The organism is Bifidobacterium biavatii DSM 23969, assembly GCF_000741165.1.
GTDB classification, from domain to species: domain Bacteria; phylum Actinomycetota; class Actinomycetes; order Actinomycetales; family Bifidobacteriaceae; genus Bifidobacterium; species Bifidobacterium biavatii.
Genome location: NZ_JGYN01000030.1, coordinates 173,015 through 230,685 on the forward strand (window position 1 = coordinate 173,015; position 57,671 = coordinate 230,685).

Here is a 57,671-nt window from a genome sequence, read left to right on the forward strand (position 1 = left end):
AGCAATGTGGCGCGTCGGTCCACCAGCGAGCACAGGATCGGAAACCACAGTCCAGGAAACAAGCCCTGCGCGCACAACGACTCCAGCCTCGGCGGCGAGCGCGCGGGGAACCGGATGGAAATCGCCGCACCCTGCGGCACCAGCGGCGCGATCACCGCGTGCACACGTATGCCGTCGGGCGATGACGCATCCGCGATCGGGCAGGCGTCGTCAAGACGACGACCGAGCTGTGCGGCGAGCTGCACCGCATAATCGCGCACGGTCGCAGGCGACGCGAACGGCACCGGCGGCGTCCATTGCCGCATAACTCCCCCGCGGTCGACCCATACCAGCCCGTCGCAGGTTACGGCGACGTCCGTCACCGCCGGATCGGCCGCCAATGTTTCCAATGGACCAAACATGATCCCGTCGAAAGCAACGGGATTCCGCCGCCCCTCCCGATTCCCGCGATCTGACGCCGCACCAAACGCCGATTCGGGCACAGCCCCGAACGGTTCCGGCCGCCATCGGCGGGTCGTCACCGCCGTGCCGTGGCCATAGCCGGCCGAGGACCGGCACACAGCCTGTTTCAAGTCATGTTGCAAATCACCTGTCGTTCCCATTACGGCATCCTCTTTCCGCTGCCCAGCAGCCCTTCCGCCCAGTCGGCGGCGCGGTCGACCGTGCGTCGCGTGGCGCGTCCGACCGAGCGAATACCCAATCCGGAAAGCATGTCGGAGCACAGTCGACGATCGGCCTTGACCGGCCCGGCTATCTCCAAGCCAAGGTAATCTGCGGCTTCCCGCACATCAACCATGCCGGCACCCTTGGCCGTGCCGCGCGGTGCGACGCCGACCACGAACGGGAGCGTATCGGCGTCTTCGCTGTCGCCGATGCGTTCGCGCAGTCTGCCGATGTGCCCGCTGGCCCTGGCCAATCCGAGCACACTGAGTTCCACGACGACCAGTTGGGCGGCTTCGCCGATTTCGGCGACTCCGTGGAGCACATCGCCTCGTCCCGCGTCGACGACGACCGCATGGTTCGCCTCGGCCAGCGCGCGCACGGCGGCCTGCGCCTGCCACCAGTTGGGCGTCGGGCCGTTCCACGGATCGAACGAGAGCACGCGCACGCCGTCCCATTCAGGCAGTTCATGGTTCAGTGCCTCGCCTTCGAGGCGTCCGAGCGGCACATCGAGCGTTTCGAACCGTTCCCCTTCCTCGTTTTCAAGTCCGATGAGCATGTCCATTCCACCGCCCGAGAAATCGGCGTCGACCAGCGCGCTTGGCAGGCTGCGTTCGGCGAGACGATGAGCGAGCATCGCCGCGAACGTGCTCAGTCCCACACCGCCGCTTGCCGACGTACATGCAATGATGTTGCGGCAGGTCGTGTCGACGGTGATATTGCCGGCCAGTCCCCCGGCTCGAAATGGCGGACCAGTGCGATCGTATGCGGCTTGCGGTCCGGTTCCTGCGGCATAGCCATCGGACCACGTCAGTCCGATCGAACCGGTGCCACCAGCCGTTGTTGTTGAAGGCACCGCGTACGAAGCGGCCGCCGCGGACGGCGTGCGCGCAGGCACATCGTACGGGAATACCGTCGCCGCGCCGGGCGTACTGCGATCGTCGGGAACGTTCGACGAGTCGGCCCCAAACCGCGATGGGATCGAAGACGACGCACCGGGCCGCCCCGGCACGGCCGACGATGTTCTTGACGGCGAATAGTAGCGCCGCGGCGGATCAGATGAGATATTCATGCGCCGATTGAAGCGTACGTCGCCATCGTTTGTCCAGCCGAAACGGGGTATGTGGTCGAAAGGTCGGAGTTATCCACATCACGGCGTGTCTATCCACATCGTTGCGCACATACACGCAGTGTCCGGCGCGCAAGATCGCCCGGCAAGACCGGCACAAGCCATGCCGACCATCGCCGGGCAAGTCATATCCGAGCATCTACAGCACGTATTCCTCCCACCGGTCGGCGGTCGGAATGTCGCGGATCGGCGACAGCGCGGCGATCAGCAACGCCGCCAATCCGAGCGCGCAGGCAGCGACGGCCACGATCGTGAATCCGCCGTCGAGATACTGCAGCGCCCACCCGGCCGCGAACGGCGCGCACGCACCGAACACGCCCACCAGCGTCTCGAACACCGATGACACGCGTCCCTGCATGTCCTCCGACGTACGCCCATACATGAACCCGAACAGGCTCGCGTTCAGCGACGGCAGCAGCAGGCCGATCAGCGACAGGCAAACCAGCACGGTCCCATAGCCCGAGTCGAACACGAGCGGCACGAAGCAGGCGAACGTGAGTAGGCTGGACAGCATCACGATATGGCCGGTGGCCAGCCGATCGGACACGCGGCCGGCGATCAGCGAACCGATCAGCGAGCACACGCCCATGCCGGTAAACACGAGGCCGATGTTGAAAGCGCTGACGCCGCGCGCGATGAGCATGAGCTGCGCGCCCGTTTCAAGACCGGCGAACGCGACGTTGATGACCGCACCGAACACGATGATCCACGGCAGCGTGCGTCGCGTCAGAGACCACTTCCAACCGGCAGCGAAATCGCACGCGAACGACGACGCGAGCGAGCCGATGTTTGCCGCTTCCACGTCATCGCCGGGCGCACTGGCCTCGGCGTCGACCGTGCCGTCGTCGGCCCCGTCGTTGCCGGTCATACCGTCGTCAACGACGCCGGCCATCCCCTGCTTGGGCAGCAGGCACGAGCAGATCGCGCCGACGCCGGAGATGACCGCAGCGACGGCCATCGGCAGCCATGCGAACAGCCCGTATAGAACACCGGAGATCGGGCTGGACAGAAGACCGACGCCGGCCTCGCGCCCTTCGCGCACGGACTGAGCCTTCGCGTACAGGTCGGTGGGGATCAGTGAGCGCAGGATCGCGTCGGTCGACGCGCCCAGCAATCCGGAAATGACGCCCGGCGCAAGCACGGACAGCACCAGGATCGGCAAGTTCAGCGTGCCGGTGGCCACGCATACGGCCAGTAGCGCGCCGACGACCAGCTGGCCGAGGCCTTGGCCGATCATGAGCGTGCGCCGGTCGTGACGGTCGACGATCACTCCGCCGATCGGGGTGAGCACCATCATGACGATCATGGACAACGTGGTCAGCGCGCCGGCCACGAATTTGGATTGGGATAGTTCGAACGCGATCAGTGGCAGGGCGAACGTCTGCAGTGCGTCGGCGAATACGTCCGCCGTATCGGCCGTGAACCACATGGCATAATGCGGCGTGCGCCACGGGGAACGGGCCTTGGATGATTGAGCCGGAACGCTGGAGATTCCAAGATCGGCGTTCGATACGGACACGGACGGGTTGGTTTCGGTATTGGCAGGCATGACAGGATCCTTTCGGAAAAACCGGCGATTCCCGTCATTACGGTCGCGGAGGCGATCCGGCAACTCCCGGTCGGGGCCGGGGGCGATCGCACGCGGCGGAATCGGGGATTCGCGGGGCGCACTGACGCGCATAACTGCGCTCGTCAGGTTTTGGCGCAAGGTGATTAATGACAACGAAGATAAGAAGAACAAGGCAGGTTCGATGACCGGCGCATTGCGCGCAACCACGGACGGATGCGTCACACACCACGGTGTCTACAGGACACGACACGTACGGACAATGCGTTTAATGCGCTCAATACGTTCTGTTGCGTGGATGATTGCCACGTCAACGTGTGTCCGCCACGCGATATCGACGCAATCGTATCGTCATCGACACATTCACATCACGACGCGACCCAGCGTATCGCCGTCAGCGGCGATACGAGCACGTCGTGATCGATGTGATTAGCCCTCTTCTTCCACCATTGTCATTCCCGTTCCATACATGTTCGACTGCCATAGTCGAACACCTGATCAATAACCGTCTTGTTTATGATACTGCCTCAACCCCAGCCCCCCCCCCTAATCCAACACGCCGGAGAGGCGGGCGCGGCAGCCCCTGACAAACGAAAAGGCCCGCCGGATGGGGCGGGCCTTTTCTCCAAAAGCAGCTTAGGGCAGAATCTCTGCACAACTTCATCGTCGTAACGGTAAGTCTTTCCAATGCCCGTTCAACGTAACAGTCCTTTGTGACCATACACTCTTTGTGGGCTCTGCTCTGTTCTGTTTTGGTACTTCCATAAGATAGTCACGCGGCTCCCCGGTCGCAAGCCGTACCGGGCGCATGTTCGCATTTTTGCGCAAGTGTTCATTAGACCATTCCAAGCGCAACCGAAACGCAACATCATGCGCGAATCGAACCGGTTCGCTGTCGCATTGTGTGCGCTTCCCCGAATCCACCGGAGTGTCGTGGCAGCCCTGCATCCATCCACGGTTCCTCCGGACTCCGCACGCTTAACCGTCGCCGGCGCGGCAAATCGTACAGACCATCGCCGCACTGCACCGCCCAGTGCGATCCCAGCGCAGCACATCGTCAAAGATCCAACCGACACGCCCCGCGCGAAACGTGAACTTGCATTGAATTCTCAAGACGTACGGGCACGCCGCCGCCTCAAGCGCTTAAAGTAGTTGGGTATGGCACAGATATTTGACGCACCCTCGAAGGCGATTCTCCGCAGCCAGATCGCGGAACACATCGCCGAAACGGACAAGAACGACCGCCGCGAGACGCGCCCCGACGAGCAGCCGCTGCCGCCGGATCGCTTCTTCGACCGCGAGCTGAGCTGGCTCAAGTTCAACAAGCGCGTCCTCGAGCTCGCCGAGGACGAGGACCAGCCGATCCTCGAACGCGCCAACTTCGGCGCGATCTTCGCCTCCAACCTCGATGAGTTCTTCATGGTCCGTGTCGCCGGCCTCAAGCGCCGCATCGACACGGGCATCGCCGTCACCGCGGCGAGCGGACTGAGCCCGCGCCAGCAGCTGCGCGCGATCAGCGACCAGGCGCATCGTCTGCAGGACGAGCACGCGCACTACATCGTCGACCACATCCTGCCGGCGCTCGCCAAGGAGCGCATCGTGCTGCTCAGCTGGGACAAGCTCACCGCCGCCGAACAGGAGCGCCTGTCGCGCTACTACCGCCAGCAGGTCTTCCCGGTCCTCACGCCGCTTGCGGTCGACCCGGCCCACCCGTTCCCGTACATCTCCGGTAACTCGATCAATCTCGCCGTGCTGGTCGAAAACCCAACCTCCGGCAAGTCGCACTTCGCGCGCGTGAAGATCCCGGGCAACCTGCACCGCCTCGTGCCGGTCGACGACATGACCGACGACGAGACCGGCGACGTGCGCTACGGCTTCATCACGATGGAGAACCTCATCATCGCGCACCTCGAATCCCTGTTCCCGGGCATGATCATCAAGGAGGCGCGCTCGTTCCGCGTCACCCGCAACGAGGACATCGATGTCGAGGAAGACGACGCCGAGAACCTGCTCAACGCGATGGAGAAGGAACTGCTGCGCCGCCGCTTCGGACCGCCGATCCGCCTCGAGATCTCCGACGCGACCAGCCCGTTCCTCTCCCAGCTGCTCGCCGACCAGCTCGGCGTGAGCGCGGACGAGGTGTACCGCCTGCCGTCGCCGCTCGACATGACGCTGCTGTTCGAACTGCAGGGCCTCGACCGTCCGGATCTCAAGTATTCGCCGTTCATCCCGACCACGAACCGTCAGATCGCCGAGGTCGAGTCGAGCCGTGCGCAGGACATCTTCGCCGCCATCCGCGAGCGCGACATCCTGCTGCACCACCCCTACGACTCATTTTCCACGTCCGTTCAGGCGTTTCTGGCACAGGCTGCGGCGGATCCTAAGGTTCTAGCCATCAAGCAGACGCTGTACCGAACCAGCTCGAACTCGCCGATCATCGACGCGCTCGTCGACGCCGCGCACGCCGGCAAGCAGGTGCTGGCACTGGTCGAGATCAAGGCTCGTTTCGACGAGGACGCGAACATCATGTGGGCGCGCAAGCTCGAACGCGCGGGCGTGCACGTGGTCTACGGTATCGTCGGCCTCAAGACGCACTGCAAGCTCAGCCTCGTCGTGCGTCAGGAGCAGGACGGCCTGCGCCGCTACTGCCACGTCGGCACCGGCAACTACAACCCGAAGACCGCACGTCTGTACACCGATCTCGGCCTGCTGACCTGCGATCCGGTCGTCGGCCAGGATCTGACGCGACTGTTCAACCAGCTGTCCGGCTACGCGCCGAAGTCCAGCTTCCACCGTCTGCTCGTCGCGCCGCGCACGATCCGCTCCGGCCTGATCCAGCGCATCCGTCGCGAGGAGGACGCCGCGCGCGCCGGCAAGGAAGCGTGGATCAAGATCAAGGTCAACTCGATCGTCGACGAGAAGACGATCGACGCGCTGTACCGCGCCAGCCAGGCCGGCGTGAAGATCGACATCGTCGAGCGCGGCATCTGCGCGCTCAAGCCGGGCGTGCCAGGCCTGAGCGACAACATCCGCGTGCGTTCGATCCTCGGCCGCTTCCTCGAGCACAGCCGCATCTACGCGTTCTGCAACTCGGACGGACCGCAGATCGGCGAAGGCCCGATCTCCGGTCCGGAAGTGTGGATCGGTTCGGCCGACCTGATGCACCGCAACCTCGATCGTCGTGTCGAGGCGCTCGTGCGCATCACCGCGCCGGAACAGATCGACGAGCTCATCAAGTACGTCGACCTGCAGATGTCCGATGACATCGCGTCGTGGCACATGCAGCCGGACGGCACGTACCTGCACGTCTCCCACGCCGAGGATGGCAGCCTGCTGGCCGACAGCCAGGAGCTGCTCATCAAGAAGCACACGCGTCGCCCGCGCGCGAACAACTGAACCGCCGACGCGCTCTGGCTCGAGTTGACACACGTGTCAACGTTGGCGTGCTAGGATTGTTGCCGCTAACAATTCAATGATGTGACGAATGGCCGATCCCGTTCAGGGGTCGGCCATCGTCATTTCGGAGCACGCTACGTAGCCGCGAATCGCCGTCCACGACGCAACCGGCTGCCCTACAATGGGAGGATGGGCAAAGTGAGACGCATTGTTGAGGCCGCAGGGGGCATCCTCTATCGAATCGTTCCCGATCCCGAGCAAACAAGCGAACGTCGCGCGGACGGCGACATCAACGACGTAACCGCTCCCGACGCGGCCGAGCTCGCGTTGGCCGAAACGGCCGAACCAACGAACAGCGATCCGGCAGCTGCGGCGGCAACGGCATCGAATATCGCCGAGGACATCGTCGACCGCGTCGAAGTGTGCATCGTACACCGTCCGAAATACGACGACTGGAGCTGGCCGAAAGGCAAGCTGGAAATCAACGAATCGCACCGGCATGCGGCCGTGCGCGAAATCGGCGAGGAAACCGGCATGTCGGTCGCGCTCGGGCCGTATCTGGGCGACATCGAGTACCCGCTGGCCGAGGAAGGCAGCAAAACGCGGCATTCCAAGGATCGCACGGTCGACATGAAGCACATCGAATACTGGATGGCCACGCCGATCGACGCCACCGACGCGGAGGAGCTCATCGACGCGCTCGGACCGATCCACCGTGCCGACATCGGCGAAATCGACGACATTCTGTGGGTGAGCGTTACCGAAGCGCGCAAGATTCTCACCCATTCGACTGACAAGGACTTGCTCGCCCTGTTCGTCGACCGGCTGCAGGAGGGCGCCGCCGACGCGCAGAACGTGATCATCGTGCGCCACGCGAAGGCCGAATCGCGCAAAACGTGGGACGGCACCGACGAAAACCGGCCAATCACGCCGCGAGGCGCAGCCGCCGCGTACGCGCTCAACCGCGAACTCGCCTGCTATAACCCAACGCGTCTCGCCACTTCCCCGTGGATGCGCTGCCGCGAAACGCTGCACGTGTTCTCATGGCAGACGAACCGGCCCATGACGCATCTCGATCCGCTCACCGAAGACGCGTTCGCCGACGATCCGACCCGCGCATGGAACTGCTTCCGCGACGAAATCGACCATGCGCTGCGCCACCGCGAAACCGTGGCGATCTGCATGCACCGCCCGGTGATCGGCGGCATCTTCGATCATCTGCGCAAATTGTGCGTCGCGAAGTCGCTCACGAAACGGCTCATCGCGAAATCGCCGTACATGCCGACCGGCACTGCGGTAGCCTTGTTTGTCGTCTCCTCGCCCGAGGGACCGCGCATCATCGACATTCAGAAGGTTTCGCCACGTGTCTACTAACGCTGTGCACTACGGTTCCGGTTCCATCGTTTCCAGCCGCGCCAACGGGTTCACGCCCACCGGTTCGCCGCGCCCGTCGCGGCCCGGGCAGATCGACCCCGGCCTGGTCGAAGGCATCGCCGGCGGAGCCGATCCGAGCGAAGTCAGCGAAATGAGCCACGCGTCGGCCGCGGCGCTGCTCGATCGAGTGCATCATACGGCCGATCCCGAAGTCGTTGCGCGCGTGCTCACGCTCGTCGACCGGGAAGGCGTAGACGTGATCGCGGAGCTGTGGAGCCGGTCCGAGCCGGATTCGCTGCCGGGGATTCTGTGGCGGCTGTACCTGTTGCGTTCGTGGATGCGGCAGCATGATGCGTCGATCGCGCGACTGTGGCGCGTCGGCGAGCCGGTTGCGACCGCTGCGTCGGCGATTGCCGGCGTGGATGCGGCGCCAACCGAGGACGATATCGCGCGTACCGCCGATTCGATTTTGGCCGGCGCGTTTACGGGCGATTTTGCGGTGGCGCTGGAACGTGCGGCCGCGTTCACGGATGTGGTGGCGTTGGGATTGCGCGTGGAGGCGAAGCGGCTGTCCTCGTCGTCGTCCGTGGCGGCGGCCGGCGTTCAGCGGCAGCCGGACAAGGCCGCGCGGCTGCTGCACACGGCGAGCAACCTGATGGTCACCGCGCGCGACTTTCGGCATGGCGCCTCGCTGTGGCGGCGTGGCAAGCTCGATTAGCCGCTATACTGAGTACTCGCGTCGGGCCGTGCATAGCCCCGGGCTCCATTTTTTGCCGCTGCGAGCGGCCTTTGCGCCGACAGGCGCTTTCACGGTTCGGCGCTTTTCTTGGATTTCATGACTTTCCGCATAAGCTGAGTATTGATATGTACACGATGGTGTTGGCGATGCTGACCGTCGTGACGCTCCCCCAGTCAGCCTACGGCTGACAGCCCCCTCAGCCGAGGGGGCCGAGGCTACCGCCAGCTTTTCACGCTTTCCTCTCCAATAAGCGGCTCGATGCGCTGGATGCGGGCGCTGAGGCGTTCGACGACGTCGTGGTGGTGGGTGGAGATGAGCACGGTTTTGCCGGCTGCGACGAAGGCGCGCAGCACGTCGACCACAATGTCGGTGTTGCACTCGTCGAGTCCGTCGGTCGGCTCGTCGAGCACAAGCAGATCGGGGTTCATCGACAGGCAGCAGGCGATCGCGACGCGCTTCTTTTCGCCGCCGGACAGCCGGTACGGCGCACGGTCCCGCATGCGGTCAAGTCCGAACAGCGCGACCATATCGTCCACCCGCCGCGCAATTTCATCGTCCGGCAGTCCCATCTGCATCGGCCCGAACGCGATCTCCTCCTCGACGGACGGGCAGAACAGCTGCGTGTCGGAACTCTGGAACACGAATCCGACGCGTTGGTGCAACGCCTTGGCGAACGGACTGTCCCGCCGTTCAACCGACCGCCGTTCCACCACAGTCCCTCCAAGCCGGTACGTGCCGGAATCCGGGAATTCGAGCGCATTGACGATGCGCATGATCGTGGTTTTGCCGCTGCCGTTCGGACCGAGCAGCGCCACGCATTCGCCGCGCGCGATCGTCATCGAAAAGTCGCGCAATACCGGGTGCGTCTCGCCATCACCGCGATCGCGGTATGCGAAGTCCACGTGTTCCAACGCCACCAGTGGCTCTCCCGCGAACCAGTCGGCGTTCACGCCGTATGACGTTGTCGACTGGGCCATCGACCGAGCCGATCCGCCAAATATATTCATCGCCATTCCACCCACATTTCCGTGATTCCCGTCGTCAACGCTCCACCATACCTTCCACCGGAGCTTGCCTGGAGCATGCGCTACCCCATCGGTATCGGCATCCAGTACCACGCGCAGCTGCCATCATCCCAGATACACGGCCAGCGCGACCATCGCTGCCACGCCCAGCGCGTACACCGTGTTCGGCCAGGTCAGCCAACGTTCGCGGCGCACGCGATAACGCCCGTCGAATCCGCGGCACGCCATCGCCTCGGCCATCTGCCGCGCCTGCGTGTTCGCGCGCAGAAACAGCGCGCCAAGCAGCCGCCCGGCGGACTTGAGCTTGCGCGCGTCACGACCGACGCTGCGCAGTCGCAGCGCGTCAAGCAGCTGCATCATCGAACGGCCGAGCACGTCGATGAACTGGATCGTCACATCGCACACATACACGACCGAATCGGGCACGCCGAGCCCACGCAGGCCGCCGATCAGCCGGTTCCATGGCACTGTCTGTGCAAGCGTAATCACCAGCGATACGGCCACGAACGCGCGCACGACGAGTCGCACCGGCGCGCCGGTTTGTCCGACGAGCACGGACGGCAGCGCGACGACGAGACTGAACGCGCATACGGCGAGCGTCGGCGCGAGAATCGCCACGATCAGCCGGGCTGGTCGCACGGCGAGCGCGACCAGTGCGACGGCGAGCATGACGTACGAGAACAGCATGTTGCGCGTGAGATTGACGCATACGATCGCAGCCAGCACGCCAACCAGCCGCAGCGACGGCGTGACGGCGGCGAGCGCACGATCGAGCGGGCTGCGGTCGAGCGGCAGCGCGGCGCCGACCTGCACGAGCACGTCGCCGATATGCGCGAGATTGCGTTCGATGAACGACGACCGATCCGTCGGCGGATCGTAGCGTTCGGACTCGCGCAGCCAGTCGGGCAGCGTCGCGTGCGCGGACGGTTGCCGACCACCGAACGCCGAGGTATACCGCTGACAGTCCGGCGGTCGGCGATCGGCCGATTCCCGGTGCTCCGACGACCGATCGGCTGACTGACAATACGGCATGATGCACAATTCCGGCGTTATTTGCGCACGTTACGGCCACTGACGGCGAGCGCGAGCAGGCGGAAGACGATGGTGGTGACGGCGATGCCGATCACGGCGGACAGCAGGTAGCCGGCGATGTCCGGCAGGCCGGCGAGCGAATAGTCGGGCAGCAGCGCGTTCCACGAGAAGCCGTGCGCGATGTACTGCGGCACGTAGTCGAGGCCCGTGGCGGCCATGAAGTCCTCGGCGCCCCACTCGCCCCACGCGTCGCCGGTGGCGATCAGGCTGATCGGCGACAGCAGTGCGACCGCGGCGAGCGCGATCCACACGGACCTGCGCAGGCCGGAACGAGGCTGGGCGGTTCGGGCCTGAGCCGAAGCCGGAGCGAAGACCGTATCCGCATTCGTAGCGTTCGCGAGCACGTCCGATGCGCCGGCATCAGCGGAGCCGGGTACAACGTCGGCAACCGTTTGCACGCTGTCTCCACGCACTCCCCCGGCCACGTCCCCGACCGCAACCCGAGACCGCACGATTTCCGGCGCGGTGCGGCGCACGAAGTCGACGACCGCGACGGTCATCAGGCCTTCGACCACGCCGGCGACCGCCAGATGCGGGATGAGCATGGCCGGAACCGTCACGGCGAGGCCGAACGGGAAGTACAACGACTGTCCGTCGGCTGCGCGGAAGAGCAGCGGCTGCACGCCCAGTTCGATTGCGACGCACAGCGCGGCCAGCGTAATGCCAACGTATCCGGCGACGAACTGCGCGACGCGATCGACGCCGGCAGGCACGGCCGCAACCGCTGCTTCCACGGAGGAAGCCGTCGCGGCCGCGGGGCGAGCCGAACCGCCCGCCGACTCTCCCGCCGTGCGCCGACCGGTGATCCACAACGCCGTACCCCGGATGCCCGCGTACAGCCCGTACGCTGCGAACGGCAGCACCACACCCATGTTGAAGCAGTTCGCGCCGAGCGTGATCAGGCCGCCGTCGCCGAACAGCAGCGCCTGCAGCAGCAGCGCGACGGACACGGCGACGGTCGCGTACTGCGGGCCGAGCAGGAGCGCGATGAGCGCGGCGCCGACGCCGTGCGCGGTGGTGCCGCCGGGCGTGGGCACGTTGAACATCATGATGAGGAACGAGAACGCGGCTCCCGCGCCCAGATACGCCATTTTCTCCGGTGTGGCCTCGCGCATCACCGCGCGCATGCACAGGAACCAGACGGGGATCATCACGACCCAGAACAGCGCGCCGGTGGACGGCGAGATGAAATTGTCCGGAATGTGCATGGCGAGCGTCACGGTTTCGGGGGCTGTCGTCATGCCCGTCTCCCTTCTCGTTTCTCGTTGATGACGGTCGGCGATCGTTCGCCGCGCGCGTTCATGAATGGCAACGTAATATCACACTTGTGATTCGGCTTGCGCACGATGCTCGGCAAACGGTTGCGATCGTTGCGAAACGCCGACGGGCGATACGCACGTTTCGTATCGTGGTCACGTATGTTCCGCGTATTTTTCGGCATATTATCGCGCACGATCCGCACGCAAACCGCACGGTTGCGACCGTTTGCGACGATGCGCGCGACGACCACGGACGATGCGCGCGACGACGCGCGACCGTTCGTTACAAACGGCCACAACGGCGCTCGTACACTGTCCCTCAGTTCAACCGATACGACCCGACCATCGCGACGATACGCGGCCGACGGGCACGGCAATCGGCAGACGGCAACGGCCGCCGACGCAGACAACGGAAGGAGCGCGAATGATCGCCAAGGAGATAACCGGCAACATCATCGAGCAGCAGTACGACGACGGCAAGCTGAACGTGCCGATCGCGTTTGACTGGTTCGAAACGGACAAGAAGCGCATGCGCAAGGTCGCCGAGGACGGCACCGAGTTCGGCGTGATGGTCGGGCGCACGATCAAGGACGGCGACGTGCTCGCCGAAACCGAGGACAAGCGCTATTTCGCGCGCATCAAAACCGCGCAGCTCATCGAAATCCCGGTGAACTCGATGAAGGAGATGGGCCGCCTGTGCTTCGAGCTGGGCAACCGCCACCTGAGCCTCAAGGTCGAGAACGACCGCGTGCTCGTGCCGTACGACCATCCGACGATGGAGTACACGAAGAAGATCGGGTTCGAGCCGCACATCATCGAGGGCGGGTTCGACGGGTTCCTGATCGTCAAGGCGCACGCCGGTTCGGGCACGATCATTCCGGGCACGAACAAGACCACGGGCGACGTGGCCGAAGAGGAGCAGGAGGCCGAGGCGGACGCCGACTGGGCCGCGAAAGAGGCCGCGAACGGCGGTGCGGGCGGGGCCGGCCACGTTCATGATCACGACGATCACGGCGATCACGCGCACGGCCATCATCACGACCACGTCCACGCCGAGCCCGGCGTCGACGACGAGCATCCGTATGTGCTCAAGCCGGGCGAATACGAGTCGAACGGCGTGCTGCACCGCCCCGACGGCTCGCACAGCCACGACGGCGGCCGCACCTGGCACACGCACTGACCGCGCCGGCAAGTCTCCAGGATCCCCGCGAACGCAATGCGATGGGTTCTGACTACCCCTCAGTCACTGCGTGACAGCTCCCCTGACAAGGGGGAGCCAAGCATTGAGTACACATCGAACACACGAAAGCCGTCACATGAACGTCAATGAAACCGAAGCGCGACGCCTCGCCATGCTGCAGGTGTGCGACAGTGTGTTCCCCGTGGGAGCGTTCGCATTGTCGAACGGCATGGAGACGTTCGTGCAGCGCGATTTCCTGCGCCGCGGCCCCGACTTCGAGCAGTACATGAAGAACTATCTCGAAGTCGCGCCGTATAAGGAGATCGGCCAGATGGTGATCGCCGGCCGGTACGCGACCGACGCGCGCCTGTCGAGCCGCGGATTGACCGCCAAACTGGTTGAATTGGACGAGCTCGCGAGCGCGTTGCAGTCGGCGCGCGAGATCCGCGAGGGCAGCGAGCGCATGTGCACGCGACTGGTCAAGCTCGCGGATCAGATGGACGCCGGTTGCGGACAACGTTCGCCGTCGCTCGACCTGTACGCCGGGCTGATCCGCGACGGACGCTGCCGCGGCCTGCATTCGATCGCAATGGGACTGTACGCGGCCGACCATGCGCCGGACGTGCGCGACGCGGCGATCATGTACGGCTATTCTCTGCTCAGTGCGCTGACGATGTGCGCGGCGAAGGCGATTCCACTCAGCCAGTACGCGGGCCAGGTCGCGCTGCACGACTCGTTTCCGCGCCTCGTGCACGCGGTCGACGTCGCGATGACGCTCAAACCCGACGATCTCGGCATTTCCGGCGCCTACCTCGACATCGCCGCCATGCAGCACGAAACCCTGTATTCGAGGCTCTACATGAGCTGAGTCACACGGAACCGAGGCGAAGGCCGGCGCATGCGATGCCCGACTCACCGTACGAAACGAGGCTGCGGCCGGCATGTGCGATGACCGACCGTATGACTTGGCCGAGCGGCCCGGAGCGTGTCGGGCGTCGTACATGCCGACCGTCGCCGGACCCCGCACTTACGCAGCGGCCTTCAACCGTAGTAATGCGAAGGTTCTGACTACCCCTCAGTCACTGCGTGACAGCTCCCCTGACAAGGGGAGCCAAGAAAATAAAATGCAACGTTCAAACTCAACCAGTCCTTAACCAAACACTGCACTCGCAACAATCCGCACCAACCAACAACCGAAGGAGAACACATGTCATACGTACGCATCGGCGTCGCCGGACCGGTCGGCTCGGGCAAGACCGCGCTCATCGAGCGACTGACCCGCAAAATGGCCGACGAATACAGCATCTGCGTCGTCACCAACGACATCTACACCAAGGAGGACGCCGAGTTCCTCATCGAGCACAGCCGCCTGTCGCCCGACCGCATCGTCGGCGTGGAAACCGGCGGCTGCCCGCACACCGCCATCCGCGAGGACTGCTCGATGAATCTCGAAGCGTGCGAGGAGATGGCCCGCACGCATCCGGACGTGCAGATCATGTTCGTCGAGTCGGGCGGCGACAACCTGTCCGCCACGTTCAGCCCGGATCTGGCCGATGCGACGATCTACGTGATCGCCACCGACGAGGGCGACAAGATTCCACGCAAGGGCGGCCCGGGCGTCACGCGCTCCGATCTGCTGGTCATCAACAAGGCCGATCTGGCGCCGCTCGTGCACGCCGACCTTGACGTGATGGCACGTGATTCCAAGAAGATGCGCGGCGATCGTCCGTTCATCTTCACCGACCTGATGGGCGGCGCGGGCGTGGACGACGTGATCGCGTGGATCAAGAAGTCCGTCCTGTTCGAAGACATGTGATCGAACGCGCGCGTGCAGTCAGCGTGCAGTCGGCGTGCAGTCACGCACGGCGGCCGCACGCGCGTTCCGCATCATCGCGCCGACGCGGCGCATCCGCATATTCCGCACATTCCGCACATTTTCCGCAGGAGTCGATTCATGTCCAGCAGCACGTTCCGCCTATCCACCGCGTTCCGTCACGGGCGTACAAAAATCGACGACGTGTACTTCGAGGCGCCGTTCAAGCTGATGACGCCGTTCACGAACGGCCGTCATTCGGATTTCATCGTAATGCTCGCCTCGCCGGGTTTTTTGAAGGGCGACGAGGCGCATATCGAGCTTGATTTCGGTCCGGGCACGGATTCGACGATCAAGACGCAGAGCTACGAGAAGGTGCTCGACACGGCCGACGGTTCGGCGTCGCGCACGATCGACCTGACCGTGCGAGGCGATGCGAAGGCCGTGTTTCTGCCGTTTCCGGTGATCCCGTTCCGCAACAGTTCGTTCGAGAATCGCACGACCGCTCATATTGCGGCCGAGTCGACGTTCGTGTACGCGGATGTGGTGACGTGCGGCCGCGTCGGCATGGACGAGCGTTGGGCGATGCGCCGGTTCGCGAACCGGCTGCGCGTGGTCGTCGACGAGCCGGTTGCGGTTGCGGCGGCACGGGACGAGCAGTCGTCTGCCAGTACGGAGACGGACATGCTGAACACGGCGGCGACCGGTGCGGAAACGGCAGTCGCAGCCGCTCCCGCGCAGGTTGCGCCGACCGTGGCGATTCCTGACGCGGGTGCCCACCGTCGTGGCCGACCGCCGAAGATTGAGCCGCGCACCCGGCTTGCGTTCGCGGACCGGATGCTGCTGGAGCCGGCCTCGTTCGACTACACGGAGATGGGCATGTGGCGGTCGTTCACGCATTGCGGCGTGCTGTACGCGCATGTGCCAGAGATTGATCCGGCGGCCGGGACGACGGGAGACGCTATCGGCACGACTGAAACCGCTCCTAACCCCGGGACGACCGCGGCAGGCGCTGCGGCCGCCGCCGACATGTCCCCTGCCGCTGTCGCGGCGCGCGTCGAGCAGACGCGCATCGCCGCGGAGGACGCGCTGATCGATCGCATCCGCTCGTATGCGGATTCGATCGGGTTCGTCGGCGAGCTGGGCGTGAGCCGCGCGATCGACGGCGTGTGCCTGCGGGTGCTCACGAACCGCGGCGATGACGCGTTCGACCTTATCAAGGCCGTGGCCGACATCGTCACGAACGGCTGATCTCTATTTTTAGCAACGCTGCCACTCCAGTTTGACTCCAGTTTGACGATTGAGAGGCTAATTTCACGTTTTGCGCAGGTCAGTTCGACGATCGAAAGGCTACCCGACACCAGAAAGAGACGTGGAATCAGCGGCATATGATGCGATGACGCCGTTACGCAACGGATCATCGCATTGAGTTAGCCTCTCGATCGTCAAACCGACCTCAACAGAAACCGAAATCAGCCTCTGAATCGTCAAACTGCATTCCGCTCTGAGACACCAAGAGCCCTCTGAGCCGTTCCTAACCACACTGAAACGATCCAAAACGTTCCCAGCCGCCAGAGCGGTCGGAATGCGGTTCAGAACAGGAAGTAGCGCTGAGTGAGCGGCAGCTCGTACGCCGGGTCGGAGTGGACGAGCTCGCCGTCGACCGTCACCTGGAAGGTTTCCGGGTTGACCTGGATGTCGGCGAGCACGTCGTTGAACTTAAGGTCCTTCTTGCCCACCGTGCGGCAGCCATGCACCGGCAGCACCTGCCGTTGCAGGCCCAGCTTGCCCTTGATGTCGTCGTCGTAGGCGGCCTGCGAGACGAACGTGGCGCAGGACGAGCCGAGCGCGCGGCCGAGCGCACCAAACATGTCGCGGTAGTAAACCGGCTCCGGGGTCGGGATGGACGCGTTCGCGTCGCCCATACGGGCGTATGCGATCGAACCGCCCTTGATGACCATTTCCGGCTTCGCGCCGAACATGGCCGGCTGCCAGAGCACCAGGTCGGCCATCTTGCCGACCTCGACGGAGCCCACGTATTCGGCGATGCCGTGCGTGATGGCCGGGTTGATGGTGAACTTGGACACGTAGCGCTTGACGCGGAAGTTGTCGTTGCGATTGTTGTCATGCGCATCCTCGGGCAGCGGGCCGCGCTGGCGCTTCATCTTGTCGGCGGTCTGGATGGTGCGCGTGATGACCTCGCCCACGCGGCCCATCGCCTGCGAGTCGGAGCTCATCATCGAGATGATGCCCATGTCGTGCAGCACGTCCTCCGCGCCGATCGTCTCGGGGCGGATGCGCGAGTCGGCGAACGAGATGTCCTCGGGCACGTTGCGGTCGAGATGGTGGCAGACCATCATCATGTCGAGGTGCTCGTCGATGGTGTTGCGCGTGTACGGCATGGTCGGGTTCGTGGAGCTCGGCAGCACGTTCGGGAAGCCGGCCGCGCGGATGATGTCCGGCGCGTGGCCGCCACCTGCGCCTTCCGTGTGGTACGTGTGGATCGCGCGCCCCTTGAACGCGGCGATGGTGTCCTCCACGCAGCCGCCCTCGTTGAGGGTGTCGGTGTGGATGGCGACCTGCACGTCCATGTCGTCGGCCACGCCGAGGCAGGTGTCGATCACGGCCGGCGTGGAACCCCAGTCCTCGTGGATTTTCAGGCCCGCCGCGCCCGCGCGGATCTGCTCGCGTAGCGGTTCGGGGCTTGAATCATTGCCCTTGCCGAGATACGCGATGTTGACGGGCAGCGCTTCGGCCGCTTCGATCATCCGCGCCAGATGGAACGCGCCCGGATTGCAGGTGGTCGCGTTGGTGCCGTCGGCCGGGCCGGTGCCGCCGCCGACCATAGTGGTGACGCCGCCGGCGAGCGCGGTGCGCACCTGCTGCGGGGAGATGAAGTGGATGTGCGTGTCGAGTCCGCCCGCGGTGACGATGAGGCCTTCGCCGGCGATCGCCTCGGTGCCGGAGCCGACGGCGAGGCCGGGGGTGACGCCGTTCATGGTCTGCGGGTTGCCGGCCTTGCCTATGGCGCTGATCTTGCCGTTTTTGATGCCGATGTCGGCCTTGTAGATGCCGGTCCAGTCGACGATGAGCGCGTTGGTGATGACAGTGTCGGGCGATTCCGCGTCGAGCTGCACGGAGCTTTGGCCCATGCCGTCGCGGAACGATTTGCCGCCGCCGAATTTGAGTTCGTCGCCGTAATGCGTGCAGTCGCGTTCGACTTCGATGATGAGGTTCGTGTCGCCGAGGAGCACGCGGTCGCCGGTTGTCGGGCCGAACATGCCCGCGTAGTCCTTGCGTGTGATGGTCTTGCTCATGATCGTTCCTTACTCGCTCCCCCGATGTCAGATGCCTAGGAATCCCTGTTCGTGCGCCTTGGCGAACGCGGCCTCGCGCACCTGCGGGTCGTCGAGCTGGCCTTCGACGAGCGCGCTGAAGCCGTGGATTTCGCGCGTGCCGCCGATGTCGATGAGCCGCACGCGATGTGCCTCGCCCGGCTCGAATCGCACGGCCGTGCCAGCGGGGATGTCAAGCCGCTTGCCGTAGGCGGCCTTGCGGTCGAACTTGAGATACTTGTTGACTTCGAAGAAGTGGAAGTGCGAGCCGATCTGGATGGGCCGGTCGGCGGTGTTGACCACGTCGAGTTCGATCGCGTCCTTGCCGTCGTTGATGGTCAGGTCGCCGTCGGCGAACAGGTATTCGCCGGGCACGAGCCGTTCGGTCGATTCGATCGGATTGTGGATGGACACGAGTTTGGTGCCGTCGGGGAACGTCGCTTCGACTTCGACCACGTCGAGCATTTCGGCCACGCCGTCCATCACGTCTTCGGGCTTGAGCAATGTGCGCCCGTACTGCATGAGTTCGGCCACGGTGGCGCCTTCGCGCGCGCGTTCCACGCATTCGGAGGAGATCAGCGCGATCGCCTCCACGTAGTTGAGCTTCACGCCCCGCGACTTGCGGTCCTTGGCGAGCTGCCCCGCCAAATACAGCATGAGTTTGTCGGTTTCCCGCGGTGTCAGTCTCATCAGGCCCCCATCGTCGTCGTCAGTTCCGGCGATTGCGTTCGACGTGCGCACAGGTCACGTGCACATCGCGCGCGTCGCGGCACCCGTGGCGCGCGCAACGCACGGCGGACGCGACGCACGCGACGCACGCGGCGACGCACGTCCGCACAATCGCAAAATCGTCGCAATTCTACGGCCGCAATACAAACGGCATGTTTCCGGCTTTGCGACCATCGTTGATTTCCGTCCGAATGCCGAACGTTCTGTCCGCGGACGCCCGCCGCGCATGCCCGTCGCCGCCCGTTTCGCGTATCCCGACGTTTCCGCCGCACGGTCCGCTCCCCCCAGGCGCCCCCCCCTGCTATGTTGACGTCCCATGAGCAAGTTGGGACGGATCAGCCAGCTGAGTCTGGCGTTGCGCTGGGCGCTGGTGGGCATGACCATGTCGATGCTGAGCAACGCGGTGTTCGAGGGTTCGGTGATCCCGTCGATTCTGGTGGTCGGGCTGCCGGCGTGGGTGGTGGCGTTCCGCCGCACGTTCGGCCTGGCGGTGGATTTCGCATCGCCGGCGGCCGCGTGGATCGTGCAACGGTTCGGTTCGTTCCGCTCGCTGGCCAGCGCCGAGGGCGTTGAGGGCGTGTTGTGTCTGACGGTCGCGCTCGTGCCCGGCGGTTGGGAGTATTGGAAGTGGCTGCTACTCGCGCTGTCGTGCCTGCTGCTGATGACCGGTCAGGTGATAGACGTCGCGTCCGAAGTGTTTGAGGTCGACGCCGCGGAGGGCGACGACGGCATGCTCGTGCAATACAGCGGCTATGTGAGCGTGATTTCGAGCGTTGCCGGCACGCTGCTCGGTCAGGTCGCCGGTTCGGCGATCGCCAACGCGTCGGTCAAGGCGATGCTGTTCACATCGGCCTTGTTGTCGTTCGGCTGCGCGCTCACGCGATTCCGCACACGTGATCTTATGCCCGGCGTAACGATGAACACGGCGGACGCCGCCGAGCAAACCGCAACGGATGCGACGACCGATGCTCCGTTCCGCGACGATACGGCCTCCGATCATGAGCCGGCTGACCGCACGGACGCGGACCGTACGACCAGAGTCCGTCTGCTGGCGGCGTCCGCGCTGATGGCGCTGGTGCCGGCGCTGTGGATGAGCTATACGATGCTTGGTCTTGGCAAGGAGTATGGCGGCGCTGCACTGACCGTGCTGTACGCGTGCAGCGGCGTGGGCGCGATCATCGGATCGTTCGCGTACATGCGCTGGTCGGCGAAGCTGGGCATGCGCCGCATCGGCATGATCGGCGTCGCGCTGATGGCCGTGGCGCTCGTGTTCGTGGCGATTCCGACGTTGCCGACCGCGTGCGTCGGCTGGTTGCTGGACCAGTTGGGCTATGGCTTGCTCGCGCAGGCCGTGGTCATGTCCCGCATGTTGCAGTTGCGCGGGAGCGATCTCGCTCGTTTCAGCGGCCGCGCGCGCTTCGCCTATGCGATCGGCAGCGCCGCCGGCACGTGGGCTGGCTGGGCGATGTCTGCCGACTGGCGTCTGCTTGCGCCCCTTGCGTTGATGCTGTGCGTTGGTTTCCTCCCCCTGTTTCGGGCCATGCCGACGTCGGACCGCAGGTAACGGCCGGTCGCGGGCCGCTTCTTCGTTGCGCTGTTTCACGGCGAGACGGCAACGAAGGCAATGGATTGTCAGATGAGCGGGGCGCGGGAGTCGAGGGTGCAGACGATGCCGGTTTCGGTGCGCACCCATTCGATGGCCTGCAGGGCGGCGATGTTCCACAGCGCGTGCGGGATGCCGCCGAGGTCGGGCTGGTCGGCCCAGAACGTCGCGTCGTCGGGGAACACGGTGACGACCGTGCCTTCTTCGGCCGGCGTGATGATGCGGTAGAGCCGGCGGGCCAGCGTGGCGACGAATTCGTTGGCCGCGCCGAGCGTGTCGATGATGTGCTGGTCGGCGGTGGCCGGCGGGCCGACGATCTCCCATGATTCGACGTCGGAGGCGTCCCACTGGGCCGATTCGCCGTCGACCTTGCGTTCCAGCGTGACGAACAGGCGCGCGAATTCGCCGGACGTCAGTCCGGTCACCCGCCTGCGCGTGGCCAATTCGATCGGTGTCATCCCAACCTCCCCATCCTTGGTATGTTGCCGATTCCAGCATACGCAGCACGGATGCCGACGGCACGGTAAGCGGCTCTTTGTACGGTGGCACGTATATGCCGACACCGGCGGTTGCCTAGATTTGATATACCGTGCATACCCACGAGACACTCGTCAGGCATGTCCCAGTCCATGCCACTCTACAAGGCCGGCATCGTGCGACGAACGAATGTGCCCTGAAACACAGAAAAACGACGAATGGGCGCGGCGATCGCACAGGCGATGCCGCGCCGGAATTCGTTTGCTCTCGGGTTCATGCGACCCGCGTGGCAACGCCGATTGCTTTACTTCTTCTCGACGAGATAGACGGCGCTGCCGAACGACGCGTCAACCACGTTGCTCACCTTCGTCGAGTAGACGGTCGGCGTGGCGGCGTACCACAGCGGAATGGCCGGCAGCTCCTTGAACAGGATCTCCTGCGCCTCGTTGAACTTCTTGTTCGCCTCGTCCGTATCCTTCTGCGCCCAGCCTTCCTTCAACTTGGATTCAAACGCATCGGAATGCCATCCGAAGCTCGACTCGGAAGCGTCGGCCGTCGAATACACGTTACGAAGCATGTCGTCAAGACCCGGATTGAACGGGATCTCGGCGGCACGCCACGGGCCGGTGAACTTGTGGTCGGCGCGCTTCTGCAGGAAGTCCGCGAACGTGGTGGTGGGCGAGGGAACGACGTTCAGCCCGAGATTCTTCTTCAGCTGGTTGGCCACGGCTTCAACCCACTGCTTGTGACCGCCGTCGGAGTTGTAGTAGATGGGCAGTTCCTTGTCGTAGCCGCCCGCCTCTTCCAGCAGCTGCTTCGCCTTGGTCGGGTTGTAGTCGAGGATGTCGGAGCCGGGAATGCTGTCATTCCAGCCATTGAGTCCCTTGACCGTAAAATCGCGCGCGGCCACCGCGTAGCCGTTGAAGACCTTGTTGACGATTTCCTCGCGGTCGATGGCCAAACTGATCGCCTGACGGACCTTCAAGCCCTGTTCGCTGTTCCAATAGGAGTCCCACAGCGGGAACGTGAGCGTCGTGTTCGGACCGGTGAGCGTCGGCTCGACGAGACGGTCGCCAAAGTCGTCCTTGGCGGTCAATAGGTCGGCGCCGCCGGGAGACGTGATGTCGAGATTGTCGGCGAGCACGTCCTGATAGGCGGAGCTCGTGTCGGTGTAGAACTTCACATACACGCCGGTGTTGTGCGGCGTGCGATTGCCCTTGTAGCGCTTGTTCAGATCGAAGTACGCGCCGGTGGCCTCGTCGACGGGCTTGCGCAGTTTGTACGGGCCGTTGCCGATCGGGTTCTTACGCCAAGCGTCGGGATCCTTGAAGAACGCGTCAGGCAGGGGCAGAAACGCAGTGGACGTGAGCAGGTTCCGGAATCCTGAGTAGGCGCTGGCCAGTTCGACGGTGAACGTCAGATCGTCGACTTTCTTCAACCCCTCGAACTCGTTCGTAGTGGCTTTGGAACCGTCGGCGGGATGCAGCTTGTCGTAGCCCTTGATCACGGCCAGATCACCGGAGGAAACCTGCGCGTTGGCGATGTCGGCGCCCCACGTCCACGCCTTGATGAAATTGTCCGCTTTCAGCGGGCTGCCGTCGGAGAAGGTGAGACCGTCCTTAATGGTGATCGTCCATGTCCGCTGATCGTCAGATTCGATGGAATCGGCGACCTCGTTGACGACCTGGTTGGTCTCCGGATCAACATCGACCAACGTGTCGAACAGCAGCCAGACCAGCGTCTTGCGGCCGGACGCCCCGGCATTGGTCGGGATCAGATCACCGCCGGGTGCGGTGCCGGAAATGCTGACCGGATCGTATGCGATCTCGGTGCCCGCCGTGGTCTGAGCGGTTGCCGAGCCACATCCGGCAAGCGCGCCCGCCAGCAGCGTGGCGGCGGAAATGGTGGCGATGATTCGTCGTATCCGGGATATGTTGAGCGACATGATGCGATGGTTCCCTTCTTCAAGTGTCCCCGAACTCTTCTTGGTCTCAGCCGGCGCGGTCCCCGCCGCCCGGCATCGTCTCGCGTGATCGCACGGTTCATTGCGTCGTCAGCGGGCGGTCCTACCGGTCCCGCAACATGTCCTGTTCCCGCGCATCGCAGCGATTGGACTCCAACGTACAGGACGGACAGCTGCCTGAGGACGGCGTGGCTATACGCGTTATTTATGGCCGGGACACGAATCGGGAAGATTCCGCGCCCGCGGTTCGGATATAGATTCCGGTTATGCGTTGGCCGCCAGCCGGCTGCGGCGAACGGGCATCACGCCGCATCGCCAATTATCCGCGATCGCAACCACCTCAAGCCGAACTTGAATCTTATTGACTCAAGTCTTTAGTTCGCGCACAAGTCACAGGAGTCGCCCGCAAAAGTCGCGTACAGGAAGTCGACTCCGTCTGATGATGTATCACCAAGTTCTTAAAGTGCGCCTGATTATGTATATCAGTCATCATAAAGTCCGCATGATTATGTAGATTCATAATATAAAAGTCCACCTGATTTTGGAAGGAATCCTGCAATGAGGCGTTTTCTGATGGACAAGCTCGTTGCGTGGAAGAACACTGCACATCACAAGCCGCTGCTGCTCGAGGGCGCACGCCAGGTGGGCAAAACGTGGCTTGCTCGAGAGTTTGGCCGCATGCAATACGACAACGTCGCATACGTGTCGCTGTTCGACAATCCGGCAATGGCAAATGTGTTTGCAGGGAATCTGTCCGCAGACAGGCTGATCCCGGCATTATCGCTCGAATCCGACACCCGGATCACGCCCGGCAATACATTGATCGTGCTCGACGAGGTCCAAGAGATCCCCCGTGCGATGACGGCGTTGAAGATGTTCAACGAGACCGCACCGCAATACGATGTGCTCGCCACCGGTTCGGCATTGGGCATCGCCATGCACCCCGGCTCCGCGTTCCCCGTGGGCAAGGTGAACCGGCTCAAGCTCTATCCGATGACATTTCTCGAGTTTCTGTACGCGTGCCAGCAGGATTCGTCGGCCGAGCTGCTGAGATCCCAGGACTTCGCACTGATCGATGTCATGCATGAGCGGCTCATGACATGGCTGCGGTATTTCATGTACACGGGCGGCATGCCCGAAGCCGTCTCGACGTTCGCCGACACGTTCCCGAACGTCGACTTCAATGAGATACGCCAAGTGCAGACGTCTCTCGTCGAAGACTACCGGGACGACTTCTCCAAACACACGGACTCTCAGCCCAGACCAGTCGTTTCCACACTGCGTCTCAATCAGGTGTGGGATTCGCTGCCCGCACAGCTTGCCCGGGAAAACAGCAAATTCCTCTACGGCGCCGTGCGCGAGGGCGGGCGCGGCAAGGACTTCGAAATCGCCATCCAATGGCTCGTGGATTCCTCCCTCGCCCTACGCGTCAAACGCGTCAGCACACCGCTGAATCCGCTGGCCGCATACGAGGACCCCAATGCGTTCAAGCTCTACTGCCTCGACGTCGGCCTGCTCGGCGCCATGAGCGGACTGAACGCCCGTACACTGCTCGACGAAGACTCCCTGTTCCGCGAGTTCAAGGGAGCGCTGACGGAACAGTATGTATGCCAGCAGCTCACCGCACAGCACGGACAAGTCCCTTATTACTGGTCGGCGGAGAACTCCAGCGGCGAACTCGACTTTCTCTACGAGCAGGACGGTCATGTCATACCGGTCGAGGTGAAAGCCGGACGCCACAAGCAGGCGAAGTCCCTCATCTACGCACAGAAGAAGCACGGATACCCGATCGCCTACCGCTACTCGGCGACCCGCCATTCCGACAACGGCGTCATCAAGGACATGCCACTGTACATGGCCGGCATTGTGTAACCAACAAATGCGCGATCATCCGGCGCACTCGACCATGGCACCGCATACGACCCGACCCGACCACCTCAAGCAGAACTTGAGTCTTGTTGGCTCAAGTTTTTCACTGTGAGTAAAACCGGGGAATGGTTGCCGGGGATTGCCTATTGTGTGGGGTGAAAGGACAAGGCAGGAGCTCCGGAAGGGGCTCCGGGAACGGTCACGATAACCAGTTCGGCCGAATCTTCGGGGCGCGCCGCGACAGGCGGGTTCCGATGGTTGGCCGGGTCGGCGAGCCAAGCCGTTCCACTCCATGCAAGTTTTTTTTGTTTAGGAGTACCGATTATGGCTATGCTTCCGGCTTTGATGAATGACACGATGTTTTCTGATCTGTTCGACGATCCGTTCTTCCAGGGCTGGCGTACGGACGACAACTCGGCGGCGGCTGTGATGCCGGCAAACATGATGAACACCGATGTGCGCGAGACCGCCAACGGCTACGATGTGGACATCGATATGCCTGGCTTCAAGAAGGATGACATCAAGCTCGAGCTGAACAACGGTTATTTGACCGTGTCCGCCACCCGCAGCAGCGAGCATGAGGATCATGCCCCGGCCGACGCTCACGAGGGCGATACGAAGTGCGCTTGCGGCACCGACGAGTCCGGCAAGTGGCTGCGTCGCGAACGCTACATGGGCAGCTGCTCTCGTAGCTTCTATGTGGGCGACGATGTGAAGGAATCTGACATTCACGCGTCGTACAAGAACGGCACACTGTGCATTCAGGTTCCGAAGAAGCAGGCTCAGCCGCAGGTTGAAGCCAAGCACCAGATCGCCATCGAAGGCTGATGGTCTGCTTCGTCATTGAAGCGGTAACAATCGGCTTGGATTGATCGCCCGCTTCCCGTTCGCAGCGTCACGCATACGCGATGCCTCGGTGCGGCGAACGGATCCGAAACATCAATCCAATGAATCTGGCAAGCGATAAGGCCGGATGACCCCAATCGGTCATCCGGCCTTATCGCTTTTTGCGATCTGTGAGGCAGATTTTCCGGATTGCACGACTCTATCTGTGATCTGTGAGGCAGCCCGTACGTTTGCCTTCCTCTATCGGGGCGGGAATATACCCCCCTTAGCGGGTGGTTTGGATCAATGGCTGCCTCACAGATTGCAGATAGATCCATGCACAGGCCAAAATCTGCCTCACAGATGACGAATAGGGGGAATGTTCTGGCCGTGTTCGCGCCGACCGCCGCAACAACCTCACAGCCCCGCCAAGCAGAACGATAGTCGAGGCGTCAAGGAGCCCACGTCAGACGCGCATGGCCTCCTTGGCGGCTTCGACCTGCGACGGACCACCTTCGCCGGCGGCGATGAACCGGCCGGAGGCGAGCACGTAATACTTGTCCGCGCGCTCGACCGCGAACTGGACCTTCTGCTCGACCAACACCACGCCGATGCCCTTGTCCTCGGCCATCGTGCGGATGGCCTTCTGGATCTCGGCCACGATGTTCGGCTGGATGCCCTCGGTCGGCTCGTCGAGGATCATCAGCTTCGGCCGGGTGATGAGCGCACGCGCGATGGCGAGCTGCTGGCGCTGGCCGCCGGAGAGCAGGCCCGCGCGGCGCCCGGCGAACTCCTTGAGCACGGGGAACATCGCCACGGCCTCGTCGTAGCGTGCGGACGCCTCGGAGCCGTAGCGGTCGGCGACCACGTGCAGGTTTTCGTCGACGGTCATCGTGCCGAACGACTGCTGGCCCTGCGGCACGAACGCCATGCCCTTGCGGATGCGCTGGTTCGGTGCGACTTTGGTGATGTCCGCACCGTCGAACGTGATGGAGCCGGATGTGACCGGCAGCAGGCCGAGCAGGGCCTTGAGCAGCGTGGTCTTGCCGGCGCCGTTGTTGCCGACGATGCTGACCCATTGGCCGGCTTCGACGTCGAAGCTGATGTCGTTGACGACGGTCACTTTGCCGTAGCCGGTGTTGAGATTCTTCACTTCAAGCATTGCCATGATGAGTTTCCTTGTGCGCGTATTCTCGGCTCCCCTTGTCAGGGGAGCTGGCCGACGAAGTCGGACTGAGGGGTAGTCAGGAGTGTCGCAGCTTATGGGTTGTTCTCTCCCCCAGTCAGCTGCGCTGACAGCCCAGCCGCAATTGCAGACAGTCTGCGACTGCATTTTGCTGGCTCAACTGTCGTTTCGCCTTCGCCTACAAACGCCGCCGGCGTTTGCTTAACGGCTCAGCTCGTCAGAGGGGGCCGAGGGCGGGTTTATTCACCACCGCCCAAATAAATGCGTACGACTTCGTCGTTGTTCTGGATGTCTTCGACCGAGCCTTGGGCGAGGATCTCGCCCTGGTTGAGCACGGTGACGGAATCGGCGAACTGGCGCATGAATTCCATGTCGTGTTCGACGATGATGACCGTGCGGTTCTTGCTGCATCGCTTGAGCAGTTCACCGGTGGCGACGCGTTCTGCCGGGGTCATGCCGGCAACCGGCTCGTCGAGCAGCAGCAGGTGCGCGTCCTGCACGAGCAGCATGCCGATTTCGAGCCACTGCTTCTTGCCGTGGGGCAGGATGCCGGCCGGCTTGTAAGCGTCGTCGGTCAGGTTGCACACGTCCATCATGTATTCGATGTTCTGCGTCACGCCACCCATCGGCCGGAACAGGTCGCGCCCCTTCTTGCGGAAGCCTTCGGCGAGCTGCAGGTTTTCGAGCACGGTGAGTTCCTCGACCACGGACGCGGTCTGGAACGTGCGTCCGACGCCGAGTTTGACGATCTCGTTCGGTTTCTTGCCGAGCAGCTGTTCGCCGCGGAACGTGGCCGATCCGCTGGCCGGCACGAGTCCGGTGATCGCGTCGATGATGGTCGTCTTGCCGGCGCCGTTCGGGCCGATCAGGAAGCGCAGGTCGCCGTGCTCGACGGTCAGGTCGAGGTTTTTGACGGCGACGAATCCGTCGAATTCGACGTGCAGTCCCTTGATTTCGAGGTAGTCGTTCCACTGGCCGCCGCGGTCGTCGAGCACGGCGAGCTGGTCGTGCAGCCGGGCGCGTTCCTCGACGATTTCGGCTTTCATTTGCGCGGCCTCGTCACGCATGCGCTTGGCTTCGTCGCGCATCTGCACCATTTCGGCGCGCAGCTGTTCGAGGTCCTCTTTGGAGGCGGGGGTCGAGCCGGCGGCCGGCGCCGGCTTGGCCGGGGTTGCAGTGGTTGAAGTGTTCGTCATGTTTCGCTCCTCACTCATTCGTTCTCACGAGCCGACCCGTTCACGCCGTCGCCGTCGCGGAAACCGCAGCCTTGGTGTCGCCGTCGCCCGCAGACGCACCGGACGCGGACGCGGCGGCAATCGCAGCCGACCCGACCGAACCGATCCCCAGCCGATCCTTGATCCACGGCCACAGTCCCTTGAACTGGCCGAGCCCCATCGGCACGAATGCGATCACGAGAATGAAGATCAGGCCTTCGATGTACGTCCACGCGGACGGATACGCCTCGGACAGCTGCGTTTCGGCGAAGCGCACGAGCAGCGTGCCGACGACCGGGCCGAGCAGGGTCGTGCGTCCGCCGATCACGACGCCGGCGAGCATGAGGATGGACGGCGTGACGCCGATGTCGGACGGCGAGATGATGCCGACGACCGGCACGAACATCGCGCCGCCGATGCCGGCGAACATCGCGGCGAGCGAGAACGCGAACACCTTGATCGACGCGGGGTTGTAGCCGAGGAACTTCATGCGGTTCTCCTGGTCGCGCACGCCGATGATCAGGTCGCCCATGAACGAGCGGCGGATCCACCACACGACGAGCACCATGGCGAGCGTCAGGAACGCGCAGATGTAGAAGATCATCTGCTTGTTCGCGTCGTCGGTCAGGTCGTAGCCGAAGAAGCCTTTGAAGTCGTTGAGACCGTTCGTGCCGCCGGTGGTCTTGGACTGGCCGATAAGCAGCACGGAGAACGCGGCGACGAGCGCCTGCGACAGGATCGCGAAGTACGCGCCGCGCACGCCGCGTCCGAACACCGCCAGGCCCAGCAGCGCGGCGATCGCGCCGGGCACCGCGGCCACGCCGATCACGGCGATGACCGGGTTGCGGAACAGCTCCCAGAAGCCCGGCACTTCGGTGATGCCGTACTGGGCCATGAAGTCCGGCACCTGACCGGGGCCGATGTCCGAAAGCTTCATGTGGATGGCCATCACGTACGCGCCAAGGCCGAAGAACAGGCCCTGGCCGAGCGTCAGCATGCCGCCCTGGCCCCACGCGAGCCCGATGCCGACCGCAACCATCGCGTAGCACAGGTACTTCGAGAGCAGTCCGAGGTTGTACACGCTCATCACGCTCGGCGCGAGCAGGATCAGCACGACCGCGATCGCAGTGCCGATCCACGGCTTGTACTTGGCGTAGAACTCGCCCACGGCCGACGCGGACGTACCGCCGGAAACAGTGTTTTTGCTTACCATAATCGTCTCCAAACGTCTCTATCTGAGCACGACGAACGCGCGCTACGCCAGGTTCCTCGAACGGATCGCGACCAGTCCCTGCGGGCGGAACTGCAGGAACACGACGACGATCAGGAATACGGCCACCTGACCAATCGACGCGGACGTCGGCAGTTCGATCGCCGACTGGCACAGGCCGAGCACGAACGACGCGATCACCGCGCCCTTGAGCTGGCCGACGCCGCCCGCGACGACGACCAGGAACGCCTGCACGATGAACGTGGTGCCGAAGTTGAAGCTGATCGAGTTGAGCAGGCTCAGCGCCACGCCCGCGATGCCGGCGATGCCCGAGCCGAGGAAGAACGTCACGTGGTCGACGGTGCGGGTCGAGATGCCGGAGACTTCCGCAAGATCACGGTTTTCGGACGTCGCGCGGATCTGGCGGCCGAGCGGCGTGAGCTTGAGCACGGCGTACAGCGCGGCCACGCACACGATCGACAGGATGAAGATGAACAGTCGGCCGGCGGAGAAGCTGTAGCCGAACACGGTTACCGGATTGGTGAGCGCTTCCGGCGCGGACGCGTACACCGGCGTCGCGCCGAAGATGTCGCGCGCGAGCTGCTGCAGAACGAGCGATACGCCGAACGTGACGAGCAGCGTGTCGAGCGGGCGCATGCGCATGCGTTCGAGCAGCGCGACGTCAAGCAGCAGGCCGAGCAGGCCGGAGACGGCGAATCCGACGACGAGCGCGACGATCAGCGCGACCGTCTTGTTGCCGATGAGCGTGCTCATGACGTACGCGGTGTACGCGCCGGCCATCATGAACTCGCCGTGCGCGTTGTTGATCACGCCCATCTGGCCGAATGTCAGCGACAGTCCGAGCGCGGCGAGCAGCAGGATCGAGCCGTTCGACAGGCCCGCCACGATTTGCGGGAATAGCATATCCATGATTCGGGTTCCTTCTCTCTCGGTTACTCGTTGCTCTCACTCGAGGCGCTCAGGCTCTTCGCCCAGTCGTACGTCTTCAGGTACGGGTCCGGCTTGATCGGGCCGTCGGACTGCCAGACGGTGTGGATGAGCTTGTCGTCGCCGATTTCGCCGATGTACGAGGTCTTGTAGATGTGGTGGTTCTCGCCGTCGACCGTGACCTTGCCTTCGGGGGCGTCGAACGTGACGCCGTCCGCGGCGGCCTTGACCTTGTCCACGTCGAACGACTTGGCCTTCTCGACCATGCCCTTCCACAGGTAGACGGACGTGTACGCGGATTCCATCGGGTCCGAGGTCGGTCGGTTCTCGCCGTACTTGGCCTTGAAGTCCTTGACGAACTTCTTGTTCTCCGCGCTGTCGAGCGTCTGGTAGTAGTTCCACGCGGTCAGCTGGCCCTTCACGTTGTCCACGCCGATCGCGGAGACCTCCTCCTCGGCGATGGACATGGAGATCACCGGCACCGTGTCGGCCTTGAGACCGGACGCCTTGTACTCCTTGAAGAACGCGACGTTCGAATCGCCGTTGAGGGTGTTGACCACCGCGTCCGCGCCGGAGAACTTGAGCTTGTTGACGATCGTGGTGAAGTCGGTGGAGCCCATCGGCGTGTATTCCTCGCCGACGACCTCCATGCCGTTGCCCGCCGCGTACGCCTTGACCACGCGGTTCGCGGTCTGCGGGAACACGTAGTCGGAGCCGACCAGGAACAGCTTCTTGTAGCCCTTTTCCTTGAGATAGTCGAGCGCGGGCACGATCTGCTGGTTCGGCGCGGCGCCCGAATAGAAGATGTTCGGGCTGGATTCCATGCCCTCGTACTGCAGCGGGTAGAACAGCAGCGCGTTGTCGGCCTCGAACACGGGCAGCATAGCCTTGCGCGAGGATGACGTCCAGCCGCCGAACACCGCGGCCACGCACTCCTTTTCGATCAGCGTCTTGGCCTTTTCGGCGAACACGGCCGGCTCGGACTTGCCGTCCTGCTGGACGACCTTGAGCTGCTTGCCGAGCACGCCACCGTTCGCGTTGATCTCGTCGACGGCCATGTGCAGCGAGTCGCTGACGGTCTGCTCGGAGATCGCCATCGTGCCGGACAGCGAGTTGACGAAACCAATCTTGATCGTGTCGCCGGACGTGTCCACGCACGACGACTTCGCACTGGTCGCGGTCGTGCTGTTCGCGTCCAACGCGTCCTTTTCGGCGACGGTGCGTCCCCAGCCGCAACCGCTGGTCGACAGCACCGCGGCCGCCGCGCACAGCAGCGCGATCACACGCGCCTTAGATAGTGTGGCCATACGTTCTCTTCCTCTCGCGCAAGACCTACGTTTGTTAGCGAGAGCAAGAATGGCAGCGGATGGTTGATTTTCGGTTGCCCGTTTGTTTCGTCCGCGTCTCGATCGTGACGAACACGTTACGCGGACGGCCGCGCTACGACCATCGCGCACGGCGGTCGTTCCACGCGCGACGACGTGTGCTCCCCCGTTTCGCGGTACGCTTGGTAACTATGGAACTCACTGTTTTGAATCACCCGCTGGTCGAGCACAAGCTCACCGTGCTGCGCGACAAGAACACCTCCTCCGCCACCTTCCGCGAGCTCGTCTCCGAGCTCGTCATGCTGGAAGCGTACGAAGCCACCCGCAATCTCGACGTCGTCGACAAGCCGATCGAAACGCCGGTCGCTCCGATGGTCGGCAAGCACATCGCCGAGCCCCGTCCGATCATCGTGCCCGTGCTGCGCGCCGGCCTCGGCATGCTCGACGGCATGACCAAGATGATCCCGTCCGCCGAGGTCGGCTTCCTCGGCATGAAGCGCGACGAAGAGCACCCGACCCAGCAGATCACGTATGCGAACCGTCTGCCCGACGATCTGACCGGCCGCCAGTGCTTCCTCATCGACCCGATGCTCGCCACCGGCGGCACGCTCGTCGCCGCCACGCACTATCTGGCCGAACGCGGCGCCAAGGACGTCACCGCGGTGTGCATCATCGCCGCGCCGGAGGGCATCCAGTTCGTGCAGGAACACATCGACCCGTCCATCGACTTCAAGGTCGTCGTGTGCGCCGTCGACGAAAAGCTCAACGACAAGTGCTACATCGTGCCGGGGCTGGGCGACGCCGGCGATAGGTTGTACGGCGTCATCGACTAGCGGAGCGTCCTCGTCGTTGCTCCTCGGTCGGCGTACGAAGTACGCCTTCCCTCGGTGCGTCTCGAGGCCGCACGCGCTAGTCGATTCCGCCCTATCAGGAACCGTTGAATAATACGTGAGTGGCGGGTTGCTTTCACCGAAAACATTCTCAGTGAAAGCAACCCGCCACTCGCGTTATGTTGAGATGGACCCCGCTCAGCTCACTGCTTCACGGAGTTGTTGTAGTCGTCGAGCGTGGTCTGCATGGCCTTGACCTGATCGCTCAGCGCGGTCTTCGGATCGGCGCCCTCGAACACCTTCTCGACGGCGGTTTCCACGGCCTTGCGGGCCTGCGGCATCACGCCCGCGGAGCAGCCCTGCGTGGCGGAGGTCAGCTTCGTGTCAGCAAGCTGCTTGACGGCCACATCGAACTGCGGGTACTGTTCGCGCCACTGCTTGTCGGTCGCGGTCTCCAGCGCCTTCTTCGAGGTCGGGAAGTAGCCGGTGCCGGTGTGCCACGTGGCCTGGTTCTCGGGCTCGGACAGGAACTTGATGAACTTCCACGCGGCTTGCTGCTCCTCGTCGGAGTGCTTCACGTTGGAGATCCACAGCGACGCGCCGCCGATGATCGGGCCGGAATCGTTGTTCTTGATCTTCGGATAGTTGCCCACGCCGACCTCGAAGCCCTTCTGCTTGGCGGCTTCCATGATGCCGGCCAGATCAGCCGTGGATTCGACCGTGATGCCGACCGAGCCGGTCTCGAACGCGTTGACCGCCGCGTCGGTGTCGGTGCCGGTGTTGCCGGAGATGCCGGAATCGATCATGCCCTTCCACCACTTCATGAACGTCACCGCACCGTCGTTGTCGAACGTGAACTTGGTGGCGCGGTCGGAACCGCGGCCGTTGTCCGGCGAGCAGTACAGGTCGCCGTTCGCGGCGATCTCCTGCTCGAGGTACCAGCCGTAGACGGCGGCGTTGAAGCCGTACTGTGCGGGGCCACCGTTCTTCTTCGAGAGCTTCTCGGCGTCGGCCTTGACCTCGTCGAGCGTGGCCGGGGCCTTGTCCGGGTCGAGTCCGGCCTGCTTGAACATGGTCTTGTTGTAGTACAGCACTGGCATGGAGGTGTTGAACGGCATCGAGTACAGCTTCTTGTTGACGGTGTAGTAGCCGGCCACGTTGGGCTGCAGGTCGGACGTGTCGTAGTTGTCCTTGTCGATGAAGTCCTGCATCGGCGTGATCGTGCCGGAGTCCATCATGAAGCGCGAGCCGATGTCGTAGATCTGCATCATCGTCGGCGTGGACTGCGACTGCACGGCGGACTTGTACTTGGTGATCGCGTCGTCGTACTGGCCCTGATACGTGCCCTTGACGACGATCTTGCCCTTGTTCGCGTCGTTGAACTTGCTGATGAGCTTGTCGAGTACCTGTCCGTTGGTGCCGGACATCGAATGCCAGAAGTTCACGACGACCGCGCCGGTGGAGTCCTTCGGCGTGGCGACGTTCGCATTGGCGTTGCCGCAGCCGGCGACGGCCAGCAGCGATCCGGCGGCCACGGCGGCGGCCACCAGCGTACGCATTGTCTTGTTCATGATTGCCTCTCTTGTTGGTTGGGAAATGTCACGTATGATGTGCGGCCGCGCTGCCGTTTGCGCACGGCCGCGCGGCTTACTTGGTCGAGCCGGCGGTCAGGCCGCGCACGATCTGCCGCTGGCCGAGAATGACGATGAGCAGCGTCGGGATGACGGCGAGCACCGCGCCGGCCATGACCAGTCCGGGGTTAAAGTTGTCCGGCGACTGCAGCTGCGTGATGCCGATCTGAATGGTCTGCATCTCCGGCGTTTCGGTGACGAGCAGCGGCCAGAAGAAGCCGTTCCAGTGAGTCAGGAACGTGTAGATGGCGAGCGACGCGATGGCCGGGCGGCTCAGCGGCAGCACGATCGACCACAGCAGGCGCAGGTTGGACGCGCCGTCGATGCGCGCGGCCTCGACCAGTTCCATCGGGAACTGCCGCATGAACGAGTACATCATGAAGATGCCGAATCCGCTGGCCAGGTACGGCAGGATCAGCGCGAGGAACGTGTTGCGCAGGCCTAGCGACGAGATCGTCAGATAGTTCGGGATGATCACGGACTCGCCCAGGATCATCATCGTGCCGAGGAACAGCGTGAACCAAACGCTCGCGCCGCGCACCTTGAGCACGACGAGCGCGTACGCGACGAGCGTGGACGTGAGCACCTGCGCGACGGTGATGATCAGCGTCGAGCCGAACGAGTTGACGTACTGGCGGAACAGCGGGATGATCTGCGCGGCCGTGGCGAGATTGCTCCACGTGATGCCGTGCTTCGGCCAGATGGCCGGCGGATAGGCGGCGATGTCCTGCTGCTGCATGAGCGTGCCGGCGAACGAGTAGTACACCGGGAAGATGACGATAATGCCGAGCAGCACGAGCACGAGCAGGCCGAAAATCTTCGACGCGACGTACCGGGCGTGCGAAAAGTTCGCGGCGAAACCGCTGGCTTTGGCCTTGGCCCGCTCGGCGCGGATTTCCTTGGTGTCCTTGGCGTCCGCCGCGGCCGCGGACTTGATGGCCTTCGGCTTGGCGGGGATGGTGGTGGTTGTCGCGACGCTCATTGGTTGTCGACCTTCCTACCCACGGTGGTGAACTGGATGAGCGTGATGATCGCGACCACCACGATCAGCACGATCGCCTCCGCGGATGCGTATCCGAAATTGGAACTGTTGTTGGCGAAGCCGTGCATGTAGATGTCGTACACGAGCGTCGTGGTGGACGAATCCGGGCCGCCCTTGGTGAGCACGTGAATCTGGCCGAAGCTCTCAAGCGACTGGATGGTGTCGGTGATGATGAGGAAGAACACCTGCGACATGATCATCGGGATCAGGATGAACCACTGCAGGCGGAATCCGGACGCGCCGTCCAGACGCGCCGCTTCGACGACCTCGTCCGGCACGGAGCCGAGGCCGGCGAGCAGGACGAGCACGTTGTAGCCGATGTTCATCCACACGGTCGTCATGGCGATGGCCGGCAGCGCGAACTGCGAGCTGGTGAGCCAGCCGATCGGCTGGCCGCCGAGCTTCTGCACGATCGCGTTGAACAGGCCGGTCGCCGGGTTGAAGAACGCGGAGAAGATGATGGACGCGGCCGACACCGAGTAGGCGAACGGCAGCGCGAACACGGTGCGGAACACGCGGTTGACGGTGGATTCCTTGTTGAGCATGAGCGCGATGATCAGCGACAGCACGATGGTGGGCACCACGGTGTACACGGCGAACAGCAGCGTGTTGAGCATGATCTTGCCGAATTCGGGGTCGGTGAACACGCGCTGAAAGTTGCGCAGGCCGACGAACTGGCTTTGCCGGCCGAGGATGTCGGTGCCGGAGGCGGACAGGATGAACGTGCGGATCAGCGGGTAGACGACGAAGCATGCGAATACGGCGATGGCGGGCAGCAGGTAGAGCAGCGGCGTCCATGAGCGGACGTCGAACGGTTTCTTCCCGTTCTGCCAGGTTCCGCCCGACGCAGTACCGGGGATGGCAGCAGACATAATTCAGACCTTTCAGACGATCGCCGGCCCGATATCTCAAATCTTTCAAAGCGATGCTTGGTCTGTGACGAAGGCGGCGATTCGGTGGGAGCCTTGGATCGGCTTCCGCATACTGTCTTAACAAGTCCGCAGGCTCCCACCGGGCCGCGTCGCCCGCTGTTCATCTCGATTTCACGGGGACACCATCGTCCATTGCCCGTGCGTTGTCCACACGCCGTCGACTTGCATTCCCCAAACGACACGCTAGTGCCCCATCCCGCAGCCCGGGAAAACAACAGTGGCGGGAAACACTCGCTGAGAGATATCTCAGCGAGTGTTTCCCGCCACTATCCGGCGATTACGCGACAGTTCAGCGCTCGGGCACGAACGCCTCGAAGATGTGGCGGTCGAACCACTGGTCGCACTGGTCGAGCTCGTGGCTGCTGCGCACGGTCCACGAGACAGCCGTAGCGCCCATCGCACGGGCCAGACGCACCTGCGGGCTGCTGCCGCCCGTCCAGTCGTACGCCACGAAATCGGGGCGCGACAGCCAGTCAAACACGAGCAGACCGGCCGCCCACTCAGGTACGCCGCCCTCGCCGTTGATCTCCGGCTGCCACGAAAGCTGTCCGCGGCACACTTCCGGACGATGGTCCTTGTACCACTGCACGGCGCGCGGGTTGAACGATTCGATCACGTACGGGCCATCGTACGCCTGCAGCAGCGCGTCGCCCTTCTCCATGAGCTCTTCCTCGCGCGGACCGAACACGGCGTTGTCGTCGAACTTGTATTCGACGATCAGCGGCACGCGGCCGGCGACCACGCTCAGCACGTCGGCGAACAGCGGCACGTGCTGGTAGTAGCCGGCGGGAGCATTGGCCGGCGTCACGACGGACGACGGATCGTCCGCGCCCGGCAGTGCGGACGCGACGGCCGTGCCCGGCGCATCGTTCGGAAACAGCGGGATGCGCGTCAGCTCGTCGTACGTCAGATCGGCGACGCGGCGCGGATCACCGGCCACGCGCAGCAGGTCGGGATCATGCACGACGATGACCTGGCCGTCGGCGCTCAACTGCAGATCCAGCTCGATGCCGTAGCCGGCCTCGGCGGCCGCAGCGAACGCGGCGAGCGAGTTCTCCGGCGCGATCGACGTGGTGACGGACGGATCGCCGTAGCCGGCCTTCATGGCCATGCGGCGGGCGCGGGCCACATATTCGCCGCTTTCGACCAGATACTGTTCGGTGAGACCGGAGCCGGCGTCGTGCAGGCCGCGGTGCGCGTACCACGCGTTCGGCACGGACGGCACGAAATTGCGCTGCTTGTCGGTGAACGAGCGCGGCTTGATGGCCCACGCCGCGGCACCGGCGGCCACCGCGCCGCCAACGAGCAGATTCTTCAGGAACTTGTTGGATGACATGGCATTCCTCCCTTGCGTCACCCGTATGCTGACGCCTCCGAGCCTATCCCACGGGCGCGGCAAACGCGGGAGCGCCTCACCGGCCCGCCGCTCGGCCCGTTATGATGGGTTGCGTTCCGTTCACGCGCGGGATCATCCGCGCGCGGCCGCCCATCCAAGAGGTACGCACCATGCCCAGTTCAGCAATCGCCGCCGATCAGCCGGACGGCCGGCGAGCCGTCCAGCCGTCCGCCCAGCCCGGACCATCGACCGCACAATCGGCCGAGCCGCCGTCCGCGCATCCGCAACGCACGCGTTCCGGCTCGTCGTCGCACGACGGTTCGGCGGCAGCGTCCGCGTTGCCGAACGGTAAGGTGACGCTCGCCGACGTGGCGCGCGCGGCCGGCGTCTCGCTGGCGACCGCGTCGAAGGCGATGCACAACGTGACGCGGGTGAGCGCGGCCACGCGCGCCCGCGTCCAGCAGACGGCGAAAGACATGGGCTACCAGCCGAACGCCACCGCGCAGTCGCTGGCGACCGGCCGGTCGAACGCGATCGGCCTGATCACGTCCGATTTTCAGGGCGTGTTTTCGACGCCGATCCTGCTGGGCGTGGAGGACGAGCTCGGCGTGCGCTCGAATTCGGTGATGCTGTGCAACGCGCGCGGCGACGCGATGCTGGAGAAGACGTACGCGCAGTTCCTGCTGTCGCGCAACGTGGACGGGCTCATCATCGTCGGCCAGGACACGAATCCGCGGCCGCCGATCGACGTGGATGCGACGGTGCCGGTCGTGTACGCGTACGCGCCGTCGTCCGATCCGGCCGACTGTTCGATCACGTGCGACAACGTCGGCGCCGGACGCATGGCCGTGGAGCATCTGATTTCGTGCGGCAAGCGCCGGATCGCAATCATCGCCGGCGAGAACGCGTACAAGGCCGCGCACGATCGCGTGCAGGGCGCGCGCGCCGCGTTGCGGCAGGCCGGACTGCAGCCGGTCGGCCCGGTGCGCGCGGGCGGATGGTCAGCCGACTGGGGGCGCGCGGCGACGCGGCTGCTGCTCGACCAGCACGTCGAGTTCGACGGCGTGGTGTGCCAGAGCGACGCGATCGCGTGGGGCTGCATGGACGCGCTCAAGGAGCGCGGGCTGAACGTGCCGGGCGACGTGGCGGTGATCGGCCACGACGATTGGGCGCACATCGTGCAGGGGCTCAGCCCGAAGCTCACGAGCATCAGCAACCGCACGAACGAGATCGGCCGCATGGCTGCGCGCACGATCATCGACGCGGTTGACGGCCACCCGCATCACGGTGTCACCTATCTGCCGTGCAGCGTCAGCCAGCGCGAGTCCACCCTCCCCCTCAGCAGCTGATTCGCGGACAAAAAGATAAGGCGAGCCCTCTTTATTTATTCTCGGCTCCCCTTGTCAGGGGAGCTGTCACGAAGTGACTGAGGGGTAGTCATGCCCACTACCATACGATGCACATCATGCCGCCGTGATGCACACGATATTGGCCGATGCACCGGAGAACGGAACGATGATGCGATGCCAGTCGGCGTCGAGTTGGACAGCGGTCGCCAACTGCTCGTTGCCGTTGACCGTCAGCCGATAGATGCCAGCCGCGGGCATGCGCAGGGAGAACGTGCCATCGTGCGCATCGCCGGTGACGTTGTCAATCGTGAGCGTCACTTGGCGGATGATCGGACGGTCGCCCTCGGCGTCGCCGCCGTTCGTCACACACGTCTCGCAGCGTACTTCGGCGAGCGCGTCGCGATCGAGCTTGACGGCCCAGTCGTGCACGGTGTCGAAGAAGCGCACGCGCAGGCCGTCGGTCGGGCGGATCGCATAGTCGTCGGCGCGATGCTCCTCCCCGTTCGCGACTGCGGCAGCATCGCCGTGCGATGCACCGGACAGTCCTGCGGCGATTGCCGCCAGCACGTCGCCGTCGCGACTCCAGGCACCGGAACGAGCGTCATTCGAGTCGCGACCGCACACGTCGTCGATCAGCTCGCAGCCGTAGCCGCGCAGGCTGGCGTCGTCCGGATCACGCATGACGAACGACGCGGCGGAGCGCAGGGCGCCGAAGTAGCCGAGCGCGCTTTCGCCGGAGTAGGGCACGAAACCGCGGACCATGCGCTTGGAGCCGCTGCCGTCCGACCGGCCGGGCCGAGTGCCGGTGAGTTCGCCGGTTTCCGCGACGTGGATCCATGCGGAGGCGCCATCGTTGGCAGGATCGTCGCTCAGATAGCCGCCGGAATTGTAGATCGAGAAGCCGGCGAGGTACGAGGCGGCGAACGATCGCAGCAGATCGGGATCGTAGTGCCTGCGTTCGAGCGCCCAGTCGTAGATCGTCCATGCGCCGAGCTGGGTCATGTAGCTGACGTTCCAGCCGCTGTCGCCGCAGCCGCGCAGGTCGGTCATGCCGAGCGCCCAATCGGGCTGGCGGCCGCGGTTGGCGAGCGCGACGCGCATCGACGACGCCATGACGCGTTCGTCGCCGATGGCCGCGCCGTAGCCGTACACGGCTTCGTACGCGGTGGAGTCGTACGCCATTTCGGAACCGTACGGGTACGCCTTGCCGGCGAAGTACCATGCCTTCTTCTCGACGAGCCCCCGCACGCGGGCCGCCTCCTCGTCGAATCCTTCGGCGAGCAGCGCATCCGCCAAGTGCATGGCGAGCGCGCTTTCGCCCATGTTGGCGTAGCGGTCCGCGCCTTCGCCGTCGGGGAACATCCAGTAGTCGAACATGGCGGTGAAGTAGCGGTACGCGCGTTCGAGCCAGTACGTCGGTTCGTTGAGCCACGGGTATTCGGCGCGGTAGCGCTTGGCGATGCGGTACATGTTGAGGAACGTGTTGGCGACGTGCACGTAATTGAACGCGCGCCACACGTCGTCGGCACCACGGCCGGCCCACGGTTCGAACATCTCGAACCACGGCACCATGCGGTGCACCTTGTATCCGGGCTGTTCGGTGAGCCGCTGTTCGATGAAGTCACGGCAGTAGCCGTCGAGCACGCGCAGCTGCTCCTCGTCCGGCCGGTAGACGTTCCATTCGGAGAGCATGAGGCCGGAGACGAGGCCGATTTCGTCGCTGCCGCCGGCCATCCAGTTCGGCAGGTCGGGGTTGAACGTCGCGTTGATGCGCCGACGGTTGGCCATGTCCCACATGAGCAGGCCGTGACAGCACGGGTCGGTCGGGTCGGTTTCCCACTGGTTGCGCGCAACGAACGCGTTCTGCTTGCGATAGATGGTTTCCGGCGATTCGATGCCGAAGAATGTTTCACGTGAAACATTGCGCTCGTTTCCGTCCGTATGATCGTCACCATCGAGTTTCACGTGAAACACTCGACGACCATATCCGCCGAGCCGCACGGTCGCACGCCAGCAACGCACGCCGCTGACGTTCGCATCGCCGCGCACGATGTCATCGCCACGTCCGAAGCCGTCGACGTCGCCAATAACGTCATCGGCAACGGACTTGCCGAAGCCGCTCGCCTCGCCGCACATGCCATCCTCATCGCGACCGTCATCAGCACGGCCGATCTCACGCGGCACGATTTCCGTCACATCACCCGCATAGTCCTCCCCCGATTCGGCGACGAGCATCGGCCTGGTCGCGCTGCGGATCGTGATCTCCGCGTCCTGCCCGACCGGCACGACCATGCCCGGACGGGACTCGAGCATGAATCCACCGACCGCGGCCAGCCAGTCCCACGCCTCGTCATATGAATCACGCATCGCGATCGCCAGCGTGAACCGCACACGTTCGCCGGCTGCCAACGTGAGCGGTCCGCATGCGTGCGGGAATTCGCCGGACGGGCGGTCGACCAGATTGAGCTCGTACGCGCCCTCGAACGTGGATCCCGGTCCGCCGCCCTGCTGCCAGCGCGGATCGTGGTCGACGGTGAAGCTGTGTGCGGCGGTGCGGCCAGTGAGCGCGACCAGCAGCAGCGGCATCGCGCCGCTCGACTTCTGCCAGTAGGCCCAGCTGTGGCGGCCGATCAGGCACATATGCCGCAGCACGCACTGCTCGTACTTGAACGCATCATCGCCGCGAAAGAACTGGTTCATGAGCAGCGGCACGCCGAGCCGGCCGATCGCGACCGGCCGGTCGGACGCGTTCTCCAGCTCGATCGTCCACTCGATGTCGTCGTCGCGCTTGCGGAAAAGCTCGGCGATGGCGAGCCAGGCCGTCTCGTCGCCGGCCGCGATATGCACGTCGATCGTGGACGCGTCCGGATAGTCGACCATGCGCAGTCCGTCCAGCGCGGCGGTACGGATCGTGCGCGCGGATCGTCCGACCTCGTCGGACGGATCCAAGGAAACACCGTCCACATGCTCGGTAGCGATTGCGTCACCATCACGGCCGGTGGCAATGGTCTCACCCGCCGCATCGGCAACCCCGCCCGCGGCGGAGGTCGCATCAGAGGAATCGCGCTCCCCCGCCGCATCGCCGGCGATCTCGGCGACGTCGATCGTCAGGTTGCTCAGCCAGCGCGCGTCCGGACCGTCGAAACCGGGAAATTCTTCCGGCGTGACGAGGAACTCGGTGCCGTCCGCGTCGTCCGCGCCGCGCAGCGACGTCCACGCCGCGCGCTCCGCGTCGAAGGTCGCGTCCAGTCCGCCGATGCGCCAGATGATACGTCCGCCGCCCATGTCAGTCAGTCCTTTCCTTGCCATCAATCATGGCAACAGTCGTCACAATCAGTCATCGCAGTCAGTCATTACAGTCAGTCGTTCGCAACCAGCCGCCGTAGCCGGTCGTTTGCGCCGTCGTACATCGCGCATCCCCGCACATCATCTGCGCATCATCCGCGTACTATGCAAGCCGCGCGCATATCAAGCGTGCGCACGTTGTCCGTTTCCGGAATCCGTGCGCACGTGGTCGGAATCATCGGCGCGTTCAACCCGTCAGCATCGCACCGAAACCACACGGGTATGGCTGCCTCTCAGTCGGATCAGCCGAGCTTCTCGGTGTAGGTGTCGTACCACTTCTGCCAGATGGCGATGTTGTCCTTGACGCCGGTGTTCTCGAGGCTCTTGACGTACTCGTCCCAGTCCTTGTCGATGCCGCCCTTCTGGATCCAGCCGGCCACCTTCGGCATCACGTAGGTCATGATGACCGTGTTGTTGTTGGCGAGCGTGTTGAGGTCGGAGGAACCGGGCACCACATAGATCGGCATGTAGTCCTTGCCGTCGGAGATCTTCTCGTAGGTCGGGCGGTACACCTCGTCGGCGGCGCGGAATTCCTGCGAGTTGATGGTGGAGCCGTCGGCGCCCTCGGGCTTGACGTCGGGGCGGATCCAGCCGGCCATGTTGCCGGAGAGCACTTCGAGCTTCGGGTCGGTCTGGCCGCTGATCACGTACTTGTGGTCGCCCTCGTCCTTGACGAACTTCGGGATGGAGCCCCAGTACTGCTCAACGGACACCTTCTCGCTGTACAGCGTGTCGATGAGCTTCCAGATGGCGTCCTTGTTGGCGGCCTCCTTGGAGACGGACACCTTGCCGGTGTGGTACTGGTTGAAGTCCTGCGAATAGTCCCACTTGGCGTCGCTGCTCGCGGTCTCCTTGAGCGGCGGGACGGACACGTATTGGTCCTGCCACTTGGTGCCAACCACGGCGACCGGGTTCCATGCGAGCACCGCGCCGGCGGTGGGCACGTCGTCCTGCTGCATTTCGGCCCAGTACTTGCTGTAGTCCTTGGTGACGTAGTCGGCCGGCACGAGGCCCTTCTCGACAAGGGAGTGCACCCACGTGATGACGCGCTTGAAGTTGTCGGTGGTCAGGTAGGTCTTCACCTTGCCGTTCTCGACGTAGTAGCCGTTCTGGCCGGCCTGCGACTGCAGCTGCGTGACGATGCCGGTGGAGTTGAGGAAGGCGACCGCGTCGTTCATGCCGAAGCCGGACGAGCCGAGCTTCTGCATGTTGAACGGGATTTCGTCGGCCTTGCCGTTGCCGTTCGGGTCCTTGGTCTTGAACTGCTCGAGCACGTTCTCGAATTCGGCCCAGGTGGTCGGCATCTTGAGGCCGAGCTTGTCGAGCCAGGTCTTGTTGATGATCAGGTGAGTGCCGGAACCCTTGAAGTCCTCGCCCCAGCTGTCGGGCAGCGTGTAGATGTGGCCGTCGAGGTCAGTGACCATCTTTTCGGAGGTCGGTTCGGACTTGAACAGCGCCTGCACGTTCGGCATCTTGTCGAGGTGCGGCTTGAGATCCTCGAACAGGTCGGCCTGTGCGACGTCGCTGGTGGAGAAGCCGCTGATCGTCACGTCCGCCACGTCGCCGGAGGCGAGCGACGGGCCCTTTTGCGAATCCCATGCGCTCGTCGCGATGTCGCTCCACTTGATCGTGCAGTCGCAGCCGGCCTCGACGTCCTTGGCCCAGCCCATGTCGGCCATCTTCGGCTGGATGTTGGTGTCATGGATAACCGCGACGTTGATGATCGGCTTGCCGTTCGCGTCGGTCTGGCCGCTTGCGTTGCCGCCGCCGCAGCCGGCCAGCAGCATGGTCATGGCGGATGCGATCGCGACCGCGGCCATCATCGGCCTGCGCGACGTGCCATTGTACTTGCTCATGTCAGTCTCCTTCGATCTCGTCGGCGGCCGTCCGCCGGCGTTTGTTCTTGCGATTTGCGATTCCGTGCATCTTCCGTCGATCGCCACCGATCGTCGTTCATCATTGTTGTGAAATCGCTTTCACACTTGTTATGATAACAGCCACATAGCTACTGCGCAACTCACGCACAAACTTTCACACCGGTTTTCACAGTTGTGCGTATATCGGAGTCCCCAGCGAAGCAAAACCACAGACCATCGGCGAATCACCCCGCAGAGAACCCCCTCAGCGGGGAAATTCTCCGAAGAACCCACGAACTTGCCACGCCCAGCACCCCCAGCGCAGCAAAACCGACAGACCATCGGAAAACCACCCCGCAGAGAAGCCCCTCAGCGGGGAAATTCTCCGAAGAACCAACACATTTACCTCGCCAAACGCCCCCAGCGTGGCAAAACCTCCCGTCCTTCGGAGAATCACCCCGCAGAACAACCCCTCAGCAAAGCAAAACACCGAAGGTACACCAAACTCACCACGCTCAGCACCCTCGGCGAGGCAAAGTCGCCAGAACATCGGAAAACCACCCCGCAGAGAAGCCCCTCAGCGGGGAAATTCTCCGAAGAACCATCTGACATGCCGCGCATAGCGGCTTTCATGCACCGGATCCCGCGCCGAAGCCCATATCACCGTACAACCCCGCACAGCATTCGCACCCCGCACAACACAAACAAGCGAAGGCCCCTCCCGAACCAACGGGAGGGGCCTTCGCACAGGAGAAAGGAGAAAGAAAGAAGGTACGTTATCGGATCAGCGGGCGATCACCTGCCTTCCGCGGCGAGCGCCTTAGCGTGGCGCTCGGCCAGCTCGGCCTTGATCTGCGGCTCCATCTTTTCGTACTTGCGGTAGAAGCACATGATCACGCCGACGATGATGTAGACAATGACCAGCAGCCAGATGAAGCAGAAGCTGATCGCGTCCTGAGCGGACTGGGACTGCACGTCCTTGGTCGCGTCGTAGCCGGCCGCGCCCATGATTTCGAGCGGCAGGAACGCGCCGAAGCCGGAGCCGACCTGGATGCAGAACGCGGAGCCGACGGCGGTCAGGAAGCCGGCCGCATGCACGCCGGTCTTCCACTCGCCGTAGTCGACGGTGTCGGCAAGCATGCCGAACGGCATACCGATGGCGATGGCCGCGCCGAAGACGCCTATGGTCCAGAAGATGACGAGCAGCGGGACGTTGGTGCCGGCGAGCGGCATGAGGGCCTGGCCGACGCCGCCGATGACGAGGCCGATGATCATGGTCAGGGTCTTGTTCTTGGTCTTGTTGGCGATGATCGGCATGGCGATGGTGCCGAGCAGGCCGAGGACCTGCACGCCGTTGAACAGCGAGGTCAGGTTGCGGTTGTTGAGCACGTACTGCGCGTAGTAGGTGGACACGCCGTTACGGGTGGACTGGGCAACCCAGTAGATCACGAACGCGACGACGAGGATGATCCACGGCCAGTTGCCCTTGGCGGCCTTGAAGGAGTCCTTCAGCGGGATCGGCTTGTTGAGTTCGGGGTGGTAGTTGCGCTCGTTGAGGTTCTTGAAGGAGAACAGGAGCAGTGCGATGGCGATAACGCCCCAGATCGCGGTGACGATCATGAAGCCGGCCTTGTCGCCGCCGCCGACCATGGCACCGAAGACGCCGACCAGCGGGATGGTGAAGGACGAGGTGATGAAGGAGCCGATCTGGCCGCCGGCCATGCGGAAGGAGTTGGCGTTGTTACGCTCGGTCGGGTCGGAGGTGAGGTTCGGCAGGATGGCGGTGATCGGGGTCTGGATGCCGGTGTAGACGGCGCCGGCGGCCAGGATGTAGGTGATCAGCGCGTACGCGAACTTCGGGGCGCCTTCAGGCAGGCTCGGCGCGGTGAACGCGATCCACACGGTGACCGCGAACGGCACGCACAGCCACAGGAACCACGGGCGGGACTGGCCCCACTTGGTGTTGGTGTGGTCGACGATGGAGCCCCACACGATGGCGGAGATCGCGTCGGCGAAGCGGGCGACGAGCAGGATGGTCGCCGCGCCCAGCGCGCCGGCCGCCGGGATGTGGAAGACGTTGGTGTAGAAGTACATGATGTACGACGAAATCGTCACGTACAGCAGGTTGCCGGCCATGTCGGTGAAGGAGTAGGCGATCTTCTCCTTCGTGGAAAGCTTCACTGCGGAAGCGTCCTGAGTTGCAGCACTCATGATTGTTGTTCCTTCTTCGTTGATTGGTGAAAAATGCAAGCCTCTCGGCTCCCCTTGTCAGGACGTTGCCGTGAAGCAAACAGCAGAGCTGTTTGCAGGCAACGTGCGAGCCGACAGGCGAGCCGGTAAAGCGCGGGCTTTAGCCCGTCCGTAATTGCAGGACGAGCTGGCCGCGTAGCGGACTGAGGGGTAGTCGCACCCGATACGTCATGGCGTCAATGCTCCCCCAGTCAGCTTCGCTGACAGCCCCCTCAGCCGAGGTGGCCGAGAGGAAAGATCAGAAGTCCGAGTCGAACCAGACCTGCATCTGGCCGATTTCGCGGTTGGCCCACGCGTAGTACGGGATGAGCTTCAGGTCGTAGGACTTCTCCCCGACCGGATGCTCCTCGACGTCCGCGTACAGCGGGAAGTCCTCGCCGTCGTGCGTGCGCTTGGTGGCCGGGATCGTGATGACCTCCACGCCGTCGAGCTCGCCGAAGTGGTATTCGGCCTTGGCGCGGGATGCGTCGTGGCTGGCGATGTGGTAGTTCCACAGCGGTGCCGTGTTGTCGGTCTCCTCGGCGCAGAACACGATCGGGCCGCGCATCACGGCGATCTTGCCGATGTCGTGGCGGACCAGCGTCTTCGAGCGCATGAACTTGACGGCCATGTCGAGGTCGAGCGTCACGGTCGTCGTCTCGCCGGCGGCCGCGGCGACCGTCACGAATCCGTCGACGACCGGCAGGCGGCGCGCGTCCTCGCCGTTCACGGTCATCTCATGCTTGGAGGCGGACCAGCTCGGGATGCGCACGAGGAACTTCACCGGGTCGACGCCTTCCGGCACGGTCACGGTGAATTCGATGTGGCCGTCCCACGGGAAGTTCGACTTCTGCGAGACCTTCACGCCGTCGAAGAACTCGGCGTCGTTCGCGATGAACTGGTGGGCGACGATCTCGCGGCGGTCCTCGTGCACGGTGTACAGGTAGCGGTCCACAGATGCGATGAGACGGGCAATATTGGCCGGGCAGCAGGCGCAGCCGAACCATTCGGCGCGGTGCATGAGCACGTGGTAGCGGTCGGGGTTGTGCTCGGTGGCCTCCGGGTCGGCCTCGAGCGCGTTCACGTAGTAGAAGTGCTTGCCGTCGAGCGCGATGCCGGCGATAGAGCCGTTGAACAGCTCCTTCTCGAGCACGTCAGCATACTCGCCGCGCGTCTCGAGCTCGAGCATCTGGCGCGCGAGGAAGCTCATGGCGACGGACGCGCAGGTTTCGCCGTACATGGTGTCGCTCGGCAGGTCGTAGTCGTAGGTGAACGCCTCGCCGACGTGCGTGGAGCCGACGCCGCCGGTGATGTACATGCGCTTGGTGACGATGTTGTGCCACAGGCGCTTGGCGGTTTCCTCGAGTTCCTTGTCGCCGGTCAGGCGCGCTACGTGCGCGACGCCGGTGAGCATGTAGCCGACGCGCACGGCGTGGCCTTCGGCGGTCTGCTGCTGGCGGATCGGACGCGCGGTCTGCGTGTACTCGTGCGTCCAGCCGCGCATCTGCGGGAAGATGTCGGTCGAGCCGTCGCCGATCTTCGCGTTCTGCTTGTCGTAGAAGCTCGGATCCTTGCCGCGCACGTCGATGAAGAACTTGGCGAGGTCGAGGTACTGCTGCTTGTGCGTGACCTCGTACAGGCGAGAGAGCGCGAGCTCGATCTCCGGATGGCCGTCGGCACCGGGGATCTTGCCGTCCTCCTCGCCGAAGTTGGCGGCGAGGCAGCCGGCCATCTTTTCGGCGACTTCGAGCGCCTGCTGGTTGCCGGTGACTTCGAAGTACGCGACGGCGGCCTCGATGTAGTGGCCCATCACGTACATTTCGTGGGACTGCTGGATCTGCGTGAAGCGCTCGCGGTTGGCGAACGCGCCCGACTTGATGATGTACGGGGTATCGAGGTAGCCGTCCTCGCGCTGGGCGCGGGCGATCAGGTCGACGAGCTTATCGCAGAGTTCCTTGAGCTGCTCGTCCGGCTCGTAGGCGAGCGCGTACGCGGCTTCCTCGAGCCACTTGTACACATCGGAATCCTGGAAGACGAAGCCCTTGAACTCGCCTTCCTCGTCGCCGGCGGCGATGCGCAGGTTGCGCACGGCGCGGCTGTAGTGGTAGTCGATGTCCTGCTTCGCGCCGGACGGGTCGCGCGGGATGTCGATCTTCTGCTCGTCGTTGATGACGGCCCACTGGTACGGGATCACCTCTTTGGCAACGTTCTCACGGTAACGCTTCCAGAACGGCGAAGTAACCGTGACATGCTGGCTCATGGCTCTTCCTTTCCACACTGATTGGCTGCTGGCTTCGTGTTCTCTTATGCGGAGCGGCGGGACCTGCTGCAATGCGATCGCGTCCCGCGCGACTCCTTGATCGATTGCACAGCAATACTAAAAAACCACTGCTTGACCCGATTCAAGGTCTTGCGAATGCGAAAATTTCGCATACACTTTCGTATCATGGACACCGCGTCAACGCAGCAATCGCAACCGACACGCCGCGCCGCACACACAGCGCCGACCTCGTCGCGAACCACGACCAAACCGACGCTCTCCGACGTGGCACGCATTGCCAACGTATCCATCGCCACCGCGTCAAAAGCGCTCAATCGCACCGACCGCGTCTCCGCAGCCACGCAGCGCGCGGTCATCGACGCGGCCGAGCGTCTCGGCTATCGCACCCCGACCGAACGCGGCCGGCAGCAGCGCCAACGCTCCGGACTCGTCGGCCTCATCACGTCCGACTACAACGGCCGCTTCTCGCTGCCACTGCTCACCGGCGCGGAAAGCACGCTCGGCGCATCGAACCACGCCGCGTTGCTTATGAGCTCGCACGGTCGGCCCGCGCTCGAAAAAAGCCATATCGACCGGCTCGCCGCACACGGCGTGGACGGGCTGATCGTCGTCGGCAACACGACCAACGCGCGCCCGCCGCTCGACCCGCAGACGACGATGGGACTGCCGGTCATCTACACGTACGATCCGTCGCGCGATCCGAACGACTGCAGCATTGTGTGCGACAACGTCGGCGCGGGCGCGCAGGCGATCGAATACCTGCTCAGCCTCGGCCGGCGCTACATCGCGATCATCGCCGGACCGGAGGATTTCCAAGCCGCGAAGGACCGCGCGCGCGGCGCCTGGCAGACGTTCTCGATCTACGATTTCAGCCCGGTCGACGTGCTGTTCGACGCGTGGAGCGAGGAGTGGGGCGAGCGCGCGGCGCGGGTGCTGCTCGACCGGCACCCGCATCTGGACGCGATCTACGCGCTCAGCGACGAAATCGCGCGCGGGGCCGTGCGCGGACTGCTCGCCGCCGGCAAACGCGTGCCACAGGACGTCGCCGTCATCGGCCACGACAACTGGTACGTGTTCGCCGCGAACGCGCACCCGACGCTCACCACGTTCGACAACAACATCGCCATGATCGGCAAGACGGCCGCGCAGTTCCTGCTCGACGCACTGGCCGGACGCCCGCACCACGGCGTCACCACGATCGAATGCCCGATGATCGTGCGCGAGTCCACCGAGGAAGCCCGCCGCACCCCGCTCGAAAGCTCCGGCCGCATCTTCGAGCGCCAGAGCGGCTGAGCCGGCCGCTCACCGCTTCTTCTTGCGGCCCTTGAAGTTGATGTCGAACACGATCCACACGGACAGCACGAACGCGACCACGTAGCCCATGAAACCGACCACCGGAATGCCGAAGATGATCGGCTTCATGCCGGCGAAGTACACGATCGACGAACCGACGAACAGGCCAACCACGATCAGCGCCATCGTCAGGCGGTTCACCATGTCGGAAAGCTTGTTCATCGGCTCCTCCGCGCCGATCAGCTCCACGTTCACGCGCAGCTGGCCACGCGTGAGCATGCGCGCCGCCGTCTTCGACTCGGTGAGCGCGTTGAGCAGGCCGTGCAGCGCCTGATGCCCCTCGATGCCGAGCGTTTCGATCTCGTCGCGCGCCGCCTGCTTGGGCGATTTGCTCGTCGCGATATGCTTCGAAATGATCTCGATCATGTTCACGTCGGGGATGAACTCGTCAAGTAGACCCTCGAGCGTGACGAGCGCGCGGCCGACCGTCGTGACCGTGCTCGGCACTTCGATCCCGTGCCGCTGCGCGAGCTGCGTGAGCGCGGTGATGAATGCGGCGATGTCCAGATCGGACAGGTCGACGTTGCCGTATTCGGCGACGATCGTGTCCAGATCGGCGAGCAGCGCCGGATAGTCGGCCGGATCCGCGTCCGCGCCGGCGAAGCGCAGCAGGCCGTCCGCCAGCGACGGGGAGTCCTGTTTGGCGACGGCGAAGATCATCTGCTTCATGACCGAACGAGTGGTCGAGTTGAGCCGGCCGGTCATGCCGAGATCAAGCAGCACGATCTGCCCGCCCGAAACCATGATGTTGCCGGGGTGCGGGTCGGCGTGGAAAAAACCGACGTCGAGCACCTGCGTCGCGTAGTTGTCGACGAGCTTGGTGCCGATCTCCTTGAGATCGTAGCCGGCCGCGATCAGACGGTCCGGATGGGACACGGAAATGCCCTCGACGTAGTCCATGACGACCACGTGCTCGGTGCACAGGTCCATGTACGGCTTGGGGCAGTCCATGTACTTGTACGGCGCGCAGAACCGCTTGAATTCGGCCAGATTGCGCGCTTCGACGAGAAAGTCCGTCTCCGATTCGAACGTGTCCCACAGTTCCTCGACCACGCCGCCGAGATCGACGACCTGCGCGGTCGATACGACCTTCGTCGCAACCTTGGCGATCGAGCGCATGATCGACACGTCCTGCGCCATCGTCTCGCGCACGCCCGGCCGCTGCACCTTGACCGCAACGTCCTCGCCGGTGACGAGCGTGGCCCGGTGCACCTGCGCGAGCGACGCGGAACCAAGCGGCGTCGCGTCGATGTGCTCGAATATCTCCTCGACCGGACGGCCGTACTCGTGCGACAGCGTTTCCAGCACGGTCTCGTACGGCATCGGGTCGGCGTCGGCGCGCAGCTTCGCCAGCTCGTCGCAGAACGACTGCGGCAGCATTTCGGAGCGCATCGACAGAATCTGGCCGACCTTCACAAAGGTCGGGCCGAGCGCCTCGAGCATGAGGCGCATCTTGACCGGCGTGAGCCCGTGCGCCACGTCGAATTGGCGCGCAATGCCGGCGATTTGGGCGAGACGCTTCGCCTTGCCCCACCGGGTCAGGTGATAGCGCTCGGAAAAAACATCACGACGGGGACCGAACAGGTCGAGGGTTTCCAGACGCTCCCCCGACCATTCGGCTCCCGTGTCCGTGGTGGTGTTGGCCAACTATTCGGCCTTACTCGGCCTTGGCCTCACCGTCGGCGGAACCGGTCGCGGCGGCGTCCTTCTTCTCGGACTCCTCCTTGACTTCGGCCGCCTTGCGCTTGAGCTCGGTGTTCAGCGCCTTGCCCTGTTCGACGGTCAGTTCGCCCTTCTTGACGAGATCGTCAACGATCTCCTGGCTCTTCTCCACCGTGGTGGCAAGGGCGCCGACGCCCGCCAGAAATACCTTGCGCAGGCCGTCGCCCAGATCGAAACCAGCCATGATACGCCTCCCTGTGACGTGGGGTATGTTCCCTACCCAGCCTACTCCCCCGCCGGTAGAAACCAGCGGCAAATCAGCGGCCAAGACACACTTTTAAAGACTTCGACCCCTCGGCTGAGGGGGCTGTCACACGAAGCATGACTGGGAGAGCGTCACACCCGCAACATGTACAACCGGCGTCCGCCGCCGTGGAATCACTCCCCCACGCGCTGGCGCACGTAACCGTCGAGCGTCTCGGCAGTCACGCCCGCGTACGAGCTGATCGACGCGAACTGCGGGCCGTTCGACGTGTCCGTGTTGATGTAGCCGGTCTGCGCGATCAGCGTCGCGCCCGACGCGGCCGCCGACTTGAGGCCGCTCATCGAATCCTCGAGCGCCACGCAGTACTTCATGTCCTCCGGTGCAATGCCCAACAGCTTGGCCGCGGCCAGATACGGTTCCGGGGACGGCTTCTTCTCCACGTCGTCGTCGCCGCAGATAAAGCCCGCGAACGCGCCCTTCGGCGCCTGATCGACCAGCCCCTGCGCCAGGTGACGCGGCGACGTGGTGACCAGAACGGACGGGATGCCGGCCGCGACGAGCGATTCGAGCACGTCGGTCACGCCGTCGATCCACGGCATGTGCGCGGCCTCGGCCTTCGCGACATAGTCGATCATGCCCTTGCCGATCTCCTCGACCGATAGCTGGCAGCCGTGCTCGACCATGCGCTGAGCGACCTGCGGAACCGGAGTGCCAGAGCCGGCCCATGCGAGGTCCAGATCCCAGTAGCCGCCGTGCGCCTTGGCGATCTCCAGTTCACCCTGATGCCAATACGGTTCGGAGTCGATCAGCGTGCCATCCATATCCCAGAACACAGCTTTGAGCAGCATCGTCACATGCCTTTCCGTCAGTTCGGCGACCGGCCCGGCCTGCCGATAACCGGTTTGATATCCGCATCTATCACATCAAACCTTGCGGACGAGCGCACCGCGCACGATGTCGTTTCCGTGCAGCTTTGTTGCAACATCGAACCAGTCAGAACCAGTCATTTTGGAAGTCTTTTCGTAAATCGAGCGGTGAATATGGCAGCCCGCCGAGGGCTTTCTGCACATTGAGCGGCGCCCTGCCCCCGCGTTCGGCCGACAACAGGCGGCAACGGGGTTTATCGAATCGATAATCGACCATTATTGAGGAAAGTTCACCGCTCAATACGAAGAAAAACCGTCGCCGCAACCGCGATTCACCGCTCAATCTGTGATTTGCCTCCAGTGAAAAGAGGCGGCAAGGAGGCGAGAGGCGAGGGGGTGAGGAATCAGTCGCCGAGAAGCACGATTTCGGAGGGGACGAGCTCGGCATCGTCGGCCGGGCCGGCCGTGATCTGCAGCGGTTTGCCGCTGCCGCGACGCCAAATGCGATAGAAGCGCGACTTCGCCTGACGCACCTCGACGACCTCGCCGTCCATGCCGGCCTCGAACACGCTGTCGCCCTCGAGACGACGGCGCAGATGCTTGTTCTGCCGGCGCAGCTGGCGGTTCTCCTCCTGCAGCGAGAGGATGCGCGTGATGCCGGCCAGATTGATGCCTTCCTCCTGGCTCAGCCGCTGCGCCTGCGCAAGCCGGTCGATGTCGCGCAGCGTATACCGGCGAGCACCGCCTTCCGTGCGCTTGGGCACGACCAGGCCAAGCCGATCGTACTGCCGCAACGTCTGCGGGTGGACGCCCGCGAGTTCGGCCGCCTGACCGACGGCGAACACGGGCAGCTCCACATTCAATCCCAGCGAATCCACGGCATCAAGATCGGCCCGGTTGGAGACGAGCGCCGCCGCGCATGCGGCATACGCGCGCTTAACTTCCTGCGCGATTCTTGCCATAGCACTCATCTCCTTGTTCGATTGTTCCCTCAATAAATGTGACCGGGAGCGTGACCGGGAGCAGATGCACCTCTATGACACTCCCCCCACAATCGTTGAAATTCCAAAGGTTTGCACCTTGCGTGACAGGGAGCATACCGCTCCCTGTCACGCTCCACGTCGCACGGGAGCGCCACGAAAGGCGTTCCCTCACGGATGAGTCACCGCTGTTCGGCCAGCTCAGCCGCGAAATCGCCCGACGCTTTGTCGAACTCCTTCGCGGCGTGCTTCAGGCCCAGACCGGGCTTGGCCGGGACGTGAATCTGCACGCGGCCGATCAGGTCGCCGAACGCGTTGCCGTTCTTCACGCCCTTGCCGGCGACGTGCACCTCCGTGCCGCTCGACGAGCCGGCCGGCACCTTGAACGTGACCGGTTCGCCGTCGATATCCTTCATCTCGACCTTCGCGCCGGCCACGGCCTCGCCGACCGTCACCGGCAGGTCCACGATCAGGTCGTGGCCGCTCATCGTGAACTTCGGGTCCTCCGCGACGTTCACGTGCAGGTACAGGTCGCCCGGCTTGCCGCCGTTGCGACCCGGCTTGCCCTTGCCAGCTAGGCGGATCTTCTGACCGTCCTTCACGCCGGCCGGAACATGCGTCTTGAACTTCTTGCCGTCGACGCTCAGGGACACGGTGGCGCCCTTGACGGCCTGGCGGAACGTCAGGCGGATCTTCGACGTGCGGTCCTCGCCGTTCTCCGGTTCGGGAGCCGCCTGATAGTCGGCGTACGGATTACCCTGCGCGTAGCCGCGGCCCGCGCCGGCGCCCGCCGCGCCGCCGAACATGGAGAAGATGTCGTTGAGATTGGTCGGGCCGCCGCCGTTCGTGCTAAAGCGGATGTTGCCGCCGTTGCCGTTGCCGAACATCGAACCGAACACGTCGGAGAAGCCGGACGCGTCGAATCCGCCGTTGCCGGAGCCGCCGGCGAAGCGCGCGCCGCCCATGCCGAACTGGCGGATCGCGTCGTACTTCTGGCGGGTTTCCTTGTTGTTGAGCACGTCGTACGCTTCGGAGATGTCCTTGAACTTCTCCTCGGCTTCCTTGGTCTTGTTCAGATCAGGATGGTATTTGCGGGCCAGCTTGCGGTAGGCCTTGGTGATGTCGGCGTCGCTGGCGTCCTTGGAGACACCAAGGACTTTGTAGAAGTCTTTGCTCAGCCATTCATTCTCAGCCATTCATGTCTCCTTTCAAAGTCTTGATATAAGTCGGCTCCCCGTTTTGCGGGGGAGCCGATATGCATTAGTTCTTGGGGGAGGCGACGACTACGCGGGCGGCGCGGATGACGCGGTCGCCGATGCGGTAGCCGGCTTCCACCACGGTGTCGACGGTGTCCTTGTCGGCCGAATCGTCCGGCTTGTGCAGGATCGCCTCGTGCTTGGTGGGGTCGAACTCCTCGCCCTTTTCGCCGAACTTCTCGACGCCGAACTTCTCGAACGCCTTGTCGATCTTCGCGGCCACGGCCTTGAACGAATCGTCCATCTCACTGTGCTCGCGGATGCGGTCGATGTCGTCGAGGGCCGGCAGCAGCGCGGTCAACACGTCGATGATGCCGTGCTGGCGGAAGCGTTCCTGCTCGCGCTGGGCGCGGTTGCGGTAGTTGACGAACTCGGCGCGCTCGCGCTGGAGCGCCTCGAGGTAGTCGGCGGCTTCCTTCTTGGCCTTGCCAAGCGGGGTGAGTGTATCGTCGGCGGACTTGCCGGCGTCGGCGGAAGCGGCGGAAGCGGCGGAATCCTTGGAATCCTCGGACTTGTCGGTCGACTCCGGCTTCGAAGACTCGGAGGGGGCCGCCTGCTTCGCTTCCTCGGTCGAGGGAGCCGAGGACGGCTGCTCGGCCTTCGCCGAACCCTCCGTCGAGGCGGCCGAGCCGGCCGCGGCGGACTTGGCCGCACCAGCAGCCAAGTCGTCCGCGTCCGGCAGGTCGTTCAGGTAATCGTCCTTGTTGAACTCAGCCATCGGACGGAACCTTACTTGTTGTCCTTGTCGTCGTCATCCACGACTTCGGCGTCCACCACGTCGTCGTCGCCACCGTTGGAGGCGGCGCCCGACGCACCGGCACCGGACGCAGCGCCCGCGGCGCCGGCCGCGCCCTGCTGCGAGTACAGGGCCTCGCCGATCTTCTGCGCGGCGGTCATCAGCTCGCTCTGCGCGGTCTTGATCTTCTCGATGTCCTCACCCTTCAGGGCCTCCTTCAGGGCGTTGACCTTGTCGGTGACCTCCTTGGCGATCTCATCGGAAATCTTGTCCTTGTTGTCGTTGACGAGCTTCTCGGTCTGGTAGGCGAACGCCTCGGCCTGGTTGCGGGTCTCGGCCTCCTCCTTGCGCTTCTTGTCCTCGGCCTCGTGGGCTTCGGCCTCCTTGACCATGCGGTCGATCTCGTCCTTCGGCAGGCCCGAGCCGCCGGTGATGGTCATCGACTGCTCCTTGCCGGTGCCCTTATCCTTGGCAGACACGTGCACGATGCCGTTGGCGTCGATGTCGAAAGTGACCTCGATCTGCGGGACGCCACGCGGCGCCGGTGCGATGCCGGTCAGCTCGAAGGTGCCCAGCGGCTTGTTGTCGCGAGCGAACTCGCGCTCGCCCTGGTAGACCTGGATGAGCACGGACGGCTGGTTGTCCTCGGCCGTGGAGAAGACCTCGGAACGCTTGGTCGGGATGGCGGTGTTGCGGTCGATGAGCTTGGTCATGATGCCGCCCTTGGTCTCAATGCCCAGAGACAGCGGGGTCACATCAATCAGCAGGACGTCCTTACGGTCGCCCTTGATAACGCCGGACTGCACAGCAGCGCCGACGGCCACGACCTCGTCCGGGTTCACGGACTGGTTAGCTTCCTTACCGCCGGTGAGCTCCTTGACGAGCTCCTTGACGGCCGGCATACGAGTAGAACCACCGACGAGCACCACGTGATCGATGTCGGACACGGAGATGTTCGCGTCGCGCAGCACGTTGTTGAACGGCGTGCGGCAGCGGCCGAGCAGGTCGGAGGTCATTTCCTCGAAGTGGGCGCGGGTGAGCGTCTCGTCGAGGTGCACCGGGGTGCCGTCGGGGGTCATGGCCAAGTACTGCATGTTGATGGAGGTCGAGGTGGACGAAGACAGTTCCTTCTTCGCCTGCTCGGAGGCTTCCTTCAGACGCTGCAGCGCGATCTTGTCCTTGCTCAGATCAACGCCGTACTTGTTCTTGACTTCGGAGACCAGCCAGTCGATGATCTTCTGATCCCAATCGTCGCCGCCCAGGTGGTTGTCGCCGTTGGTGGCCTGCACCTGAATGGTGGAGAAGCCGTCGTCGTCCTTGCCGATCTCCAGCAGGGACACGTCGAAGGTGCCACCACCAAGGTCGAAGACCAGGATGCGCTCGTCTTCCTTGCCCTTTTCGAGGCCGTAGGCCAGTGCTGCTGCGGTCGGCTCGTTGATGATACGCAGAACGTTCAGGCCTGCGATCTTGCCGGCGTCCTTAGTGGCCTGACGCTGAGCATCGTTGAAGTATGCCGGGCAGGTGATGACGGCGTCGGTGACGGGCTCGCCGAGGTAGGCCTCGGCGTCCCTCTTCAGCTTCATGAGGATCTGCGCGGAGATCTCCTGCGGGGTCCACTTCTTGCCGTCGATTTCGACGGTCCAGTCGGTGCCCATGTGACGCTTGACGGAGGAGATGGTGCGCTCGACGTTGGTGACGGCCTGACGCTTCGCGACCTCGCCGACGAGGATTTCGCCGGACTTGCTGAACGCCACCACGGACGGCGTGGTGCGCGCGCCTTCCGCGTTGACGATGACGGTCGGCT

General features: G+C 63.9%; 43 protein-coding genes (2 of these 43 running past the window's edge). 13 read left to right on the forward strand and 30 right to left on the reverse strand.

What is annotated here, in order from left to right:
• The 3 genes from BBIA_RS10240 to BBIA_RS13495 all read right to left on the reverse strand — a co-directional run.
• Nucleotides 1-401: the 5' portion of a TadA family conjugal transfer-associated ATPase gene (locus BBIA_RS10240; protein WP_033495693.1), read on the reverse strand. 595 nt of this gene lie to the left of the window's left edge; the window shows 401 of its 996 coding nt (coding positions 1-401); the start codon lies at nt 399-401; its stop codon lies beyond the left edge, outside the window.
• 200 nt (nt 402-601) lie between these two features.
• Nucleotides 602-1,732 (reverse strand): P-loop NTPase, encoded by a 1,131-nt coding sequence (locus BBIA_RS13925; protein WP_081892286.1) that lies wholly within the window; start codon nt 1,730-1,732, stop codon nt 602-604.
• A gap of 196 nt (nt 1,733-1,928) precedes the next feature.
• Nucleotides 1,929-3,338, reverse strand: coding sequence for an MFS transporter (locus BBIA_RS13495; protein WP_051923976.1), 1,410 nt, complete (start codon nt 3,336-3,338; stop codon nt 1,929-1,931).
• A gap of 1,176 nt (nt 3,339-4,514) precedes the next feature.
• Between BBIA_RS13495 and BBIA_RS10255 the strand changes: the two genes are divergently transcribed.
• The 3 genes from BBIA_RS10255 to BBIA_RS10265 all read left to right on the forward strand — a co-directional run bounded on the left by BBIA_RS10255 (nt 4,515) and on the right by BBIA_RS10265 (nt 8,844).
• Nucleotides 4,515-6,752 carry an RNA degradosome polyphosphate kinase gene (locus tag BBIA_RS10255; protein WP_033495697.1) on the forward strand — a complete coding sequence of 746 codons (2,238 nt, stop codon included), beginning with the start codon at nt 4,515-4,517 and terminating at the stop codon, nt 6,750-6,752.
• Nucleotides 6,753-6,950: 198 nt separating this feature from the next.
• On the forward strand, nt 6,951-8,126 hold the full coding sequence (locus BBIA_RS10260; RefSeq protein ID WP_033495762.1) for an NUDIX hydrolase: 1,176 nt from the start codon (nt 6,951-6,953) through the stop codon (nt 8,124-8,126).
• Between the two features lie 4 nt (nt 8,127-8,130).
• Nucleotides 8,131-8,844, forward strand: coding sequence for a hypothetical protein (locus tag BBIA_RS10265; protein WP_033495699.1), 714 nt, complete (start codon nt 8,131-8,133; stop codon nt 8,842-8,844).
• 236 nt (nt 8,845-9,080) lie between these two features.
• Here the strand turns inward: BBIA_RS10265 and BBIA_RS10270 are convergent, their stop codons facing one another.
• The 3 genes from BBIA_RS10270 to cbiM all read right to left on the reverse strand — a co-directional run bounded on the left by BBIA_RS10270 (nt 9,081) and on the right by cbiM (nt 12,223).
• Nucleotides 9,081-9,872, reverse strand: a complete 792-nt coding sequence (locus BBIA_RS10270) for an energy-coupling factor ABC transporter ATP-binding protein (protein ID WP_202962048.1) — start codon at nt 9,870-9,872, stop codon at nt 9,081-9,083.
• A 123-nt stretch (nt 9,873-9,995) separates the two neighbouring features.
• A complete protein-coding gene (locus BBIA_RS10275; protein ID WP_033495701.1) occupies nt 9,996-10,922 on the reverse strand; it encodes an energy-coupling factor transporter transmembrane component T in 927 nt (308 codons plus the stop codon).
• 17 nt (nt 10,923-10,939) lie between these two features.
• A complete protein-coding gene (gene cbiM / locus BBIA_RS10280) occupies nt 10,940-12,223 on the reverse strand; it encodes a cobalt transporter CbiM (RefSeq protein WP_051923978.1) in 1,284 nt (427 codons plus the stop codon).
• A 442-nt stretch (nt 12,224-12,665) separates the two neighbouring features.
• Between cbiM and BBIA_RS10290 the strand changes: the two genes are divergently transcribed.
• The 4 genes from BBIA_RS10290 to BBIA_RS13930 all read left to right on the forward strand — a co-directional run bounded on the left by BBIA_RS10290 (nt 12,666) and on the right by BBIA_RS13930 (nt 16,485).
• The gene (locus BBIA_RS10290; RefSeq protein WP_033495705.1) at nt 12,666-13,421 is read left to right on the forward strand and encodes an urease accessory protein UreE; all 756 of its coding nucleotides are present in this window, start codon (nt 12,666-12,668) and stop codon (nt 13,419-13,421) included.
• Between the two features lie 136 nt (nt 13,422-13,557).
• Nucleotides 13,558-14,289: an urease accessory protein UreF gene (locus BBIA_RS10295; protein WP_033495707.1), complete on the forward strand. Its 732-nt coding sequence runs from the start codon at nt 13,558-13,560 to the stop codon at nt 14,287-14,289.
• A 339-nt stretch (nt 14,290-14,628) separates the two neighbouring features.
• Complete coding sequence (gene ureG, locus BBIA_RS10300; RefSeq protein ID WP_033495709.1) at nt 14,629-15,237, forward strand: urease accessory protein UreG; 609 nt, start codon at nt 14,629-14,631, stop codon at nt 15,235-15,237.
• Between the two features lie 138 nt (nt 15,238-15,375).
• Nucleotides 15,376-16,485: an urease accessory protein UreD gene (locus tag BBIA_RS13930; RefSeq protein WP_081892294.1), complete on the forward strand. Its 1,110-nt coding sequence runs from the start codon at nt 15,376-15,378 to the stop codon at nt 16,483-16,485.
• 341 nt (nt 16,486-16,826) lie between these two features.
• Here BBIA_RS13930 and ureC read toward each other — a convergent pair whose 3' ends face one another.
• Together ureC and ureA are read right to left on the reverse strand one after the other, a co-directional pair.
• The gene (ureC, locus tag BBIA_RS10310; protein ID WP_033495711.1) at nt 16,827-18,551 is read right to left on the reverse strand and encodes an urease subunit alpha; all 1,725 of its coding nucleotides are present in this window, start codon (nt 18,549-18,551) and stop codon (nt 16,827-16,829) included.
• A 27-nt stretch (nt 18,552-18,578) separates the two neighbouring features.
• Nucleotides 18,579-19,259, reverse strand: a complete 681-nt coding sequence (gene ureA, locus BBIA_RS14975) for an urease subunit gamma (protein ID WP_033495713.1) — start codon at nt 19,257-19,259, stop codon at nt 18,579-18,581.
• 355 nt (nt 19,260-19,614) lie between these two features.
• Here ureA and BBIA_RS10320 point away from each other — a divergent pair, with 355 nt between their 5' ends.
• Nucleotides 19,615-20,862, forward strand: coding sequence for an MFS transporter (locus BBIA_RS10320; protein ID WP_033495715.1), 1,248 nt, complete (start codon nt 19,615-19,617; stop codon nt 20,860-20,862).
• 68 nt (nt 20,863-20,930) lie between these two features.
• On the opposite strand, the gene BBIA_RS10325 is transcribed toward BBIA_RS10320, so the two are convergent.
• Both BBIA_RS10325 and BBIA_RS10330 read right to left on the reverse strand, forming a co-directional pair.
• On the reverse strand, nt 20,931-21,359 hold the full coding sequence (locus BBIA_RS10325; protein WP_033495717.1) for a hypothetical protein: 429 nt from the start codon (nt 21,357-21,359) through the stop codon (nt 20,931-20,933).
• Nucleotides 21,360-21,682: 323 nt separating this feature from the next.
• Nucleotides 21,683-23,323: a peptide ABC transporter substrate-binding protein gene (locus tag BBIA_RS10330; RefSeq protein ID WP_051923979.1), complete on the reverse strand. Its 1,641-nt coding sequence runs from the start codon at nt 23,321-23,323 to the stop codon at nt 21,683-21,685.
• A gap of 576 nt (nt 23,324-23,899) precedes the next feature.
• Here BBIA_RS10330 and BBIA_RS10335 point away from each other — a divergent pair.
• Nucleotides 23,900-25,213 (forward strand): ATP-binding protein, encoded by a 1,314-nt coding sequence (locus BBIA_RS10335; RefSeq protein WP_033495719.1) that lies wholly within the window; start codon nt 23,900-23,902, stop codon nt 25,211-25,213.
• Nucleotides 25,214-25,534: 321 nt separating this feature from the next.
• Nucleotides 25,535-26,038: an Hsp20/alpha crystallin family protein gene (locus BBIA_RS10340; protein ID WP_035138358.1), complete on the forward strand. Its 504-nt coding sequence runs from the start codon at nt 25,535-25,537 to the stop codon at nt 26,036-26,038.
• A 463-nt stretch (nt 26,039-26,501) separates the two neighbouring features.
• Here the strand turns inward: BBIA_RS10340 and urtE are convergent, their stop codons facing one another.
• From urtE to urtA, 5 genes are all read right to left on the reverse strand, one after another.
• Entirely contained in the window at nt 26,502-27,203 is a 702-nt protein-coding gene (gene urtE, locus BBIA_RS10345) for an urea ABC transporter ATP-binding subunit UrtE (protein WP_238548496.1), read from the reverse strand.
• Nucleotides 27,204-27,460: 257 nt separating this feature from the next.
• Nucleotides 27,461-28,417 (reverse strand): ABC transporter ATP-binding protein, encoded by a 957-nt coding sequence (locus tag BBIA_RS10350; RefSeq protein ID WP_238548497.1) that lies wholly within the window; start codon nt 28,415-28,417, stop codon nt 27,461-27,463.
• Between the two features lie 40 nt (nt 28,418-28,457).
• The gene (urtC, locus tag BBIA_RS10355) at nt 28,458-29,648 is read right to left on the reverse strand and encodes an urea ABC transporter permease subunit UrtC (RefSeq protein WP_051923980.1); all 1,191 of its coding nucleotides are present in this window, start codon (nt 29,646-29,648) and stop codon (nt 28,458-28,460) included.
• Between the two features lie 42 nt (nt 29,649-29,690).
• Nucleotides 29,691-30,575: an urea ABC transporter permease subunit UrtB gene (urtB, locus tag BBIA_RS10360; protein ID WP_033492594.1), complete on the reverse strand. Its 885-nt coding sequence runs from the start codon at nt 30,573-30,575 to the stop codon at nt 29,691-29,693.
• A gap of 23 nt (nt 30,576-30,598) precedes the next feature.
• Nucleotides 30,599-31,900, reverse strand: coding sequence for an urea ABC transporter substrate-binding protein (gene urtA, locus BBIA_RS10365; protein WP_033492596.1), 1,302 nt, complete (start codon nt 31,898-31,900; stop codon nt 30,599-30,601).
• A gap of 209 nt (nt 31,901-32,109) precedes the next feature.
• On the opposite strand from urtA, the gene upp reads away from it, so the two are divergent.
• Nucleotides 32,110-32,751: a uracil phosphoribosyltransferase gene (gene upp / locus BBIA_RS10370; protein ID WP_033492598.1), complete on the forward strand. Its 642-nt coding sequence runs from the start codon at nt 32,110-32,112 to the stop codon at nt 32,749-32,751.
• Between the two features lie 200 nt (nt 32,752-32,951).
• Here upp and BBIA_RS10375 read toward each other — a convergent pair whose 3' ends face one another.
• The 4 genes from BBIA_RS10375 to BBIA_RS10390 all read right to left on the reverse strand — a co-directional run bounded on the left by BBIA_RS10375 (nt 32,952) and on the right by BBIA_RS10390 (nt 37,689).
• Nucleotides 32,952-34,319 (reverse strand): ABC transporter substrate-binding protein, encoded by a 1,368-nt coding sequence (locus BBIA_RS10375; RefSeq protein WP_033492600.1) that lies wholly within the window; start codon nt 34,317-34,319, stop codon nt 32,952-32,954.
• A 76-nt stretch (nt 34,320-34,395) separates the two neighbouring features.
• On the reverse strand, nt 34,396-35,361 hold the full coding sequence (locus BBIA_RS10380; RefSeq protein ID WP_081892296.1) for a carbohydrate ABC transporter permease: 966 nt from the start codon (nt 35,359-35,361) through the stop codon (nt 34,396-34,398).
• Nucleotides 35,358-36,293, reverse strand: coding sequence for a carbohydrate ABC transporter permease (locus tag BBIA_RS10385; protein WP_033492601.1), 936 nt, complete (start codon nt 36,291-36,293; stop codon nt 35,358-35,360). Before BBIA_RS10385 ends, BBIA_RS10380 begins: the two co-directional genes overlap by 4 nt.
• Before the next feature lie 349 nt (nt 36,294-36,642).
• The gene (locus BBIA_RS10390; RefSeq protein WP_033492603.1) at nt 36,643-37,689 is read right to left on the reverse strand and encodes a glycerophosphodiester phosphodiesterase family protein; all 1,047 of its coding nucleotides are present in this window, start codon (nt 37,687-37,689) and stop codon (nt 36,643-36,645) included.
• 170 nt (nt 37,690-37,859) lie between these two features.
• Between BBIA_RS10390 and BBIA_RS10395 the strand changes: the two genes are divergently transcribed.
• Nucleotides 37,860-39,038, forward strand: a complete 1,179-nt coding sequence (locus tag BBIA_RS10395; protein ID WP_081892321.1) for a LacI family DNA-binding transcriptional regulator — start codon at nt 37,860-37,862, stop codon at nt 39,036-39,038.
• 114 nt (nt 39,039-39,152) lie between these two features.
• On the opposite strand, the gene BBIA_RS10400 is transcribed toward BBIA_RS10395, so the two are convergent.
• From BBIA_RS10400 to BBIA_RS10415, 4 genes are all read right to left on the reverse strand, one after another.
• Nucleotides 39,153-42,323, reverse strand: a complete 3,171-nt coding sequence (locus BBIA_RS10400) for a DUF5695 domain-containing protein (protein WP_033492604.1) — start codon at nt 42,321-42,323, stop codon at nt 39,153-39,155.
• A gap of 302 nt (nt 42,324-42,625) precedes the next feature.
• On the reverse strand, nt 42,626-44,239 hold the full coding sequence (locus BBIA_RS10405; RefSeq protein WP_033492606.1) for a type 2 periplasmic-binding domain-containing protein: 1,614 nt from the start codon (nt 44,237-44,239) through the stop codon (nt 42,626-42,628).
• A gap of 795 nt (nt 44,240-45,034) precedes the next feature.
• Entirely contained in the window at nt 45,035-46,450 is a 1,416-nt protein-coding gene (locus BBIA_RS10410) for an MFS transporter (protein WP_033492608.1), read from the reverse strand.
• 277 nt (nt 46,451-46,727) lie between these two features.
• On the reverse strand, nt 46,728-48,728 hold the full coding sequence (locus BBIA_RS10415) for a glycoside hydrolase family 127 protein (RefSeq protein WP_033492610.1): 2,001 nt from the start codon (nt 48,726-48,728) through the stop codon (nt 46,728-46,730).
• Nucleotides 48,729-49,013: 285 nt separating this feature from the next.
• On the opposite strand from BBIA_RS10415, the gene BBIA_RS10420 reads away from it, so the two are divergent.
• Nucleotides 49,014-50,042, forward strand: a complete 1,029-nt coding sequence (locus BBIA_RS10420; RefSeq protein ID WP_033492799.1) for a LacI family DNA-binding transcriptional regulator — start codon at nt 49,014-49,016, stop codon at nt 50,040-50,042.
• Between the two features lie 9 nt (nt 50,043-50,051).
• Here the strand turns inward: BBIA_RS10420 and BBIA_RS10425 are convergent, their stop codons facing one another.
• The 7 genes from BBIA_RS10425 to dnaK form a co-directional block, all read right to left on the reverse strand.
• The gene (locus BBIA_RS10425) at nt 50,052-51,701 is read right to left on the reverse strand and encodes an ABC1 kinase family protein (protein ID WP_152600489.1); all 1,650 of its coding nucleotides are present in this window, start codon (nt 51,699-51,701) and stop codon (nt 50,052-50,054) included.
• Between the two features lie 58 nt (nt 51,702-51,759).
• Nucleotides 51,760-52,008, reverse strand: a complete 249-nt coding sequence (locus tag BBIA_RS10430) for a phasin family protein (RefSeq protein WP_033492611.1) — start codon at nt 52,006-52,008, stop codon at nt 51,760-51,762.
• Nucleotides 52,009-52,202: 194 nt separating this feature from the next.
• Nucleotides 52,203-52,877, reverse strand: a complete 675-nt coding sequence (locus BBIA_RS10435; RefSeq protein WP_033492614.1) for an HAD family hydrolase — start codon at nt 52,875-52,877, stop codon at nt 52,203-52,205.
• Between the two features lie 422 nt (nt 52,878-53,299).
• Entirely contained in the window at nt 53,300-53,857 is a 558-nt protein-coding gene (locus BBIA_RS10440; RefSeq protein WP_033492617.1) for a heat shock protein transcriptional repressor HspR, read from the reverse strand.
• 200 nt (nt 53,858-54,057) lie between these two features.
• Nucleotides 54,058-55,071, reverse strand: a complete 1,014-nt coding sequence (locus BBIA_RS10445) for a DnaJ C-terminal domain-containing protein (protein WP_033492619.1) — start codon at nt 55,069-55,071, stop codon at nt 54,058-54,060.
• Nucleotides 55,072-55,135: 64 nt separating this feature from the next.
• Nucleotides 55,136-55,849 (reverse strand): nucleotide exchange factor GrpE, encoded by a 714-nt coding sequence (gene grpE / locus BBIA_RS10450; protein WP_033492621.1) that lies wholly within the window; start codon nt 55,847-55,849, stop codon nt 55,136-55,138.
• An 11-nt stretch (nt 55,850-55,860) separates the two neighbouring features.
• A protein-coding gene (gene dnaK, locus BBIA_RS10455; protein ID WP_033492623.1) for a molecular chaperone DnaK crosses the window boundary here: on the reverse strand, nt 55,861-57,671 show its 3' portion. It continues 67 nt past the right edge of the window; only the last 1,811 of its 1,878 coding nucleotides appear in the window; its start codon lies off the right edge, out of view; its stop codon occupies nt 55,861-55,863.

Coding starts and splice junctions, on each gene's coding strand:
- BBIA_RS10255 (WP_033495697.1), top strand. CDS start 4,515: ATGGCACAGATATTTGACGCACCCTCGAAGGCGATTCTCCGCAGCCAG.
- BBIA_RS10440 (WP_033492617.1), bottom strand. CDS start 53,857: ATGGCAAGAATCGCGCAGGAAGTTAAGCGCGCGTATGCCGCATGCGCG.
- BBIA_RS10435 (WP_033492614.1), bottom strand. CDS start 52,877: ATGCTGCTCAAAGCTGTGTTCTGGGATATGGATGGCACGCTGATCGAC.
- BBIA_RS10290 (WP_033495705.1), top strand. CDS start 12,666: ATGATCGCCAAGGAGATAACCGGCAACATCATCGAGCAGCAGTACGAC.
- cbiM (WP_051923978.1), bottom strand. CDS start 12,223: ATGACGACAGCCCCCGAAACCGTGACGCTCGCCATGCACATTCCGGAC.
- BBIA_RS10415 (WP_033492610.1), bottom strand. CDS start 48,728: ATGAGCCAGCATGTCACGGTTACTTCGCCGTTCTGGAAGCGTTACCGT.
- grpE (WP_033492621.1), bottom strand. CDS start 55,849: ATGGCTGAGTTCAACAAGGACGATTACCTGAACGACCTGCCGGACGCG.
- ureG (WP_033495709.1), top strand. CDS start 14,629: ATGTCATACGTACGCATCGGCGTCGCCGGACCGGTCGGCTCGGGCAAG.
- BBIA_RS10380 (WP_081892296.1), bottom strand. CDS start 35,361: ATGAGCGTCGCGACAACCACCACCATCCCCGCCAAGCCGAAGGCCATC.
- urtA (WP_033492596.1), bottom strand. CDS start 31,900: ATGGCCACACTATCTAAGGCGCGTGTGATCGCGCTGCTGTGCGCGGCG.
- BBIA_RS10430 (WP_033492611.1), bottom strand. CDS start 52,008: ATGGCTGGTTTCGATCTGGGCGACGGCCTGCGCAAGGTATTTCTGGCG.
- BBIA_RS10385 (WP_033492601.1), bottom strand. CDS start 36,293: ATGTCTGCTGCCATCCCCGGTACTGCGTCGGGCGGAACCTGGCAGAAC.
- BBIA_RS13495 (WP_051923976.1), bottom strand. CDS start 3,338: ATGCCTGCCAATACCGAAACCAACCCGTCCGTGTCCGTATCGAACGCC.
- BBIA_RS10410 (WP_033492608.1), bottom strand. CDS start 46,450: ATGAGTGCTGCAACTCAGGACGCTTCCGCAGTGAAGCTTTCCACGAAG.
- BBIA_RS10340 (WP_035138358.1), top strand. CDS start 25,535: ATGGCTATGCTTCCGGCTTTGATGAATGACACGATGTTTTCTGATCTG.
- BBIA_RS10390 (WP_033492603.1), bottom strand. CDS start 37,689: ATGTCATCCAACAAGTTCCTGAAGAATCTGCTCGTTGGCGGCGCGGTG.
- BBIA_RS10445 (WP_033492619.1), bottom strand. CDS start 55,071: ATGGCTGAGAATGAATGGCTGAGCAAAGACTTCTACAAAGTCCTTGGT.
- BBIA_RS10320 (WP_033495715.1), top strand. CDS start 19,615: ATGAGCAAGTTGGGACGGATCAGCCAGCTGAGTCTGGCGTTGCGCTGG.
- ureC (WP_033495711.1), bottom strand. CDS start 18,551: ATGAGCAAGACCATCACACGCAAGGACTACGCGGGCATGTTCGGCCCG.
- BBIA_RS10375 (WP_033492600.1), bottom strand. CDS start 34,319: ATGAACAAGACAATGCGTACGCTGGTGGCCGCCGCCGTGGCCGCCGGA.
- urtB (WP_033492594.1), bottom strand. CDS start 30,575: ATGGATATGCTATTCCCGCAAATCGTGGCGGGCCTGTCGAACGGCTCG.
- BBIA_RS10335 (WP_033495719.1), top strand. CDS start 23,900: ATGAGGCGTTTTCTGATGGACAAGCTCGTTGCGTGGAAGAACACTGCA.
- upp (WP_033492598.1), top strand. CDS start 32,110: ATGGAACTCACTGTTTTGAATCACCCGCTGGTCGAGCACAAGCTCACC.
- BBIA_RS13930 (WP_081892294.1), top strand. CDS start 15,376: ATGTCCAGCAGCACGTTCCGCCTATCCACCGCGTTCCGTCACGGGCGT.
- BBIA_RS10405 (WP_033492606.1), bottom strand. CDS start 44,239: ATGAGCAAGTACAATGGCACGTCGCGCAGGCCGATGATGGCCGCGGTC.
- BBIA_RS10270 (WP_202962048.1), bottom strand. CDS start 9,872: ATGAATATATTTGGCGGATCGGCTCGGTCGATGGCCCAGTCGACAACG.
- BBIA_RS10400 (WP_033492604.1), bottom strand. CDS start 42,323: ATGGGCGGCGGACGTATCATCTGGCGCATCGGCGGACTGGACGCGACC.
- urtC (WP_051923980.1), bottom strand. CDS start 29,648: ATGGTAAGCAAAAACACTGTTTCCGGCGGTACGTCCGCGTCGGCCGTG.
- BBIA_RS10275 (WP_033495701.1), bottom strand. CDS start 10,922: ATGCCGTATTGTCAGTCAGCCGATCGGTCGTCGGAGCACCGGGAATCG.
- BBIA_RS10350 (WP_238548497.1), bottom strand. CDS start 28,417: ATGACGAACACTTCAACCACTGCAACCCCGGCCAAGCCGGCGCCGGCC.
- BBIA_RS13925 (WP_081892286.1), bottom strand. CDS start 1,732: ATGAATATCTCATCTGATCCGCCGCGGCGCTACTATTCGCCGTCAAGA.
- BBIA_RS10330 (WP_051923979.1), bottom strand. CDS start 23,323: ATGTCGCTCAACATATCCCGGATACGACGAATCATCGCCACCATTTCC.
- BBIA_RS10395 (WP_081892321.1), top strand. CDS start 37,860: ATGCCCAGTTCAGCAATCGCCGCCGATCAGCCGGACGGCCGGCGAGCC.
- BBIA_RS10295 (WP_033495707.1), top strand. CDS start 13,558: ATGAACGTCAATGAAACCGAAGCGCGACGCCTCGCCATGCTGCAGGTG.
- urtE (WP_238548496.1), bottom strand. CDS start 27,203: ATGGCAATGCTTGAAGTGAAGAATCTCAACACCGGCTACGGCAAAGTG.
- BBIA_RS10325 (WP_033495717.1), bottom strand. CDS start 21,359: ATGACACCGATCGAATTGGCCACGCGCAGGCGGGTGACCGGACTGACG.
- ureA (WP_033495713.1), bottom strand. CDS start 19,259: ATGAGACTGACACCGCGGGAAACCGACAAACTCATGCTGTATTTGGCG.